Annotated in this window: 52 protein-coding genes, 2 pseudogenes and 1 other annotated feature (2 of these 55 running past the window's edge); of the genes and pseudogenes, 4 read left to right on the forward strand and 50 right to left on the reverse strand. The window is 37.6% G+C overall.

Features of this window, described 5'->3' with window-relative positions; all coding sequences use genetic code 11:
- The 5 genes from trmD to ylxM form a co-directional block, all read right to left on the reverse strand.
- A protein-coding gene (trmD, locus tag J3U73_RS03310) for a tRNA (guanosine(37)-N1)-methyltransferase TrmD (RefSeq protein WP_267409544.1) crosses the window boundary here: on the reverse strand, nucleotides 1–15 show its beginning. It extends 711 nt beyond the left edge of the window; only the first 15 of its 726 coding nucleotides appear in the window; its start codon is at nucleotides 13–15; the stop codon falls past the left edge of the window.
- Entirely contained in the window at nucleotides 5–520 is a 516-nt protein-coding gene (gene rimM, locus J3U73_RS03315; protein ID WP_267393197.1) for a ribosome maturation factor RimM, read from the reverse strand. The genes trmD and rimM overlap by 11 nt, the downstream gene beginning before the upstream one ends.
- Nucleotides 521–592: 72 nt before the next feature.
- Entirely contained in the window at nucleotides 593–865 is a 273-nt protein-coding gene (gene rpsP / locus J3U73_RS03320) for a 30S ribosomal protein S16 (RefSeq protein WP_103751780.1), read from the reverse strand.
- Between the two features lie 85 nt (nucleotides 866–950).
- Nucleotides 951–2,378: a signal recognition particle protein gene (gene ffh, locus J3U73_RS03325; protein ID WP_220219807.1), complete on the reverse strand. Its 1,428-nt coding sequence runs from the start codon at nucleotides 2,376–2,378 to the stop codon at nucleotides 951–953.
- 3 nt (nucleotides 2,379–2,381) lie between these two features.
- A complete protein-coding gene (gene ylxM, locus J3U73_RS03330) occupies nucleotides 2,382–2,723 on the reverse strand; it encodes a YlxM family DNA-binding protein (RefSeq protein WP_220234639.1) in 342 nt (113 codons plus the stop codon).
- A gap of 345 nt (nucleotides 2,724–3,068) precedes the next feature.
- Between ylxM and J3U73_RS03335 the strand changes: the two genes are divergently transcribed.
- Nucleotides 3,069–4,496, forward strand: coding sequence for an APC family permease (locus tag J3U73_RS03335; protein WP_267393199.1), 1,428 nt, complete (start codon nucleotides 3,069–3,071; stop codon nucleotides 4,494–4,496).
- Between the two features lie 92 nt (nucleotides 4,497–4,588).
- On the opposite strand, the pseudogene J3U73_RS03340 reads toward J3U73_RS03335, so the two are convergent.
- The 7 genes and pseudogenes from J3U73_RS03340 to J3U73_RS03370 all read right to left on the reverse strand — a co-directional run.
- Nucleotides 4,589–5,004 (reverse strand): annotated as a pseudogene (locus J3U73_RS03340) (family 1 glycosylhydrolase); the annotation flags it as partial.
- Between the two features lie 50 nt (nucleotides 5,005–5,054).
- A complete protein-coding gene (locus J3U73_RS03345; protein WP_267409545.1) occupies nucleotides 5,055–6,479 on the reverse strand; it encodes a C69 family dipeptidase in 1,425 nt (474 codons plus the stop codon).
- A 29-nt stretch (nucleotides 6,480–6,508) separates the two neighbouring features.
- Complete coding sequence (gene ftsY, locus J3U73_RS03350; RefSeq protein WP_267409546.1) at nucleotides 6,509–7,810, reverse strand: signal recognition particle-docking protein FtsY; 1,302 nt, start codon at nucleotides 7,808–7,810, stop codon at nucleotides 6,509–6,511.
- 2 nt (nucleotides 7,811–7,812) lie between these two features.
- Nucleotides 7,813–11,376: a chromosome segregation protein SMC gene (gene smc / locus J3U73_RS03355; RefSeq protein ID WP_267409548.1), complete on the reverse strand. Its 3,564-nt coding sequence runs from the start codon at nucleotides 11,374–11,376 to the stop codon at nucleotides 7,813–7,815.
- 12 nt (nucleotides 11,377–11,388) lie between these two features.
- Nucleotides 11,389–12,075 (reverse strand): ribonuclease III, encoded by a 687-nt coding sequence (rnc, locus tag J3U73_RS03360; RefSeq protein WP_267409549.1) that lies wholly within the window; start codon nucleotides 12,073–12,075, stop codon nucleotides 11,389–11,391.
- Between the two features lie 140 nt (nucleotides 12,076–12,215).
- Nucleotides 12,216–13,513: pseudogene (locus J3U73_RS03365) on the reverse strand (ABC transporter substrate-binding protein).
- Nucleotides 13,514–13,725: 212 nt separating this feature from the next.
- Nucleotides 13,726–15,495, reverse strand: coding sequence for an oligopeptide ABC transporter substrate-binding protein (locus J3U73_RS03370; protein WP_267409550.1), 1,770 nt, complete (start codon nucleotides 15,493–15,495; stop codon nucleotides 13,726–13,728).
- Nucleotides 15,496–15,790: 295 nt separating this feature from the next.
- Between J3U73_RS03370 and J3U73_RS03375 the strand changes: the two genes are divergently transcribed.
- Complete coding sequence (locus tag J3U73_RS03375) at nucleotides 15,791–17,440, forward strand: IS1182 family transposase (protein ID WP_267409551.1); 1,650 nt, start codon at nucleotides 15,791–15,793, stop codon at nucleotides 17,438–17,440.
- 33 nt (nucleotides 17,441–17,473) lie between these two features.
- On the opposite strand, the gene J3U73_RS03380 is transcribed toward J3U73_RS03375, so the two are convergent.
- From J3U73_RS03380 to J3U73_RS03435, 12 genes are all read right to left on the reverse strand, one after another.
- Entirely contained in the window at nucleotides 17,474–19,240 is a 1,767-nt protein-coding gene (locus tag J3U73_RS03380; RefSeq protein ID WP_267409552.1) for an oligopeptide ABC transporter substrate-binding protein, read from the reverse strand.
- A 166-nt stretch (nucleotides 19,241–19,406) separates the two neighbouring features.
- Entirely contained in the window at nucleotides 19,407–21,176 is a 1,770-nt protein-coding gene (locus J3U73_RS03385; RefSeq protein ID WP_267409553.1) for an oligopeptide ABC transporter substrate-binding protein, read from the reverse strand.
- A 158-nt stretch (nucleotides 21,177–21,334) separates the two neighbouring features.
- Nucleotides 21,335–23,107 (reverse strand): oligopeptide ABC transporter substrate-binding protein, encoded by a 1,773-nt coding sequence (locus J3U73_RS03390; protein WP_267409554.1) that lies wholly within the window; start codon nucleotides 23,105–23,107, stop codon nucleotides 21,335–21,337.
- 200 nt (nucleotides 23,108–23,307) lie between these two features.
- Complete coding sequence (locus J3U73_RS03395; RefSeq protein WP_220268122.1) at nucleotides 23,308–24,228, reverse strand: ABC transporter permease; 921 nt, start codon at nucleotides 24,226–24,228, stop codon at nucleotides 23,308–23,310.
- A 12-nt stretch (nucleotides 24,229–24,240) separates the two neighbouring features.
- Complete coding sequence (opp4B, locus tag J3U73_RS03400) at nucleotides 24,241–25,200, reverse strand: oligopeptide ABC transporter permease (RefSeq protein WP_220268123.1); 960 nt, start codon at nucleotides 25,198–25,200, stop codon at nucleotides 24,241–24,243.
- A gap of 2 nt (nucleotides 25,201–25,202) precedes the next feature.
- Nucleotides 25,203–26,180: an ATP-binding cassette domain-containing protein gene (locus tag J3U73_RS03405; protein ID WP_220268124.1), complete on the reverse strand. Its 978-nt coding sequence runs from the start codon at nucleotides 26,178–26,180 to the stop codon at nucleotides 25,203–25,205.
- Nucleotides 26,181–26,182: 2 nt separating this feature from the next.
- The gene (locus J3U73_RS03410; protein WP_220268125.1) at nucleotides 26,183–27,196 is read right to left on the reverse strand and encodes an ABC transporter ATP-binding protein; all 1,014 of its coding nucleotides are present in this window, start codon (nucleotides 27,194–27,196) and stop codon (nucleotides 26,183–26,185) included.
- A gap of 119 nt (nucleotides 27,197–27,315) precedes the next feature.
- Nucleotides 27,316–27,558, reverse strand: coding sequence for an acyl carrier protein (gene acpP, locus J3U73_RS03415; protein WP_103751796.1), 243 nt, complete (start codon nucleotides 27,556–27,558; stop codon nucleotides 27,316–27,318).
- A gap of 34 nt (nucleotides 27,559–27,592) precedes the next feature.
- The gene (gene plsX, locus J3U73_RS03420; protein ID WP_267409555.1) at nucleotides 27,593–28,591 is read right to left on the reverse strand and encodes a phosphate acyltransferase PlsX; all 999 of its coding nucleotides are present in this window, start codon (nucleotides 28,589–28,591) and stop codon (nucleotides 27,593–27,595) included.
- 18 nt (nucleotides 28,592–28,609) lie between these two features.
- The gene (gene recG / locus J3U73_RS03425) at nucleotides 28,610–30,646 is read right to left on the reverse strand and encodes an ATP-dependent DNA helicase RecG (RefSeq protein WP_267409556.1); all 2,037 of its coding nucleotides are present in this window, start codon (nucleotides 30,644–30,646) and stop codon (nucleotides 28,610–28,612) included.
- A 2-nt stretch (nucleotides 30,647–30,648) separates the two neighbouring features.
- On the reverse strand, nucleotides 30,649–32,307 hold the full coding sequence (locus J3U73_RS03430) for a DAK2 domain-containing protein (protein WP_267409557.1): 1,659 nt from the start codon (nucleotides 32,305–32,307) through the stop codon (nucleotides 30,649–30,651).
- Nucleotides 32,308–32,328: 21 nt separating this feature from the next.
- Nucleotides 32,329–32,691 (reverse strand): Asp23/Gls24 family envelope stress response protein, encoded by a 363-nt coding sequence (locus J3U73_RS03435; RefSeq protein WP_103751800.1) that lies wholly within the window; start codon nucleotides 32,689–32,691, stop codon nucleotides 32,329–32,331.
- A 166-nt stretch (nucleotides 32,692–32,857) separates the two neighbouring features.
- Between J3U73_RS03435 and rpmB the strand changes: the two genes are divergently transcribed.
- Nucleotides 32,858–33,043 (forward strand): 50S ribosomal protein L28, encoded by a 186-nt coding sequence (gene rpmB / locus J3U73_RS03440; protein ID WP_046307139.1) that lies wholly within the window; start codon nucleotides 32,858–32,860, stop codon nucleotides 33,041–33,043.
- Between the two features lie 122 nt (nucleotides 33,044–33,165).
- On the opposite strand, the gene J3U73_RS03445 is transcribed toward rpmB, so the two are convergent.
- The 10 genes from J3U73_RS03445 to gmk form a co-directional block, all read right to left on the reverse strand.
- Nucleotides 33,166–33,855, reverse strand: a complete 690-nt coding sequence (locus tag J3U73_RS03445) for a thiamine diphosphokinase (RefSeq protein ID WP_323848363.1) — start codon at nucleotides 33,853–33,855, stop codon at nucleotides 33,166–33,168.
- Entirely contained in the window at nucleotides 33,852–34,505 is a 654-nt protein-coding gene (gene rpe / locus J3U73_RS03450) for a ribulose-phosphate 3-epimerase (protein ID WP_267409703.1), read from the reverse strand. Before rpe ends, J3U73_RS03445 begins: the two co-directional genes overlap by 4 nt.
- Nucleotides 34,506–34,513: 8 nt before the next feature.
- Nucleotides 34,514–35,407, reverse strand: a complete 894-nt coding sequence (gene rsgA / locus J3U73_RS03455) for a ribosome small subunit-dependent GTPase A (RefSeq protein WP_267409558.1) — start codon at nucleotides 35,405–35,407, stop codon at nucleotides 34,514–34,516.
- The gene (pknB, locus tag J3U73_RS03460) at nucleotides 35,404–37,386 is read right to left on the reverse strand and encodes a Stk1 family PASTA domain-containing Ser/Thr kinase (protein ID WP_267385439.1); all 1,983 of its coding nucleotides are present in this window, start codon (nucleotides 37,384–37,386) and stop codon (nucleotides 35,404–35,406) included. Before pknB ends, rsgA begins: the two co-directional genes overlap by 4 nt.
- Complete coding sequence (locus J3U73_RS03465) at nucleotides 37,386–38,132, reverse strand: Stp1/IreP family PP2C-type Ser/Thr phosphatase (RefSeq protein ID WP_220219827.1); 747 nt, start codon at nucleotides 38,130–38,132, stop codon at nucleotides 37,386–37,388. Before J3U73_RS03465 ends, pknB begins: the two co-directional genes overlap by 1 nt.
- A 4-nt stretch (nucleotides 38,133–38,136) precedes the next feature.
- A complete protein-coding gene (gene rsmB, locus J3U73_RS03470) occupies nucleotides 38,137–39,459 on the reverse strand; it encodes a 16S rRNA (cytosine(967)-C(5))-methyltransferase RsmB (RefSeq protein ID WP_267409559.1) in 1,323 nt (440 codons plus the stop codon).
- On the reverse strand, nucleotides 39,449–40,390 hold the full coding sequence (gene fmt / locus J3U73_RS03475) for a methionyl-tRNA formyltransferase (RefSeq protein ID WP_267409561.1): 942 nt from the start codon (nucleotides 40,388–40,390) through the stop codon (nucleotides 39,449–39,451). The genes rsmB and fmt overlap by 11 nt, the downstream gene beginning before the upstream one ends.
- Nucleotides 40,391–40,405: 15 nt before the next feature.
- Nucleotides 40,406–42,805, reverse strand: coding sequence for a primosomal protein N' (gene priA, locus J3U73_RS03480; protein ID WP_267409563.1), 2,400 nt, complete (start codon nucleotides 42,803–42,805; stop codon nucleotides 40,406–40,408).
- Between the two features lie 63 nt (nucleotides 42,806–42,868).
- Nucleotides 42,869–43,087, reverse strand: coding sequence for a DNA-directed RNA polymerase subunit omega (gene rpoZ / locus J3U73_RS03485; RefSeq protein WP_103751808.1), 219 nt, complete (start codon nucleotides 43,085–43,087; stop codon nucleotides 42,869–42,871).
- 1 nt (nucleotide 43,088) lies between these two features.
- A complete protein-coding gene (gene gmk / locus J3U73_RS03490; RefSeq protein ID WP_220268135.1) occupies nucleotides 43,089–43,703 on the reverse strand; it encodes a guanylate kinase in 615 nt (204 codons plus the stop codon).
- Between the two features lie 209 nt (nucleotides 43,704–43,912).
- Here gmk and J3U73_RS03495 point away from each other — a divergent pair, with 209 nt between their 5' ends.
- Nucleotides 43,913–44,188, forward strand: coding sequence for a hypothetical protein (locus J3U73_RS03495; protein ID WP_220268136.1), 276 nt, complete (start codon nucleotides 43,913–43,915; stop codon nucleotides 44,186–44,188).
- Between the two features lie 86 nt (nucleotides 44,189–44,274).
- Here J3U73_RS03495 and J3U73_RS03500 read toward each other — a convergent pair whose 3' ends face one another.
- The 16 genes from J3U73_RS03500 to J3U73_RS03575 form a co-directional block, all read right to left on the reverse strand.
- Nucleotides 44,275–45,138, reverse strand: a complete 864-nt coding sequence (locus tag J3U73_RS03500; protein WP_267409564.1) for a GNAT family N-acetyltransferase — start codon at nucleotides 45,136–45,138, stop codon at nucleotides 44,275–44,277.
- Complete coding sequence (gene recN / locus J3U73_RS03505; RefSeq protein ID WP_267409565.1) at nucleotides 45,135–46,820, reverse strand: DNA repair protein RecN; 1,686 nt, start codon at nucleotides 46,818–46,820, stop codon at nucleotides 45,135–45,137. The genes J3U73_RS03500 and recN overlap by 4 nt, the downstream gene beginning before the upstream one ends.
- A 9-nt stretch (nucleotides 46,821–46,829) precedes the next feature.
- Nucleotides 46,830–47,642: a TlyA family RNA methyltransferase gene (locus J3U73_RS03510; protein ID WP_267409566.1), complete on the reverse strand. Its 813-nt coding sequence runs from the start codon at nucleotides 47,640–47,642 to the stop codon at nucleotides 46,830–46,832.
- Nucleotides 47,643–48,509 (reverse strand): polyprenyl synthetase family protein, encoded by an 867-nt coding sequence (locus J3U73_RS03515; protein WP_267409567.1) that lies wholly within the window; start codon nucleotides 48,507–48,509, stop codon nucleotides 47,643–47,645.
- Between the two features lie 5 nt (nucleotides 48,510–48,514).
- Nucleotides 48,515–48,757 (reverse strand): exodeoxyribonuclease VII small subunit, encoded by a 243-nt coding sequence (locus tag J3U73_RS03520; RefSeq protein ID WP_103751815.1) that lies wholly within the window; start codon nucleotides 48,755–48,757, stop codon nucleotides 48,515–48,517.
- Nucleotides 48,738–50,105 carry an exodeoxyribonuclease VII large subunit gene (gene xseA, locus J3U73_RS03525; protein WP_267409569.1) on the reverse strand — a complete coding sequence of 456 codons (1,368 nt, stop codon included), beginning with the start codon at nucleotides 50,103–50,105 and terminating at the stop codon, nucleotides 48,738–48,740. The genes J3U73_RS03520 and xseA overlap by 20 nt, the downstream gene beginning before the upstream one ends.
- Complete coding sequence (locus J3U73_RS03530; RefSeq protein ID WP_220268142.1) at nucleotides 50,095–50,943, reverse strand: tetrahydrofolate dehydrogenase/cyclohydrolase catalytic domain-containing protein; 849 nt, start codon at nucleotides 50,941–50,943, stop codon at nucleotides 50,095–50,097. The genes xseA and J3U73_RS03530 overlap by 11 nt, the downstream gene beginning before the upstream one ends.
- A gap of 48 nt (nucleotides 50,944–50,991) precedes the next feature.
- Entirely contained in the window at nucleotides 50,992–51,390 is a 399-nt protein-coding gene (gene nusB / locus J3U73_RS03535) for a transcription antitermination factor NusB (protein ID WP_103751818.1), read from the reverse strand.
- Nucleotides 51,368–51,823 carry an Asp23/Gls24 family envelope stress response protein gene (locus J3U73_RS03540; RefSeq protein WP_267409570.1) on the reverse strand — a complete coding sequence of 152 codons (456 nt, stop codon included), beginning with the start codon at nucleotides 51,821–51,823 and terminating at the stop codon, nucleotides 51,368–51,370. The genes nusB and J3U73_RS03540 overlap by 23 nt, the downstream gene beginning before the upstream one ends.
- 24 nt (nucleotides 51,824–51,847) lie before the next feature.
- A complete protein-coding gene (gene efp, locus J3U73_RS03545) occupies nucleotides 51,848–52,417 on the reverse strand; it encodes an elongation factor P (protein WP_220268143.1) in 570 nt (189 codons plus the stop codon).
- A 71-nt stretch (nucleotides 52,418–52,488) separates the two neighbouring features.
- Nucleotides 52,489–53,598, reverse strand: a complete 1,110-nt coding sequence (locus J3U73_RS03550) for a M24 family metallopeptidase (protein WP_267409571.1) — start codon at nucleotides 53,596–53,598, stop codon at nucleotides 52,489–52,491.
- Between the two features lie 145 nt (nucleotides 53,599–53,743).
- Nucleotides 53,744–54,037 (reverse strand): 50S ribosomal protein L27, encoded by a 294-nt coding sequence (rpmA, locus tag J3U73_RS03555; protein ID WP_046307181.1) that lies wholly within the window; start codon nucleotides 54,035–54,037, stop codon nucleotides 53,744–53,746.
- A 14-nt stretch (nucleotides 54,038–54,051) separates the two neighbouring features.
- Nucleotides 54,052–54,366 (reverse strand): 50S ribosomal protein L21, encoded by a 315-nt coding sequence (gene rplU, locus J3U73_RS03560; protein ID WP_103751822.1) that lies wholly within the window; start codon nucleotides 54,364–54,366, stop codon nucleotides 54,052–54,054.
- A 14-nt stretch (nucleotides 54,367–54,380) separates the two neighbouring features.
- Nucleotides 54,381–54,461, reverse strand: a sequence feature (ribosomal protein L21 leader region).
- Between the two features lie 84 nt (nucleotides 54,462–54,545).
- Entirely contained in the window at nucleotides 54,546–55,385 is an 840-nt protein-coding gene (locus J3U73_RS03565; RefSeq protein ID WP_103751823.1) for a YitT family protein, read from the reverse strand.
- Nucleotides 55,386–55,543: 158 nt separating this feature from the next.
- The gene (locus J3U73_RS03570; RefSeq protein ID WP_267409705.1) at nucleotides 55,544–56,869 is read right to left on the reverse strand and encodes a DUF2325 domain-containing protein; all 1,326 of its coding nucleotides are present in this window, start codon (nucleotides 56,867–56,869) and stop codon (nucleotides 55,544–55,546) included.
- A gap of 203 nt (nucleotides 56,870–57,072) precedes the next feature.
- Nucleotides 57,073–57,671: the 3' end of a DUF2207 domain-containing protein gene (locus J3U73_RS03575; protein ID WP_267409572.1), read on the reverse strand. Its footprint extends 1,180 nt past the window's final position; only the last 599 of its 1,779 coding nucleotides appear in the window; its start codon lies off the right edge, out of view; the stop codon is at nucleotides 57,073–57,075.

A 57,671-nucleotide genomic window follows, 5' to 3' on the forward strand; every position in this document is an offset into this window, starting at 1 on the left:
AACATTAATCTTCATCGCGTAAGCCCTCCAATAACTCAACATAAACTTTTTTATTGGCAATATCGACTTGCTTAACGACCTCATCAATATATGGAATTAAATATTCATTGCCCGAGTCTTCGGTTATTTCCCAGACATCGTTTGCACCGGGGGTTTCAATACCCGTAATTTTGCCTAGGTCTTGTTTGGTTTCGTTATCCAAGACTTGGCAACCCAAAATATCGCGGTAATAGTAGGCGCCAGCAGGTAATTCGTGTTGGTTTTCCTGACTAATTACGATTGTTTCTCCCTTTAATTTTTCAGCATCATCAATCGTACTGATTTCTTCAAACTGCAATAGCCAGAATTGTTTAAATGGTCGACTGCTTTTAACGGTTAGGACAAAATTGGGATTGTCTTTTAAAGAAAGCTCACTACCCGGTGAAAAACGTTCTTCAGGAAAATCAGTAATTACTGTTACCTTGACTTCTCCATTTAGACCATGTGTGCTCAGTATGCATGCGACATCGTAATATTGCATTTCTTCTCCTAAATTCAACAAAGAAAAAAGTTTGAAGCAAACTGCTTCAAACTTTTAAAGTAAACAAATCAATTATTTGTTAAATTTTGATTCATGCAGCTTCTTCATTAAGCCGGCACCAGAAAGAAGTGACCGAACAGTGTCTGAAGGTTGTGCACCCTTCTTTAACCATTCAAAGATTTTATCTTCATCAAGCTTCAATTCTTTTGGTTCTGAAACTGGGTTGTAGTAACCAACTTCTTCGATAAAACGACCATCACGAGGCATTCTTGAGTCTGCTACGACTATTCTGTAGAAAGGCTTTCTCTTGGCACCCATGCGGCGCATACGAATTTTAACTGACATATTAAATTCCTCCTAAAAACTTACGAATAATAATATAGCACTTTTCAAAATAGGTGTAAAGTGTTTTTCCTTAACAGATATTTTTTTAAGAATGATAACGCTTGACTTTCATTCTCTTCTTCTTGTTCTTCTTAAACTTTTTACCCATGCGGCGCATTGCAATCTTGCCCATTGGTGAATCCATTCCAGGAAGATTGCCCATGCCCTTTAGATTACCCTTTGTAATCTTGCTCATCATATCACGGGCTTGTTTGAATTGCTTAATCATTCGGTTAACTTCAACGATTGGTCGTCCAGAACCTGCAGCAATTCGCCGGCGCCGACTTGGGTTAAGCAATTCGGGATTTTCCCGTTCTGCTTCTGTCATTGAAGAAATGATTGCTTTGACGTAAACAATCTGTTTCTTATCAAAATTCATGTTCTTCAATTGTGGGTTATTGGCCATGCCTGGAATCATTTTAATTAACTGATCAAGCGGCCCCATCTTTTCAACTTGTTCAAGCTGGTCTACGAAGTCATTAAAATCGAAGGTATTCTCCTTCATTTTCTCTGCAACTTCTTCAGCCTTTTTGGCATCGTAATCTTGCTGCGCCTTTTCAATTAAGGTCAGCATGTCTCCCATGCCTAAAATTCTTGAAGCCATCCGGTCAGGGTGGAATTGTTCCAGATCACTTAACTTTTCACCTTGACCAGTATAAATAATTGGCTTACCAGTGACAGCTCGAATTGATAAAGCTGCACCACCACGGGTATCACCATCAAGTTTAGTTAAAATTACCCCAGTAATATCTAGTCGACTATCAAAACCTTTAGCCACATCCGTAGCGGCTTGACCTGTCATGGCATCGACGACAAGCAAAATGTTGTCTGGTTGAGCAACCTTTTTAACTTGCTCAAGCTCTTCCATTAATGGTTCATCGATTTCTAGTCGACCAGCAGTATCGATAATTACATAATCATTTTTATTGTCATCAGCCTGCTTTAAGCCATTTTCAACTATTTTGGCAACATTTTTTTCATCGTGTTCACTATAAACAGGAACATTTAACTGCTCACCAATTTGTTCAAGTTGATCAATTGCGGCGGGACGATAAATATCACCGGCAATTAACAATGGACGAGCTTTATCCTTGTCAATTAACCGCTTAGCTAATTTACCCACCGTAGTCGTCTTACCAGTACCCTGAAGACCAACCATCATAATGATCGTCGGAATATGCTTGGACTTGTTAAGAGTGGCTGCACTCTCACCCATCATCTTGGTCAGTTCATCGTTGACGATCTTAATTACTTGCTGACCAGGATTCAGGCTTTCCTGAACTTCTTTGCCCAGAGCCTCTTTTTTAATCTTTTTAATGAAGTCTTTGACAACTTTAAAATTAACATCGGCCTCTAACAATGCCAATCTAATTTCTCGGCTAGCAGTATTGATATCTTCTTCGGAAATTTTACCTTTGCCAGTTAGGTTGCGTAACGCTTTTTGAATTCGTTCACTTAAATTTTCAAAAGCCATGAATCATTCTCCCCTCATTTTACTTAATAATTGTTCTATTTGACTAAGCGCACATGCTTGTTGATTTTCTTTAATCGTTACAGAAATTTTAGTTAGTTTTTGTTCAATGTCATTATAATCTCTTTGCATATGCAATTTTTCTTCATAATTCGTCAAAAGCTTGCGGCAGCGCCGAAGGTTATCATAAACTGCCTGTCTTGATACCTGATGATTAAGAGCGATTTCTCCCAAGGATAGATCATTATAATAGTAATCTTCGAAATAGTCTTGCTGATTTTTGGTTAGCAATTTTCCGTAATAGGCATATAAATCACCTAATATTTCATTTTTTACGAGTTCATCCATTACTTTCACCTTGAACCAGTATAGCAAAAATACGGGTAATTGACGATCGAGAAAGCTAATATTGTCTGAAAATCTCCTACTGCGAAACTTGCTTTTTGATATTAATGCCTGTATTATTACGAATGTTTATTTCACATAGAAATATAGTAGAATAATTACAAAATTATTTGATAGGACTTAACTTTTTTAAAAACAACTATCATAATAGATAAGTAATATTAAAATCAATTTTAAAGCGATCCAAAGTAGTTTGATTATCAACTAGCAGTTTTGCTTGAACAATTAGCTGAACTTGGATCATTTTAAGTCCTCAGATTTCGGAAAAAATAATAAGGAGATTTTAACGTGAATTTATGGAAAAAAATGAATCGAAAAGAAAATCCTAGTATTTATCAAGAAAAAGACGGACATTTAGTTCGAACATTAAAAGTACGGGATTTTTTAGCACTTGGTGTTGGGACCATTGTCTCTACGTCGATTTTCACTTTACCTGGTGAAGTGGCAGCTTTACATACGGGCCCAGCTGTAGCAATTTCCTGTGTGATTGCATCAATCGTCGCTGGACTTGTTGCTTTTGCCTACGCTGAAATGGCAGCAGCGATGCCATTTGCAGGTTCAGTTTATTCCTGGATCAATGTTATTTTTGGCGAATTTTGGGGTTGGTTCTCAGGTTGGGCTTTATTAGCGGAATACCTAATCGGTATGGCTTTTGTTGCTTCTGGATTATCAGCTAACTTTCGTGCCTTAATTTCTCCCCTAGGTTGGCGCCTGCCAAATGCTTTAGTTAATCCTCTTGGAGTTAACGGCGGAGTTTTAGATTTAGTTGCCCTAATCGCTATTTTTTTGTGTGCTATTTTAGTTAGCTTCGGTGTTTCAAAAGCCTCCAAAGTAGAAAACTTTTTAGTGATAATTAAAGTCTTGGCAATTATTTTGTTTGTTGTGGTTGGTTTAACTGCAATTAAAAAAGCTAATTTTCTACCTTTTGTGCCGCATTACCGGACAACCAGCCACGGTCCTTTCGGAGGTTGGCAAGGTATCTACGCTGGTGTATCAATGATTTATATTTCTTTTTTAGGCTTTGACACAATTGCTTCAAATTCAGCTGAAGCCGTTAATCCGCAAAAAACAATGCCACGAGGTATTATTGGTTCATTATTAATTGCTGTCGTTTTATTTGTTGCAGTTAGCCTCGTATTGGTTGGAATGGTACCATATCACCAATACCTTAATTCAGCCGAGCCCGTTGGCTACGCTCTGCGTCATACTGGACATGGCGTAATTGCTGTAATCGTTCAATCTGTCGCCGTTTTAGGGATGTTTACGGCATTAATTGGTTTATGCATGGCCAGCTCACGCTTAGTGTATTCTTTTGGCCGAGATGGGATGTTACCTAAAAAATTAGGAAAATTAAATAGTGATCATCGTCCTGCCAATTCACTCTGGACAGTTGCAATCGTAGCTATTATCATTTCTGCCTTTATTCCTTTTTCATTTTTAACACAACTGGTTTCCGCAGGTACTCTGATTGCCTTCATGTTTGTTTCAATTGGAATTTATCGTCTGCGGCCTAGAGAAGGTCATGATATTGTGGATCCTGCATTTAAGATGCCTCTTTATCCCATCCTACCGTTCCTAGCCTTTTTAGGTTCTTTCGCAGTTTTCTGGGGATTAGATCTACAAGCCAAAAAGTATATGCTCTTCTGGTCAATCATCGGGATACTAATTTATTGCTTTTACGGTATCAGACATTCCAACATTAATAATAGAAAATAAAAAAGCCTCTCGCTAACTAAATGATCGGTACCGTGTCAAGTAAACGGTCGAAATATTAGCGGGAGGTTTTTTACTTACCACACATTTTTCACCTATTCTTCCAGCAAGAAGCTTTTAGGAATCTTTTGACCAAAATGCAGCAATTTCTGATACCAATAAAAAGAATCTTTAAAAAAGCGGCGATTGGTTTCTTTACCTTCATCGTTTAGATCAACATAGATTAAACCATATCGTTTAGACATTTGCGTTGTAGACGCTGATACCATATCTGTTGTCCCCAAAATTAAGTAGCCAATTAGCTCAATTCTATCATTTGCCCAAGATATTAACATTTCTCTGATATGTTCTTTTAAATAGGCAATGCGGTAATCATCATGAACACGACCGTCAGGAGTCAAGCGATCACGATCAGTAGCACCAAGACCATTTTTGACAATAAAAAGAGGTTTTGATACCGATCATACAAATATATTAATGTTAGCCGTAACCCAATCGGATCGATTTGCCAAGTAAAAACTTGTATTTCACAATCTGTGTCATACAAGTTTCTTCTAAAGATTATAAATTAGCATCCATGTTAAAAGTTAATTTTGACATGTTAATGGAATCAATCATCATTTGCGCCCATAATTTTTCTGAACGCTTACGAGTATAAGCAACTGTTTCTTGGTTCGCCTTTGTTAAGTATTCAGTTAAGGCAGCACCGGACTTATCGCCAGCACCATCAATTATTTCGTGCACACGACGTCTGAAATATTGATTCAACTCATTTAAATAATCAGTATCCAACTGAACAAATTGTGGATAATGGCTTTCAACTAGTGCAGCAAGAGACTTGTAATACCACCATGCATCATTCATGTTGTAGTCCATTGATGTATTGTTATATGAAGGATCAGTATCACTCATATTTGCAAAGAATGGTACAAATGGCGTAAAAGTAGGTCCACCAATACATAGCCACATGATAGCTGCCTTATCAGCAGCAACATCATTTCTAATTTGTAAAATATGCGCATTTTGAGTCCGATTTAAACCAATTGGACGGAAACGGTACTTTTCTTCTTCTGTTCCCTTGCCAAAAGGATCAAACGGAGTATTTTGATAATGGCTTCCTAAGACAAATTCGATATCTTCACGGGTAATTTTCTTAGCAGCCCGGCGAATAAATGGCAAATCACCATCAGTTGGTTCTTGTTCAATTTCAGGATTAAAATACTTTTGCCCATACCATACACGATTAGTGTTGTAATAACGATCTTGTTGACTGTAAGTACCAAAAATATGACGGAAATTCCAACCTTCATGGTCAACATTTAGGTGGTGATCAGCAACAAATTCTCGTATACCGTCACTCCACATGAAGTTATCTGAATCAGTGAAGTCAACCTGCTCAATTGAAACCCGATTAGCCGCAACAGCGTATGCATCATCTGGGATACGCTGTGCAACCCAATGATGACCAGTTACAATTTCCATGTACCAAATTTCATCTTTGTCACCGAATAAAACAGAGTTGCCCGCAGGTGATCCGTATTTGGCAATTAATTTGCCTAAAAATTGGACACCATCTTTGGCCGAATGAATGTATGGTAAAACAACCGACTGCATACAATCTTCATCTAAACCATCCTTCACCAAGGGATCATAGGCCAAAGCACGTTCATTACCATAGGTTGATTCTGTACAAGACATTGCAACATTATCTTGGTTAATCCCACTTTCATCGTAATAACCCCGGTGCTTGTAATCAACATTAGGTACTGCAGGCACACGTTGTGCATCTTCTGGAAGATCCATTTCAAACTTATTAAGCCATGATTTTATCTTCCGCCCCTTTTCGCCTTTTGCCTCTGGGTGAATAATAAATTTTTGCGGGGTAATTGGTCGAAAAGTATCGTCATTTCGAGCAATCATCGTTGAACCGTCAACGGATGCTTTTTTCCCAACCAAAATAGTTGTACATGCGCTATATTCTTTCATTAATAAACTCCTTTTGTTTTTTCTTTATCTTAAACCAAATCATGGAAAAGACCAACTGCATAATCAGCCGCGTCAAAATCGGCTAAGTCGCTAGCTTTTTCGCCTAAGCCAACCAATTTTACAGGTAATTTCATTTCATTTCTAATTGCTAAAACAACACCACCCTTTGAAGAGCCGTCCAACTTGGTTAACACCAAGCCAGTCAATTTTGTCGTTTTATCAAAGTCCTTGGCCTGCAATAATGCATTTTGTCCAGTTGATCCATCTAAAACTAATAAAGTTTCGGTTGGTTCATCCGGCGCCTGCTTTTTGATTGTTCGCTCAATTTTTTCGAGTTCACTCATCAGATTCTTTTTATTTTGAAGACGGCCGGCTGTATCAACCAACAAGTAATCAGCATGTTCCGCAATTGCTTTTGTTGTAGCATCAAATACAACAGAGGCTGGATCGGCCTGCTCTTTTCCAGTGACTACTGGGACATCAACTCGTTTGCCCCATTCGACTAATTGTTCAACTGCTCCAGCCCTAAAGGTATCAGCTGCCGCTAACAAAACAGATTTTCCTTCATCTTTGAATCGTTTAGCCAATTTGCCGATCGTTGTTGTTTTACCAGCACCATTTACACCGACAAATAAATAAATATTTGTTTTACCGTCATCGTGAGAGCGCAATTTTTCATTAGCTGCATCCCCATTTTGATCGTAAAGTTCAACTAATTTTTCAACGATCACTTTTTTCAAATCATCACGTGACTTCGCTTTTTGCAATTTGGCTTCGTCTCTTAGTGCAGTCGTTAATTGTTCAGCCGTCTCGTAACCAACATCTGACTCTATTAACAGTTCTTCCAAATCGTCAAAGAAATCTTCATCAACTGTTCTAAATTGAGCAAAAAATTTATTTAAACGTGCTCCAAAGCCTTGGTTGGTCTTTTCTAGCCCTTTTTCATAAAGCTCAGTTTGGCTATCAGATTGATCAGCTTCTTCTTCAGCTTCATCTGCTTCAGACTTTGCCGTTACGTCACTTGAAGCGGTATCGCTTCTCTGAGACTGGTTTTCAGTTTCAACCGCAACCAGCTTTTGTCCATCTTCCTCTTCTGCCTTATTTGCAGCTGAACTTTTTGCTGAATTGTCGGACTGACTGTCAGCAGCACTTTCATTTAGCTGACTATTTTCCTCTTCTTGCTCAGATTCAGAAAGCTTTTCAGAATCGCTATTTGCCTGATCGTCATCTTGAGCCTCTTTGTCTTGGGATTTCTCTTCAGATTTTTTATTCTTTTCCTCTTCTTCATTGTCGCCAAACAATGATTTTTTAATTTTATCAAATAAACCCAATGTTAATTTACCTCATTTTTTAGTTCTTTTAATGAAACGGAAAGTACCTGCGATACACCAGACTCCTGCATCACAACGCCATATAATTGGTCAGCACGCTCCATCGTGCCCCGCCTGTGCGTGATTACAATGAATTGCGTATGCATATCATAATCTTCTAAAAACTTAGCAAAACGCGTTACATTAGCATCATCAAGTGCTGCCTCGACTTCATCTAATACGCAAAATGGTACTGGTTTGTATTTCAGCATAGCAAACAATAATGTAATAGCAGTCAGTGCCCTTTCCCCTCCCGAAAGTAGGCTTAGTCGCTGCAATTTCTTGCCAGGCGGTTGCGCAATAATTTCGACACCCGTCGTTAACATATCATCTGGATTGGTTAAAACAAGTTTCGCATTCCCTCCGCCGAAGACTACAGGAAATAGTTGCGTGAAACTCTCAGATACAGCGCTAAACGTGGCGTTAAACCTAGCAGAAACTTCTTGATCAAGTTCTGCCATTGATTCCCGCAAATTATCGCGCCCCTTGATTAAATCATTTTGCTGGTTGTTCAGAAAATCATATCTCTTCTTAACGTCTTCATATTCTTCAATTGACTTAATATTTACCGGACCAATATCTTCAATTGACATTTTATGCAATTTGACACTTTTTTGCAGTCGCTGACGGGTTTCTTCATCATTTTCACAGTCGGCTTGGGCTAAAGCTGCCTCAAATGTCAACGAATAATCTTTACTTAGTTGATCTAAGCGCTGATCGATTTGACTAGTTAACTGTGCAATTTTGACGGAAAAGCTTTCTTGTTCTGCCGCAGCATCTTTACGTAAATCATAGTTTCTGCTAGCAACTTGGTCTAGCTGCGTAATTTTAGCATCAGCCTTACCTAATTGGGAACTTAATTGACTTAACTGCGTTTGCAACTGCTCTTTTTTTACCGCTCCATTTTTTTGCTCTTCGTCCATTTGCTGCTTTTTTTGCTGGTCAAGTTGGCCACTCTCATTGAGCGTCGCCAACTTTTTAGTTAAAGCAGTAATTTGTTTTTCATGCTGATTTAAATCACGTTTTTTATCTGACTGTTGCTTGGTCAGATTTTCTAGTTTATTGGTATAAACTGCAATCTGTGGATCAAGTTCAGCTAATTTTTCCTGAACCTTTTGATTTAGAGCGGTAAAGTTTTCGATTCGATCCTGGATATTTTTAATTGCCGCTTTTTGTTGTTCAATTTGTTTAACAAAGCTAGCCTTTTGCTGCTCGGCTTTGGCAATCTTTTCCTTAAGCTCGACAACTTGTTCATCGCGTTCTTTTTTACGAACCTCAAATAACTGATTAGCCGCCTTTAAGCGGTTGACTTCTTTTTCTTGGTTTTGATAGGAAAGAACTGCCTCACCAAGTTCACGGCTATAATCCTGCTGTTTCTTTTGATTTTCGGTAATTTTTTGGTTTAAAGCATCACTTTCAGCAGCTAAGGCGGTAAAAACAGTTTGATCTTCTGTTAACTGCTTTTTTAATTGAACCCGGCTTTTTTGTAATTGATTAAGTTCAGTTACGGTTTGCAGTGGCGAATTATTTTTCTGGTTTCGCGTTCCCCCAGTCATTGAGCCTCCAGGCGAAATGACGTCACCATCTAACGTAACAATTCGGTAGCGAGCAATTCTCTGACGGATTTTCATGGCATTGTCAATTGTATCAACAATAATCGTACTGCCTAATAAATAATTGATAGCAGGTGTAATATCATAATCTGTGGCATTTTCTACTAACTGATTAGCAATTCCCTGAACGCCATCATAAGATTCGATAATTTTAACTGTTGAAGGCGGGATGGAATTTTCTCGTAAACTATCAAGCGGTAAGAACGTTGCACGACCAGAATGGCTACTTTTCAGTTGATTGATGGCATCACGGGCACTTGTCTTCGTGGTGGTAACTAAATCTTGCACACCGCCTCCAAGTGCAGTGGCCATTGCAGCTTCAAATTTAGCTGAAAAGGAGATTAACTCACCAATCGCACCGATTACGCCAGGATAGTTCGGTAAATTATTAAGAACATTTTTAACCCCATAATAATATCCTTCGTGCCGCTTACGAATGTTTTCTAAAGCTTCATAACGAGCATTTATCTGACTATAGCGCTGACTATTGGTATTGACAACTTGCCGCAAATCAGCTAATTTTTCCTGTTTTTCCGCTTGCTGACTTGTTAATGCATTAACCAGGTCTTTTTCTGCTTGATGCTTTTCCTTCAGTTGTTTGCCAGTTTCACGCAATCTGTCTAATTCTAAAGTTGCTTTTTGCAATTGAGCAGCAACATCATCATTTTGATATTCGTCATTTTCAGCCGTCCGTTTTAGTTCAGATTTCAAATAAACAATTTCATTATTATTAGAAGTCTGATCTTGCAAAAGTTGGATATAATCGCTTCTTAAATCATCTAATTTTTGTGATAACTTAGTCGGATTTTCATCTAATTGGTTAGTTAATTCTGTCCGTTGGTCTTGCAAAAGCTTTTGTTCAGCAGCTAAACTTTGCTTATTTTCGCTTAATTCAGAACATTCATTTTGTAAGGTTACCACTTGCTTTTTTAAATCAACTAATTCAGATTCATATTCTTTTTTAGTAGCTTCACTATACTGTTTACTTTGCTCAGCTACTTGTAAACTGGTATTTATTTCGGAAAGTTTCTTTGTCAAAGCCAGCAATTCCTCTTGAATTTGCTCACGCTGCCCGCTAATTTCTTTGTATTCATCCCTTTTAGCAGCCACTGCAGCTTGCGATTCTTTGACTTCGCGATCAAGCTTTGACAAAAGAACTTGATTTTGCTCAGCTTTAGTTTGAACGGACTTTTTTTGAATATCCAAATTCTCAATTTCAAAGGCTAAAAGTGTTTTCAGCTCTTGATCCAAGCCATCTTTTTGAAATTGGTATTCCTTTGCAAGAGAACTTTGCTCATGTAAAGGTTCAATTCGCTGTTCAAGTTCTTTTACTAAATCATTAATCCGAACCAAGTTATCAGTTGTTTGCTCAAGTTGAACTCTCGCTTCTTCTTTTTGCTTTTTAAAATGTAAAATTCCCGCGGCCTCTTCAAATAACCCCCGGCGGTCTTCAGGGTGCGAATTCAAGATTTGATCAACCCGACCTTGAGAAATGATGGCTAAGCTATCTTGCGAAATCCCTGAATCTAAGAAAAGCGCTCGAATATCTTTTTGTCTAACATTACGTTTATTAATCAGATATTCATTATCGCCTGAACGTAAGATACGCCTAGAGATGATAACTGGATCTTCATCAAAATTAAGTTCACGTTTATGATTATCAAAGATCATCGACACTTCGGCATGGCTAGCAGGCTTACGAAATTCACTTCCAGCAAAAATCACATCTTTCATATTCGAACCCCGGAGTGATTTTGCACTGGATTCACCCATTACCCAGCGAATAGCTTCCGTAATATTACTTTTACCACTACCATTTGGTCCAACAATGCCGGTAATTCCTGTATCAAATTTAATTCTGGTTTTTTCTGCAAAAGATTTAAAACCATCAATAATAAGTTCTGTTAACGGCAAGTACTCACCCCCCTAATTGAGATTACGCAAAGCTGCACGTGCTGCTTCTTGTTCCGCAGCTTTTTTATTATGTCCTTTGCCTTGTGATAATACTTTACCATTAACTACCAGTTGAACGGTAAATCGTGATGGCATTTGTTCTTCTTTTAACACTTCGTACTCAATTTTTACTGGACCATCTTGTTGTAAAAATTCTTGCAAATCAGTTTTATAATCGCGAGAGGCATCAAATTTACCCGCATCAATCAACGGAAAAACTGTCAAACTCAAAAAGTGTTCAACTGCATCTATGCCCTGATCAAGAAAAAGGGCACCGTTGAAAGCCTCAAATACATCTTCCAAAAGTGTCTTGCGTGAACGAGCACCTGCTTTTTCTTCACCATGACCTAGATTTATTTCTGCTGGAAAGCCAAATTTTTGAGCGAATTCAGCGAAGCCTTCGGTATCAACAATGTTAGACCTCATGCGAGTCAATTCGCCTTCATTTAGCTGAGGAAAGTTGCGGTATAAATAATCTGAAATAGCCAATTCAAGTACTGCATCGCCTAAGAATTCAAGCTTTTCGTAATCACGCACGCCATCTCCCGGGTGTTCGTTGGCGTATGAAGAGTGAGTGAAAGCTTCTTCTAATAAATTTGGGTTATTAAATCTAATTTTATATTTTGTTTTTAATTGATTAATAAATTTCGTACTGACCATCTTTTCAACCCCTTTTTCTTTATAAATTATACCAGTTTTTGTAAGTGAAAATGAAAAAGAAAACTATTACACAGACTTTATGCAATAGTTTTCTTAATTTTTAAATATTTTAATTGTTGCTTATTCAGAAAAATTGCTTTCTACTTAGCAAAACCAACGCGATACCATAATTGATGACTGTTATTTATCTTTGAAGGTTTGAACGAATAACCAGTCAGCTTGCTATTAAGTGCATCAATTTGATATAGGTTATAAGTTGGTATAACATATGTCTCATCATTCATATACTTTTGCCATTCATGGAATTTTTCGACACGGTACTTGTGATCAAAGGCTTTTTGCGAATCCATTTCTTTCAACAGTTTGGTATTTTCAGGAGTAACAAACCGAGAGTAGTTTTGCATAGTTCTTCGCTATAAAGTTGTTCTTGTGATGGTTCACTTGATAACGTCCATCCACCTAAAAAGACATCAACTTTAGGATCATCATGCTGAACCTTATCATAGAAGGAATTAAATTCACTCAAGCAACCACCGACTAATTTAACGTTTAGGCCTGCTTTGCCCCATTGCCTGCCGAAGAGATTTATCGTTCATCTTGGCCTTTGGATTCATGACATTCTTTGATTGTTCAGCATCCCATTTATCTACTTTAAATGCCATGTAGTAATATGCCAAAGGAATTTGAGCAACAAAGTTTACGTCTTTAGTGTCCTTAACTTCCTTCCACTGACTATTAACTACCCGAGCAATATCAAATTTATGATTCTTGATTGACTGCGAAGCAGTTTTTGGTGAAACGACTTGATAAATAATTTTGGTTTGCTCCGCCAGTAATATTTGTTGGGAACCCAAGTAAGCGATTGTCCACGAACCACTTTTAGAACTTGATAAGGGCCAAAATATAATGGTTTCTTTCTAACTTGGTCAGAAGCTTCAAGTTTTGAAAATGGAATATCTTTTAAGTAATGATATGATGCTGCGTTTTCCCTAATATAGCCATTACCACTGTTATACAAACCGGACTTCAATTCTTTGCAGTGTAATATTACTACACGACCATTTTCGCCATCTGGCATTTCAATTCCAGAAATGGTTTTGGCTTTACGGTCTAATTTTAATGTAGCTGCTCTTTTATCATTAATTTTATAATGATCGTCAGTATCAAAAAGGGATTCTTTACAGGACTAGATACATCTGCACTAGGCTGATTCATTTGTAATTCTTTATTAAAAATGCCAGTAAATGGTGTATCAAACTATAGCGTTATTTTAATTGTATCGCCCTGTTTTGCAGTTTTATTTTCTGTCTCTATCGGAAACTTGCTGGCAGTTTGTGCACCTTCATTGCTTCTATTATTTGCTTTTACCACAAGCTATTAAAGCTACAGCTACTGCGGATACAAATCCCAGTGAACCTAGAAATTTACCTTTTTTCATAAAACGTGTTTCTTCTTATTAATTACTATTTTTTAATTGAGTATTAAAAACAAGTTATTGATTAAATAATATCATCAAAAATGAAAAATATAATGGCTTTATTCATATAATTATAATTATTCTGTATTATTGGTTTTATTAAAATCGCAAACAAAAAGAGCAGAGATCTTTTCTCTGCTCTTCAAAATTGATTACAAAAAATTATTTTAATCTTACTTAGCAAAAGCAACTTGGTACCATAATTGATGACCATTGTTTAATTTCGATGGTTTCAATGAGTAGCCAGTAATCTTACTATTAACAGCATCGATTTGGTATCTGTTCATTGTAGGTACAACATAAGCCTCATCAAACATGTACTTCTGCCATTCATGGAACTTATCGACACGGTACTTATGGTCAAAGGCTTTTTGAGAGTCCATTTCCTTAAGCAGTTTCGTATTTTCAGGTGTTACAAAACGTGAGTAATTGGACATTGTCCCTTCACTATACATTTGTTCTTGTGAAGGCTCAGTTGACAAGCCCCAAGCAGCAAGAAACATGTCTACGCTAGGGTCATCATTTTGTACCTTGTCGTAGAAAGAATTAAATTCTGTTAAACGACCATTAACTAAACTAACATTCAATCCAATTTTCTTCCATTGTTGAATAAAGTTTTGAATAAGAGGTTGTTGAATTGCCGTTCCTGACATTGCCAAAAGATTGATCTTTAATGGTTTTCCATTTGGCTGGACACGCCATTCACCCTTCTTCTTATAGCCGGCTTTATCCAAGAGTTGATTGGCTTTCTTTAAATTGTAAGTATATCCTTTAATATCTTTATCAAAATAATCACCAAATTGCTCTGGAATTAAAGTTGGTATTTGAAAGCTAAGTCCATCAGTATAATGTTTATATACAGCATCAGTATTCATAGCATAAGAAATAGCTTGACGTAATGATTTGTTATTCATCTTAGATTTAGGATTCATAACATTTTTCGACTTTTTAGCGTCCCATTTACCCACTTTAAAGCCTAAATAACCATAATAAAGTGGTATTTGTGCAACAAAGTTAACATCTTTAGTATCCTTAACGTTTTTCCATTGATCATTGGAGACACGTGTAATGTCAAATTTATGACTCTTAATTGCTTGGGAAGATGAGTTAGGCGAAATCACTTGATATGTAATTTTATCTAATTTTGGTTTCCCCCGCCAATAATACTTATTTGGAACCCAGGTTACAGATTGACCACGAACAATTTTTTGTACTTTATATGGTCCAAAAAATATAGGTCTCTTTCTTAATTGATCAGAAGACTCAAGTTTAGAAAATGGAATATCTTTTAAATAATGATATGGTGCAGCGTTTTCCCAGATATAACCGTTACCACTGTAATACATTCCTGGTTTTAATTCCTTGCAGTGTAATACTGCAACGCGACCGTTTTCACCATCAGGCATTTCAATCCCAGAAATGGTCTTGGCTTTATCTTCGTGGTATTCTTTCATACCATTAATTATATTAAATTGGGAGGCATAACGTTGTGATTTAGTTGCCTTATTGGCAATAATTTCGTATGCATATTCAATATCTTTGGCAGTTACTTGCTTGCCATCAGACCATTTTACGCCCTTTTTAATTGTAATCGTAGCGGTTTTAGCTTTACGATCAAGCTTTAAGGTAGCGGGGCCTTTATCATTAATCTTGTAATGATCATCCGTATCAAATAATGATTCTTGGCCAGGACTTGAAACGTCTGCACTAGGTTGGTCCATTTGTAATTCTTCATTAAAAACGCCAACAAAAGGTGTATTAACTACTTCAGCAACTTTAATCGAACCTCCTTGTTTCGCAGTCTTAGTTTTCGTTTCGATTGGAAACTTGCTGGCAGTTTTTGCACCTTCATTACTAGTACTGCTGCTCTTACCACAGGCAACTAATGTTAAAGCAGCAGCTGAAACAACTCCCAACGAACCTAAAAATTTACCCTTTTTCATAAAACGAGTTTCTCCTTCTTTATTATTAAATTTAATAGTGTTCGAAACAAGTTAATAATTAAATAATATCATTATAAATGAAAATTGCAACATAATAATTAATTTAAGCTTAATTTTACATGCTTTTTGTCTTTTATATTTTTAATCAAACAAAAAGAGTCTAGGAAGAAACTATTTTCTTAGACCATTAAAAAAAAGTTGAACTTACTAGTTCAACGTTTTTTCTGTATACATTCTTTCTTGGTCTTGTTATTATTTAATTATCCAACTTCAAATAGAACGGAGACCAAAAACAATGTACCAAAATTATACCACAGGCCAGACTGCTTTAGTACTTAATTTAGACTTTACTATTCCGCAAAATCATCTCGTTCATGCCATTAGTCAGTTTGTTGACTCTATTCCCCTAGCTGTGCTTGAGGGTGAGTCTTCTGCTACTGGCCGTCCAGCCTACCATCCGGCCCGGATGCTTAAAATCTTGCTTTTTGCCTATAGCCGCAAGGTCTTTTCCGGGCGCAAGATTGCCCAGATGCTAACTGAAAATCTGCCTATGATGTATTTGGCTGACCAGCAGACCATGTCCTATCACACGATTAATAACTTTCGTGCCAGCAAGCACGCCAACCAGCTGATTAAAAAGTGCTTCCTTTACTTTAACCACCTACTTCAAGAAGAGGGCCTGGTTTATGAGCATGCCCTTTTTATTGACGGTACCAAGGTTGAAGCTGATGCCAACAAGTATTCCTTTGTTTGGCGCAAGGTCGTTGACCGCTTCCAAGCTAAATTGCAGGATGAAGCATTGGCACTCTACCAAGAATTAGTGGAGGAAGAAGTGGTTAAGGCCATGGCAGCCGAAGAAGTGCAGAGCAGTCAGGGGCTAAACCAGCTGGCCAATGAAGTTGCAGTAGAGGTCGAGCGACTTGACCAAGTGATTGCCAATGAGCTGAAAGCAATCCCCGGCGGATCTAAGCAGAAGCAAAAACGGCGGCGCTTAAAAAAGCTGTTTCACCGAATCCGATGCGACTATCAGCCGCGTGCCCAAAAGTATGAAGAATACCAAGCACTTTTTAAGGGTCGCAATAGTTTCTCTAAGACTGACCACGACGCCACCTTTATGCGGATGAAGGAAGACCCGATGCTTAACGTGCAGCTAAAGCCGGGCTACAATCTGCAGGTTGCGACCAGCAATCAGTATGTTATTGATTATGCACTGTATCCTAACCCAACTGACACCAGAACTTTGGTACCTTTTCTTAAACAGCTGGCCGTTTTAGGCGACTTTGATACAATTGTCGCTGATGCGGGCTACGGCAGCGAGTATAACTACGCTGAGCTAACCGACCACTTTGGCAAGCAACTTTTAATTCCTTACACTACTTATGAAAAAGAACAGAAGCGCAAGTATCGTCATGACCCGACTAAGTTAGACAACTGGTATTATGATGAAACCGAGGATTATTACTTAGACCATCAGGGCGTGCGCTTCAACTTTAAGCACTACTCGACTAGACACGATCGTTACGGCTTTACCCGTCAGTTTAAAGTCTATGAAGCAGATGAGTTTCAGCTAAATGCGGCCAAAACTGCTCTAGCTAAAACGCCCAGCGGGCGCCAGCGCCAGCTCAATTACAATCCCACCTGGCAGTATTTCAAAGCCCAGGCCCAAGCAGCTCTTCAAAGCAAAACCAGCAAACGGATTTATGGTCAACGCAAGATAGATGTAGAACCGGTCTTTGGCCATTTGAAGCACGTTTTTGGCATGCGCCGGGTTCACCTAAGAGGGCAAGCAAAAGTTGAAAATGATCTAGGATTAATGCTAATGACCATGAATTTGAAAAAATATTGGCAAAGGAGTGGTCCTAATAGTCAACTTTGGCGGGTAGAAAGAAGCAAAAAGCAGCTAAAACACTTTTTTCAGTGTTTTGGCTGCTTCTTTTTTGCTTAGAGAGCTAGTTTCTTCCCAGACTCTTTTAAAATCTTATTTTACATATGCAACTTTAAACCATTTATCGTTAAGATCTGATGGTTTAACCGAGTATCCGGTAATCTTGCCGTTAACTGCAGTAATTTGATATGAATTAGTCATCGGAATGCAGTAGGCTTCTTCATTCATATATTCTTGCCACTTGTGGAATTGTTCAACACGGTATTTATGATCAAATGCCTTTTCTGAATCAATTGCATTAAGTAGTTTAGTATTTTCTGGTGTGACAAATCTAGTCATATCAAATGGCGCGCCCTCACCATATAAGTCATTTGGTGACGGTTCACTTGACAAGGACCAAGCTCCCGTAAACATATCGATTTCGGGATCGTCATTTTGAACTTTATCAACATAAGAATTAAATTCAATCAACCGATTGTTAATCAAACTGACATTTAAGCCGATTTTATGCCATTGTTGAATATAATTTTGCGTAATAGGTTCCTTACTTGGATCCGACCCCTCGCTAACCAAGATTTTGATTTTTAATGGTTTACCGTTCGGCTGAACCCGCCATTTACCCTTCTTCTTATAACCAGCTTTGTCTAGCAGTTCATTTGCTTTCTTAAGGTTATAATCGTAGCCCTTGGCATCCTTATCAAAGTAGTCACCAAATTGAGCCGGAATCAAAGTTGGTATTTGGAAAGTCAGGCCACCAGTATAGCGTTTGGTTGCCTGTGAAATATTCATAGCATACGCAATAGCTTTACGCAAAGATTTATTATTCATCTTGGCGTTCGGGTTCATGACGTTCTTACCCTTTTTAGCATCCCATTTACCAACTTTAAAGCCAAGGTATGAATATTCCAAAGGAATTTTAGCAACAAAGTTTACGTCTTTAGTATCTTTTACCTGTTTCCATTGTGAGTTAATTACACGTGCAACGTCAAATTTTTGACTCTTAATTGCTTGAGAGGCGGATTTAGTAGAAACTACCTGGCAAATAACCTTGTTTAGCTTTGGTTTACCACGCCAGTAATATTTGTTAGGTGACCAAGTAACTGATTGACCGCGAACAACTTTATCTACCTTGTATGGGCCAAAGAACATCGGCTTTTTTCGAATTTGATCTGATGATTCCAGCTTACTGAATGGTACCTTTTTCAAGTAGTGATAAGGTTGGGCATTTTCACTAAAGTAACCATTACCACTATTATACATACCTGGCTTTAATTTATCGTAGTGAATAATTAATTTACGACCATTTTCACCATCTGGCATTTCTAAGCCAGAAATAGTTTTGGCTTTACCGTCATGATACTCTTTCATCCCCTTAATTGAGGCAATCGAACTAGTATATCTTTGCGATTTGGTTGCTTTATTGGCCATGATTTCATAAGAAAATTCCAAATCTTTAGCAACAACTTGCTTGCCATCAGACCACTTAACACCCTTTTTAACCACAATTGTAACTGTATTGTTTTTACGATCAAGTTTCATGGTAGCTGGGCCTTTGTCATTAATTCGATAATCGTCATCAACATCAAATAAGCCCTCAAGACCAGGCTCCATAACATCCATATCGGTCTGGGTTGTGGTTAATTCACTAGCAAAAATACCGGTAAATGGTGTATCAGTTTCGATAGCTTGCTTAACTGTTCCGCCTTCCTTGGTAGCCTTCTTTGGTACTACAGGGGAAAATTTGCTAGCTTGCTTAGTATCATCGGTATTAGCCGAATTACCGCCTTTGCCACAGGCTACTAACGTTAGCGCAGCTGCACTAACTACACCAAGTGACCCCCAAAATTTCGTACTTTTCATAATTTTAACTCCTTCTAATTTCACGCTGGTAATATTTGAAACAAGTTAATGATTAAATCTTAACACATAAAATTAGTATATCAATAAAAATCTTAGTTTTTATTTAATTTATTTTTTAATCTATATTAAGATAGTATTTGATTTTGCTATTTTAGTGCTACTATTATTATTTAACATAGCCAACTTGGTACCATAATGGATGATCATTATTAGATTCAGCTGGTTTAAGAGAATATCCAGTAAGACGATCATTAACAGCATAAATTTTATATGCATTGTACATTGGAATAACGTAAGCGTCTTTAAACATGTACTCTTGCCACTCATGAAATTTTTGCACACGATATTTGTGGTTAAATGCTTTTTCTGAGTCTATCTCATCAATTAGTTTATTGTTTTCGGCAGTAACAAATCTAGTATAGTTTGCCGGACCACCTTCACTATATAGACCATTAGGCGACGGCTCATTTGAAAGTCCCCATGCAGCCATAAACATATCAACCGATTGATCATCATTTTGAACTTTGTCGTAGAACGAGTTTATTTCAGTGAGTCTACCATTGAGCAAACCAACATTTAAACCAATTTTATGCCACTGCTGAATATAATTTTGTACAATCGGTTCCTGGGTTGCAGCTCCTGACATGGCCAAAAGGTTAATTTTTAATGGTTTGCCATTAGGTTGAACACGCCATTTGCCTTTTTTCTTATATCCGGCCTTATCCAAAAGTTCATTTGCTTTCTTTAAATTGTACGTAAAGCCTTTGACATTAGGATCGTAGAAGTCACCAAATTGTTTGGGAATTAAAGTTGGAATCTGAAAACTTAAGCCATTAGTGTAGCGCTTATTAACCGCAGCAATATTCATTGCATAGCCAATTGCCTGCCGCAATGACCTATTATTCATCTTGCTATTAGGATTCATGACGTTTTTGCCTTTTTTAGCATCCCATTTCCCCACTTTGAAGCCTAAATAGCTGTAATACAACGGGATTTGCGCGATAAATTTTACTTTTTCGGTATTTTTTACCTCTTTCCATTGCGAATTAACTACCTGAACAATATCAAACTTATGCGATTTAATCGCTTGCGAAGCAGAATTAGGTGAAACTACTTGATAAACAATTTTGGCTAACTTCGGCTTTCCGCGCCAATAATATTTGTTGGGGATCCATGTCACTGATTGACCGCGAACCAATTTGGCTAATTTATAAGGGCCAAAATAAAGTGGCTTTTTTCTAATCTTATCTGAAGACTCGAGCTTATTAAATGGAACGTCCTTTAAATAATGGTAAGGCGCAGCAGACTCAACGTAGTAATCATTGCCGCTAAATGACATCCCGGGTTTTAACGATGAAAAATGTAAAATCATCCGTAAGCCATTATCACCATCTGGCAATTCAATTCCTGAAATAGTTTTTGCTTTACCCTCATGATATTCTTTCAGTCCTTTAAGGACCTCCAGCTTAGTCGAATACCTCTGTGCCTTTGTTTTTTTATTGCCTAAAATTTCATAAGGATACTCAAGATCTTTAGCTGTTACACGCTTGCCATCTGACCATTTAACACCTTTTTTTAACGTAATCGTAATTGTCTTATTTTTTTGATTAATCTTAATGGTTGCTGGTCCCTTATCATTTATTTTATGGTAATCATCCGTATCAAATAGTGATTCTGCACCTGGTGAAGCTATCTGTGCATCAAAAGAAGTTGTAGCTAATTGATCAGAAAAAATACCAGTAAAAGGTGTATCAGTTTCTAAAGCTACCTTAACTGTTCCTCCTTGTTTAGCGGCTTTCTTAGGCATAGAACTAGGAAATTTACTTGCTGTCTTTGCATCATTGCTATTACTTTGATTATTTTTACCACAGGCAACTAAGGTTAGAGCAGCCATGCTGACAATACCAACCGAACCGATAGTTTTTAATTTGGTCATTATACTACACTCCTTTTTAATTATAATTAACTATTTATTAAATATTACCATATTTAAAGCTATAAATATAATTTTACTTTAATTTATGCAAAAAAATACTTCTAAAACTAGTTTTTTCTAGTTCTAGAAGTATCTTGTACTTAATCTTATTTGCTTAATTACTTAATAAAGCCAACTTTATACCATAATTGATGACCATTCGAATTATCTGACGGCTTAGTTGAATACCCAGTTAGTTTATTATTAACTGCAATCACTTTATAAGAGTTATCCAATGGTAAAACATAAGCTTGATCATTCATGTATTCTTGCCATTGATGGAATTTTTCTACCCGATAACTATGATTAAAGGACTTTTGTGAATCAATCTCTTTTAAAAGCTTATTATTTTTAGACGTTGCAAAGCGAGAATAATTCATTGGCGAAGTTTCACCATACAATGAAGCTGGTGATGGTTCGCTAGCTAAACTCCAACCTGCCATGTAAACATCTACTTGTGGATCATCATTCTGAATCTTGTCATAAAATGAATTAAACTCAGTTAACCGGCCTCCAAGCAATTTTACATTTAGACCAATCTTTTGCCATTGTTGGATATAATTTTGAACCGTTGGCTCCTGAGCTGAACTTCCAGTCATAGCCATGAAGTTGATAGTCAATGGCTTGCCATTAGGTTGAACACGCCACTTGCCCTTCTTCTTATAGCCAGCTTTATCCAAAAGTTGATTAGCCTTCTTTAAATTATAATTGTATCCTTTGGCATCCTTGTCAAAATAATCGCCAAATTGAGCGGGAATTAAGGTTGGGATTCTAAAGCTTAAACCGGAGGTATAATGCTGGTCGACAGAATCAACATTAACTGCATAGCCCATTGCCTGCCGCAAAGCCTTATTATTCATTTTTGCTTTAGGATTCATCACATTTTTATCTTGCTTAGCATCCCATTTACCAACTTTAAAACCAATGTAATGATATGCAAGAGGAATTTGCGCAACAAAGTTTACGCCTTTTGTGTCTTTAACCTCATTCCATTGGTCATTAACAACTTCAGCGACATCAAACTTGCGACTCTTGATACCTTGCGAAATAGAATTTTGTGAAATTACTTGCGAAACAATTTTATCTAGTTTTGGTTTACCACGCCAATAATATTTATTAGAAACCCAAGTTACAGATTGTCCACGAACAATTTTTTCTACCTTATACGGTCCAAAGTATAATGGCTTTTTTCTGATTTGGTCAGAAGATTGTAATTTTTCAAATGGAATATCTTTTAAATAATGATACGGGGCTGCGTTTTCCCAGAAATAACCGTTACCACTGTATAACATTCCCGGCTTCATTTCTTTAAAATGTAAAATAACCGTACGACCATTATCACCATCAGGCATTTCGATTCCTGATATTGTCTTTGACTTGCCTTGGTGGTATTCTTTTACACCTTCAATCTCTTCCAGCTGATTACTATATCTCTGTGCCTTTGTTTTTTTATTAGCAAGAATTTCATATGGATATTCAAGGTCTTTAGCGGTTACTTGCTTACCATCGGACCATTTAACACCCTTTTTAACAGTAATTGTGATAGTCTTAGCTTTACGGTCAAGCTTCATTGTAGCCGGACCTTTATTTGTAATCTTATAACTATCATCAGTATCAAATAATGATTCTTCTCCTGGCTCAGCTACTGAGCTATCTATTGCCGTTGTAGAAAGTTCGTCAGAAAAAATACCTGTAAACGGTGTATCTGTCTTAATAGCATACTTCAAAGTACCACCCTGCTTAGCCTCTTTAACAGGTACTGCTTGAGGAAATTTACTTGCCGTTTTAGCATTTTGGTTATTAGCAGTATTGCTATTTTTGCCACAGGCTACCAAAGTCAACGCGACAGCTGAAGCAATGCTTGCTGCGCGAAGAATTTTTGTCTTATTCATATTATTAAAACTCCTATCTAATTAATGAATAATCCCGTGTGTTCTTGGAATAAGCTAATAAGTATATTTTAGCATAAGTTAGTTTAAGTTCCAATACTTATAAATTTATAAGCATTAATGTATAGATAAATTAAAATTAACTTTCTAATTAAATCCAAAAAATAACTTCGTTTAACAACGAAGTTATTTTTACTATTAAGTTAGTTTTCCCTCTGTCTTGCATCACCGGCCCGCTGTAATGCACGTCCAACATAGTTAATACTTAATGAAATTGCTAACAACATAACTGTAGCAGGTAGCCAAAGCCAAGGCCGACTTACAACGTTAACTGGATCGTTAGCAAAACCAATCAAGGTACCAAGTGAAGGAACTGTTGATGGTAAACCATAGCCAATAAAGGAAAGTGTTGTTTCAACACCAATATTACTTGCAATTGTCAAAACAACATCAATGATTATCATTGAAGTAATATTCGGTAAAACCTCACGGAACATAATTTTTAAATCAGATGAACCCGAAGTCTTTGAGGCAAGAACATAATCTCTGCCACGTTGTGACAAAACAAATGCTCTAAAGTATCTTGCAGTGGTTGTCCAACCGAACATCGAGATAATCCATACTAAACTCAAAGGACTATAGTGCGGAATAACACTTACTAAAACAATTTCAATTGGCATAGCAGGTAGGACTTGAACGAAGTCAACTATTCTCATGATAATTGCATCAACATAACCACCATAATATCCAGAAACTAATCCAACTACCAAACCAACAATTTCACAAACGGCGGTAACTCCTAAACCAATCAAGATAGAATTGCGTCCACCCATGATTAGAAGGTTAACGATATCACGACCACCATCATCAGTGCCAAACAGATGACCGTTCATGCCCCATCCCATGTAAGCATCAATAATATTTGTTTCGGTAACCTTTTCAGAATTTAAGAATAATGATCCTCCAAAAGTAAACAAGAGAATTAAAACAATGATAATAAATGCAGTAAGTGCAATTTTATCCTTGACAATTTCTCTAACTACTACCTTAAAACTTGAAGCAGGAGAAGAAACTTTTTTCTTTTTTACTTCTTGAGTTGAAGTGTTTTCTTTCTTTTCAGACATTTCTTTTCCTCCTTACTTAATTCTGATTCTTGGATCAACGATACTCATAATAATATCTGACAAAAGATTTCCGAGTAAAGTAAGGATACCAAAGATTAAAATCAATGCCGTCAAAGTGGTGTAATCACGTTGTCCAATTGAATCCAGGAATAACTTACCCATTCCTGGGTAACTGAACACTGATTCTACAACCATTGAACCACTTAAAAGACCAGTAATAACTGTACCTATGGATGAAGCAATTGGTAATAGCGAGTTACGTAAAATATGTTTGTTGAAAACAACATTTTCGGGAACACCCTTACTGTGAGCAGTCCGAACGTAATCTTCGACTTTATTATCAACGATTCCTGTTCTCAGATACTGAACAATTGATGTCGTTGTTATCAATGCAACAAGACAAGCAGGCAAGATAATATGATAAATCTGACTGCCTAAAGTACCCCAAAAACCGGAAGCGTTAGGTGAAACAGATCCAGAAATTGGGAACCATCCTAGCGTAAAACCAAATAACCAAATTCCTAAAATGTAAAAGACAAATGGTGGCACGGCAAAAGTAACGTAGTTAAAAATTTGAACTGCTTGATCCTGCCATTGATCTTGGTGACGTCCTGCAGTAACACCCAAAGGAATGGAAATGCAGTAGGTGAGAATCGTTGTTAACAATGCAAGCCAAAAAGTATTTACAGCACGATCAGCAATTAGAGAAGTAACTGGTACGTGTTGAATATAACTGGTTCCAAGGTCGCCTTTAAATAAATTGCTAACCCAACGTCCATACTGAACTGGAGCCGGATCATACAGACCTGCTGCTCTCTTCAATGCTTCAATTTGTTTTGGATCAGTATTCGGATTAATTAGACCCGTAAATGGGTCACCCGGCATCATTTTAGCCAAGAAGAAGACTAAGATACTCAAGATAATCAACTGAGGAATCATAATTAATATACGTCTTAAGACTGTTTTCCACATTATTAGTCTCTCCCCTTTTTATTTAATTCTTCTTGCTGAAGTTCATCTTTAGGTAATGCAACCCAGTGTTTTCCGGACACTTGTTGAAGTGGGAAGACACGACCGTCTTTATCATACCATTTACTTTGATCATTCTGAAATTCTTGTTCAACTTCTTCACGATGCCTCTTGTGTTCTTCACGGTGCTCAACATCTACAACCGGAATCGCAGAAAGTAAACGTTTGGTATATATGTGAATTGGATGATTATAAATATCTTCACGGGTACCGATTTCAACTAGTCGTCCACGGTGCATAATTGCCAAATTTTCTGACATGTGCTTTACAACACCCAAGTCATGAGAAATAAATAAATATGCTATATCATATTGCTGTTGAATGTGCTTCATAAAATTTAAAACTTGTGCCTGAACTGATAGATCTAAGGCACTTGTTGGCTCGTCTGCCACAATCAATCTTGGTCTTGTTGCTACTGCACGCGCAACACCAATTCTCTGTCTTTGACCACCTGAAAATTCATGTGGGTACTTGTAAATAGCGTCACTTGGCATACCAACAATATCCAATAATTCTTGTACTCGATCACGTTCTTGATCTGTAGTCAAATTTTCAAAGTTACGAATTGGTTCAGCAATGATGTCTTCAATTCGTTTTCTAGGATTCAAACTTGACATTGAGTCTTGAAAAATCATTTGAACATCTTTGTTGTAAACTAGCTTACGTCGATTCCGCGATTTCGTAATATCGACGCCTTTATAGATAATTTGGCCACTAGTTACAGGTTCTACACCAACTATCGCTTTACCTGTCGTTGATTTACCAGATCCTGATTCACCAATTAAGCCATAAGTTTCACCTTCGTTAATGGTAATACTTACGTCATCAACGGCACGAACATAATCTGTTATTCTGTTCCAAAAGCCTGATCTAATTGGGTAATGCACCTTTAAATTTTTAACTTGAATAATTTCTTTAGCCATAATTACTCCCCACTTGCTTCAGCATCTTGAAAGTGGAACGTCTTCCAACACGAACATCTTACCCAGTGTCCTGGTTCAACTTCGTGCATGACTGGATTTTTTTCGTGCGCACTTGCTGGAATCCATGGGATTCTAGTCGCAAAACGATCACCTTCACGCGGCATATTTTGCAGCGAAGGAACAGTTCCCTGAATAACGTGTAAATCCTCATCCTCATCTTCAGACTGGGGCATTGAATTCAAAAGTGAGCGAGTATAAGGGTGAAGTGGATGCTCAAAGATAGTCTTAACATCGGCTTTTTCCACTACTTGACCAGCATACATAACAGCAACTTGGTCAGCAGTTTCAGCAACAACACCCAAATCATGAGTAATTAAAATAATACCAGAATGTGACTGACGTTGAATATCTTCTAGCAAGTCCAAAATTTGGGCCTGAATAGTAACATCCAAAGCAGTAGTTGGTTCATCAGCAATAATAATTTCTGGCTTACATGCAATTGCCATCGCAATAACGATCCGTTGACGCAAACCACCTGAAAGCTCAAATGGATACATAGAATATGTTTCTTCAGGCTTAGGCATACCAACTTGATTAAAAAGTTCAATTACCCGAGCATGACGCTCTTTTTCATTCATATCCGTATGATAATAAAGCGTTTCGGCAACTTGATCACCAACCCGCATTAATGGGTTTAAACTTGCAAGAGGATCTTGGAAGATCATTCCGATCTTATTACCACGAATCTTATCAAACAAGGTTTCATTTAAACCTACGAGATTCAATTCATTATATAAAATATCACCAGTTACTTTTGTATTTTTATGGTCATACAGACCAATTATACTTGCAGCTATTGTACTCTTACCACAGCCAGATTCACCTACGACTGATAAAATTTCATCACGCTTCAGAGTTATATTAATATCATCGGCAGCATCATAAAATTTTCCTTGTAATCGGTAAGCAGTATGCAAATGCTGGATATCTAGCAAGAGATCACTTTGTTTTTCCAAAGGCCATTCCCCTCTCAAATTTTCAACAGATTTATTAAAGATACTTAATAAATTTATTTAATTTCTAATTATATACATCAAATCGGCTACATGCAAATGCCAAATCAATATTTTAGAAATTATTTTTGGTGAGCTGCAATATAATTAACCGCGTCTCCCACTGTTTTTATTTTCTCAGCATCTTCATCTGAAATTTCTGAGCCAAATTCATCTTCAAGCTGCAAGATGAATTCAACAAGATCAATTGAATCTGCATCCAAATCATTGGTAAAATTGGTTTCCTTTGTAATTTTATCTTTATCAACTTCAAAATTGTCTGCCAAAATATCTCTAATCTTGGTAAAAATTTCTTCTTCGGTCATCATTTCTTCTCCCTGATACTATTAGTTAATTCCGTTAGTTTTTAACCGCAAATTCGCTTCTAAATTCTCCGATAATATTTTCTTTTAGTATTTTATCAATTTGCTTAATCGTAAAGTAAACTGCTCGTTGATCTGAACGGCCATGCGTCTTAACTACTGGAGCATCAACTCCAAGTAAAACTGCCCCGCCGTATTTATCAACGTCAAACTTAGAAACCAATCCCTTCAATGCCTTTTTAATTAATAAAGCTCCAATTTTAACCATAAAACCACTATTTAGCAACTTATCTTTTAATAAATGGATTAAAACAGAAGATGTGCCTTCAATATTTTTTAAAACTGCATTTCCAGTAAAGCCATCAGTTGCAACTACATCGGCTTTGCCTTCCAAAAGTTCATTGCCTTCAATGTTACCAACAAAGTTAAGGTCACTATTGAGTAGCAATTGATAAGCAGATTGATGCAAATCGTCTCCCTTATCGCTTTCTGAACCATTATTAAGAAGGGCAACGCGCGGATTTTTGACGCCCCGTACTTTTTCAGCGTAATACGATGCCATTTTAGCCCAGGTTAAAAGGTATTCAGGTTTGCTTTTAGCATTAGCACCAACATCAATCATATTAAAGCCATCATCCGAATTTTTAACCGGTAACGTAGGCATAAACCCTGGTCGTGCTATACCTTTAATTCGTCCAATAATGAAAATACCACAAGCAAGAATTGAACCCGTATTTCCTAAAGACAACAAAGCATCTGCTTTGCCTTGCTTCACAAATTGTGCAGCAACGACTAAAGACGAATCTTTTTTAGTCCTTATTGCTTTTACTGGTTCATCCTCATCATTAATGATTTCGGATGTTGCTACAATTTCAATCCGATCTTGATCAGAGCCAACCAGTTTTCTGATTTTTTTCTGATCACCAAATAAAATAAATTTAGTGTCGGTTAATTCAGCCTTTGCTTGCAAAACGGCTTGGACAATAGCTTTGGGGGCATTCTCGCCACCCATTGCATCAACTGCAATTGTTCTCATTTGTCACCACAATCTTTTCTAAGTACGTTCTTGCTGTAATTGTTTATATTCTAGCACTTGTTGTAAATTTTTATGCGTAGAATTTGTTAAATTTGGATCTTTTTTGATTAATTCCTGTGCTTCTCTTTGCGCAACCACCAAAGTTTCATAATTATTCACTACGTTGCCGACCTGGAATTCCGGCAGACCAGACTGTGCTTTTCCAAACAAATCTCCTTCACCACGCATCTTCAAATCCTCCTCGGCAAGCTTAAAACCGTCCGTTGTCGAAGCGATGATTTTCATGCGTGACTTTCCTGCCTCCGTTTTAGGATCAGCCAGAAAAATACAATAACTTTGTGTGCTGCCTCGACCGATTCGACCTCGAAGTTGGTGCAATTGACTAATGCCAAAGCGATCAGCATTATAGATCACCATCATATTGGCATTTACCACGTCAACCCCTACTTCAATTACGCTGGTTGTCACTAAGATATCTATTTGACCTGCCCCAAAGGCAGCCATAATGTCCTCTTTTTTGTTGCCAGGCATTTGACCATGAAGAAGTACTACTTTTTGGTCAGGAAAATCGTGACTTAATTTTTCAAAAAGCTCTTCTGCATTTTTTAAATCCAATGCCTCAGATTCGGTAATTAACGGTGTAACTGCGTAAATCTGGAAGCCCTGCGCCAATTGCTTGCGCATCAATTGATAGACTTCCTTCATTTGGCCACTAGTTTTCCAAGAAGACTTTATTTGCTTACGACCAGCAGGCAAATGACGTATTTCAGAAACAGTGGTATCGCCGTAGACAGTTAGGGCTAATGTCCGCGGAATCGGTGTCGCGGTCATTGCCAAAACATCAGGCACATTACCTTTATTTATTAAAGTTTGCCTTTGACTGACACCAAAACGGTGCTGCTCATCAATAATGACAACCCCCAAGTTTTTAAAAATCACTTTTGCTTGAATTAAAGCGTGAGTTCCAACTACAACATTAATTGTACCATCTGTTAATTCGCGATAAATTTCCCGTCGTTCTAAAGTTTTGGTAGTCCCAGTTAATAGTGCACACCTAACTCCAAATGGTCGGAGTAGCTCATCAATTTTTTTAAAATGCTGAGTGGCTAAAATTTCCGTTGGCACCATCAGGGCCGCTTGAAAGCCTGCAGTAATTGCAGCATAGATGACATAAATAGCAACAATTGTCTTTCCCGAACCAACATCCCCCTGTAAAAGACGGTTCATCTGTCTAGTTGAATGAATATCAGCAAATATTTCATTGATTACCTGTTTCTGGTCAGCAGATAATTCAAATGGCAGTTCTTTAGTCAGCCGGGCTATTTCAGTTAAATCATATTTTTTGGCAATGCCACGATTGTGCTTATTTTGACTAGTTAATTGGGCCAATTCTGTTTGGAAAATAAAGAATTCACGAAAAATTGCACTTCTTTTTGCTAGCTGCGCTTCTCGTGCATTCTTAGGATGGTGCATCTGAACGATAATCTGTCGTTCAGAAAGCAATCTGTATTTATTTCTCAATGATTCCGGAACGATATCCTCAACTTCAGGTAAAAAATCTTCAATAGCTAAATTTATTAACTCAACAAGCTTTTTTTGCCGGATATTGCGGTTAATCGAATAAATTGGCGCCATTCCACTATCATTTTCTTTACTAGCGACAAATTTAAAGCCAGATAAGCTTTGTCTAGAAGCATTATACTTGCCATAAACAGCCACTTCTTTGCCAATTGTAATTTTGTCCTTTAACCAAGGTTGATTAAAAAAATTGACCATGACAACATCATGGTCAATTCTTATTTTAAAACTAAGTCTGCTTTTTTTATAACCAAAACGACTGACAAAAGCCTCAGTTGCTACTATTCCCTTCAGCATTACCTTTTGACCATCCATGATCTGATCAAGAGGTATCGTCTGCAGTTCATCGTAGCGAAAAGGAAAATAAAACAACAAATCATATATGCTGTAAATGCCTAAACTTCCAAGTGCAGCCGCAGTTTTTGTCCCGACACCTTTTAAGTCAGTGACAGGAGCAAACAACTTCTTTGTATTCATTTTTATTCAACAGAAATCAAGAAATTGTAGACAGGTTGACCACCATTATGAATTTCAAATTCAAGATCGTCATGCTTGTTCTTAAGTGCCTCTGCAACTTGGTTAGCTTCTTCTTTGTTAGAATCCCGACCAAACATAATTGTTATGATTTCGGAATCTTCATCCAGCATTTTTTCAACCATATCAATCGTTGAATTAATCAAATCCGTTTCTGCAACCTGAATGTCACCGTCAATGATGCCGAGATAGTCATTTTCATGAATCTCTACACCATTAATTGTCGTATCACGGTTCGCCTTAGTCACTTCACCAGAAACAACATCTTCTAAAGCATCTGTCATGCTCTCAACGTTATCGTCAAGAGAATCATCAGCATCAAAGGAAAGCATTGCAGTCAGACCTTGTGAAATAGTTTTAGTTGGAACAATGCCAACAGGTATATCACTTACTTCAGCAGCCTGCTTAGCGGCCATCACGATATTGCCATTATTTGGTAAAACAATCGCCTTCTTAGCACCAGACTTTTTAATTGCGTCAATAATGTCTTGGGTAGATGGGTTCATCGTCTGACCACCAGAAATAATTCTATTGACTCCTTCGCTTTCAAACAGCTTACGAATGCCGTTACCTGAAGCAACAGCAATTACAGCAAAATCAACACTTTCTTGCTCTTCTTCACTGTTATTAACGATTGTCTCGTGCTGAATCCGCATATTGTCAATCTTAATTTTACCTAGTTGGCCAAATTGCTTGCCATATTCAAAGACAGCACCTGGATGCTCAGTATGAATATGGACTTTAGCAACTTCATCATCGGAAACGGCCAATAAAGAATCGCCTATTTGTGACAAGTGTGCTCTAAATTCTTCAAGGTCAAAAGGTTTTTTATTAGGAACATCAGCAGTCAAGTCAACCATGATTTCCGTACAATAACCATTAGCTATATCTTGAGTAGATAGTTGGGATTGAACTGATTGGTGGTGCATGGCATTAATCATTTCATCCATTTCACCTTCATCAGGCTGATAACGATCAGCAAAGTTTTCTCCTAATAAACCTTCTAAGAAACCTTCATAAATGAAGAGCAAGCCTTGACCACCTGAATCAACCACCCCAACTTGTTTTAAGACTGGTAATAAATCAGGGGTCGTCTTAAGAGCAGCTTTTGCCCCCTCTACAATTGCCTTCATTACTTCTTCAACATCGTCGTTTTCATTGGCCTTATTAGCACCTTCTTGGGCAGCAACCCGGGCAACAGTTAGAATAGTCCCTTCAACAGGTTTCATAACAGCCTTGTATGCAGTTGCAACACCATTTGAAAAAGCATTTGCAAGCTCTTGAGCATTTAAAGTTTTCATGCCTTGGGTAGCTTTATAAAAACCCCTAAAGAGTTGTGAAGAAATGACCCCACTGTTGCCGCGAGCACCCATTAACATTCCCTTGGCAAGACTTTCAGTTAAGTCGCCAACACTTGTACTAGTATTTTCACTAACAGCTTTCGCGCCGCTTTCAATAGTCAAATTCATATTAGTACCAGTGTCTCCATCCGGAACTGGGAAAACGTTCAAGGAGTTAATAAACTCTGCGTTACGTCCAAGTCGATGCGTGGCCACACGAACCATATCTCTAAACTTTTTACTATCTATTTCCTTTAAAACCAATATTCTTACCCTCCGCTTGAGTTATTCATCAAGCACTTTAACACTTTGAACGATGACATTAACAGCTTTCGTATCAATTCCAAGTTGATTCTTCAAATTGAACTTGACGCTGGTTTGTACGTTACGGCTAACTTCTGAAATTTTTAGTCCGTAACCAACAATTATATAAACATCAACCGTAATTTTATTATCTTCTGACTTAACAACAACACCACGTTTATAATTTGCTCGATTTAGAATTCCATCAAAACCGTCTCGAATAGCATTCTTTGATGCCATCCCGACAACGCCATAATTGGATGTAGCTGCACTACCAACGACAATTGCAATTACTCCATTAGAAATGTCAATCAAGCCATCTTTTGTTTTGATTTTAACAGCCATGTTTATCCTCCGTATCATTGTTCTCAATATTATGAATCTATTTTATCATAGTAATCAAGTATTAATGCAAAATTCCATTTATAAAAAATACTTTTACGGTTGCAAAGATCCTAAGGATATGCTATCTTAGTTTAGTATGAAAACACAAATAAAGGAGGTTTAGCAAATGGCAAAAGATTATATAACTGGTAAAAAGACCACTTTCGGCAACACGCGTTCACATTCTTTGAATTCATCACGTCGTACCTGGAAGCCAAACCTTCAAAAAGTTCGTATTCTTGTTGATGGTAAACCAAAGCGTGTATGGGTTTCAACTAAGACTTTGAAGTCTGGTAAAGTAACTCGTGCGTAATAACGATAAAAACTGGCAGATTTATCTGTCAGTTTTTTATTTTATAAATTAAACATAAAAAACCATTTTTCTTTTTATTGAGCTGATAACAAATGCTCATTAAATTGAAAAATGGTTTTTTGCTAAATATTTTGGTAGCGATCAAGGTCTTTTGACTGAATAACAGCTAAAACACCTTGATCACAAGCCAGATCAAATGTCTCACTTGCCGGTAAAAACTCGTTTGAGCCAAAAGAAACGGGTATGAGACTGTGATAACCAGTTAAATGATACTTTGCCCCACCGATATTTAAATTTTGAACAGGCGATAAGTTAATAACACCAAAATACTTATAGCCGGGTAATTTTTTTACAGTATAGGTTCCGGGTCGATAAAATTGAATTTCATTTTGCTGATCGACGATTGCTATTTTTTCCGTATAAGTACTAAATTCTGGCTTTAATACCATCAGTAAGTTATTCATAAAATGATCAAGACGGCCACCAGTCGATCCAAAGAGGGTTAAAAACTCTACCCCGTAATCTTCAAAGGCATATCTAATCATTAATTCAGTATCAGTCAGATCCTTTTCAGGTACAGAATAGCGGATATCTGACACTGTTTGTTCTATTCGCGAAAGTTCCTGCGGCTTTAAAGAATCAAAATCTCCAACTGCTAAATCTGGCATTAAGCCCAATTCTCGCAACAAGATGCTGCCCCGATCAACGCCAATCAAAAACTCACCATTTTGCTTAGCTTGTTTTAATTGTGCCGTCAAATCAGTTGGCCATTGATCCTTCGGCGCACCCAATAACGCTATTGCTTTCATCATCCATCAATACTCTGTCTTAATTTAGTAATTTGTTGGGGTATGCTGTCTTGACAGAAAAGATATGAACCGGCAACAAAAATCTCCGCACCAGCCTCTTTAGTTAGCTGTGCCGTTTCATCATTAATTCCACCGTCTACTTCGATTGGAACATTATCGCCAATAATTTTCTTAGCTTCTTCAATCTTAGGACATGATTCGGAAATAAACTTTTGTCCGCCAAAGCCCGGATATACGGTCATAATCAGAACTTGATCAATTAAAGCACTATATTTAGCCAAGACAGAAACCGGAGTATCAGGATTTAAGACCAGCCCCACTTTAACTTTACTTGCATGCAAAAATGCAATCCATTTGCTTAAATCTTCTTCATTAATTGCTTCATAGTGAAGCAGAATAAGATCAGCTCCTGCCTTAATAAATGCTGGAACAAGATCATCTGGATTATCACTCATCAGATGGACTTCTGCTTCCAGATCAGGGAAAGCTTTCTTAAAGTCGCTAACTACCTGAGGTCCAAATGACAAATTAGGAACAAAATGGCCATCCATGATATCAATGTGAAAGCGAGTTATTCCTGCATCTGCAGCAACTTGGATGTCTTTAATCAAATCTAAATTATTAATGTTTAAAATCGAAGGTGCAATCAAAATTATTCTCCTTACTTCAAATACTCAGGAATGCGACCATTTTCAATTTCTGACCGCATTAATAGGTAATCATTATAACGACTTTGCAAAAATTGTTTTTCTTCTACTAATTTTTTCACTTCACATTTAGGCTCTTTTAAATGCTGACAGCCCCTAAACTTGCATTTAGCACTTGCATTTTTAAATTCAACAAAATAGTTGCATAATTCATTAATTTTAATCGGCGTAAAATCAAGCGCGGAAAATCCCGGAGTATCAGCCAAAAAGCCCTCACCCAATTTAAACAGCTGGACAGTTCTAGTCGTATGCTTGCCCCGATTCAAGCTAGTAGAAATTGCTCCTGTTTTCTGTTTAAGGTCTTTTTTCAGGTGATTAATTAGGGTGGATTTCCCGGCACCTGATTGTCCAGCCAGTGTCCAGATTTGCGCAGAAGTAATGGCTAAGGGTAACTTAGCAGCCAAATCTTCCCATTTGTAGTAAACAGGGTAACCGATTTTGACATAGTAAGCTAAACTTTTACTAATCTCAGTAAACCTGTTTGCATCGATCAGGTCACTTTTTGAAAGATAAATACTAACTGCCACTTTTTGCCAAGAGAAAAAGGTTAAATAGCGATCAAGCAGCTGCAAGGAAAAATCAGGCTCAACTGCCGACATTACCAATAAAACGTGATCAACATTGGCAAGAGCCGGACGACCGATCAGATTCGTTCGTGGTAAAACTTCGACTAAGTAACTTATTCCCTCCTCATCTATTTGAATTTTAACGCGATCACCCACGACAGGCTTCATTTTGGTTTTCCGAAAAAGTCCGCGTGCTCGTGTCCGCACAACTTGATCCTTAGTTTGAACATCATAAAAACCGGCAATTAAGCCAATAATTATTCCTTCAGTCTGCTTTGTCATTTAGTCACCTTTTCATTCAGGATGGTTTGTCCATCGCGAACAACTCGTAATTCACCAGAATGGTTCTTCAGCAAAAATGGAATTGAGAAATTAACATCCCGCTTAATGTATAAATCACGATAAATATTATCAATCGAATGATTATCATCCGCAATATAAATCTGAACGTGATTGCCGCGCTTGTTTGATGAGTCATCGTCATCATCGTCTTCATAGGTAATCGTAAACGTCTTAATAACCGTAGAGTCTCTTTCAGCCTTAGGCCCTTCCGAAACACTCACAACAATCGTACTTCCTCTAGGAACCTCTGTGCCAGCAGATGGACTCATCGAAATGATATTCCCCTTTTTCACCCGTTTAGAATACGTTGGTGTTACTTGCAAAATCAATTCATGTTTATGAGCGAATTCTTGGACGGCCTTAAGAGAATAATTTTTAAAGTTAGGTAATTTTACACTCTTGCGCCGATCATTGTCATCTCTACCTTTAGAGACAACTAACGTAATTGTTGTCCTTGCCGGTTTTACTTCAACATCTGCCGCAATACTTTGCGAAATTACGTGGTTGACGGGAACATTATCAGAGAATTGATTTTCGCGAATAACGTCAAAGCCCATTTTTTCTAACTTATAGACGGCTCTTTCATATGCCTCTCCGGTTACATCAGGTACACGGACCATTCCCGCCCCGTCTGACACATAAATATCAACGAAGCGACCTTTCTTCAAACTTTTTCCTGCGCTTGGAGAAGTTCGAATAACTTTCCCGCGTTTGATACTGTTAGAATTTCGGTGCTTAATTTGTCCCACTTTGAGACCGACATTTTCAATTTGTTGCCGGGCACGGTCTTCCGATAAATTAGTCACATCTGGAATTCTAATATCATTGCGACTATTATTAGTAACAACAAAAAACATTAAGACGACTACTAAAATTGCTGCCAAGCCAACAAATAGCCACCACCATTTGTGATTGCGCAATGCTTGAAAGAAGTTTGTCTTTTTAGGTAATTCTTTTTCTTCATTTTGCTCAATCTCATCTTCAACCTTTTGCTCAGTTGACTTTGGCTTAGACTTAGCATTGAAATTAGGCAAAATAATAGTTTCATCGTCATTGACACCATGAGTCGGTTCAAAAACGGGTTCATCTGCGCGGGCTGGATCTAAACTAGTATCAAGGTCTGATTGCATTTCCCTAGCAGAAGCATACCGGTCACGCGGGTCTTTGGCTGTTGCTTTTAGCACAACGTTTTCAAGTGCCTGAGGCACATTTGCATCTTTTTCCTTAATAGAAGGAATTGGCTCCTGGGCATGCTTAAGTGCAATCGCGACTGCCGAATCCCCGTTGAATGGAACCGAACCGGTTATTAATTCGTAAAGAATAATACCTAAAGAATAAATATCAGACTGCTTAGTAATTAAGCCGCCACGAGTCTGCTCGGGCGACATATAATGAACAGAACCAAGAGCAGAATTAGTTTGGGTAATTGAATTTTGATTCAGGGCTACAGCAATCCCAAAATCCGCTATTTTAATATTTCCCCTTTTATCCATGAGGATATTTTGCGGCTTTAAGTCACGGTGAATCACATTATGCTTATGAGCCAATGCCATCGCACTTAAAATTTGATCCATAATTCGGATAACATCATGCAAATCTAGGGGCGAATTTTGTAATATATAGTCCTTTAAGTCCGGGCCATCAACGTATTCCATTACCATATAAGGTAATCCCTGATCAGTACCGACATCGAGAACCATGACAATATTTGGATGACTTAGTTCACTAGTCGCAAGGGCTTCACGCTGAAAACGAGCCAATGTCTGCGGTTCTTTTTGCAAATCCAACCTTAAGATTTTAACTGCTACTTTGCGCTGCAAAATGATGTCTTCTGCTAAATAAACATTAGCCATTCCACCTTCACCCAGCGTATCAAGGATGCGATAACGGTCACCTAATAAATATCCTTTATTGATCACTAGTCATCACCGCCTTCATTTAGCACTAGGCAAACTGTGATATTGTCTCCACCACCTAAACGATTAGCCTCATTAATTAATTTATGACAACGGTCTTTAAGCGATAAGCCCTTAGTAGCCAAAATTTGTTGAATTTGCGGATCGCTTAAGGAATTGGTCAAACCATCAGTACACAATAATATCAGGTCATTATCCTTTAAATCGATTTGACAAAACTCAGGGTCAACCGTACTGGAAACACCTAGTGATTGCGTAATGATATTTTTTTGTGGGTGATTTTTTGCTTGTTGCTTGGTAATCTGACCCATTTTCACTAATTCATTAACTAGTGAGTGATCTTCTACTAATTGTGTAAATTGACCATCAGAATAGCCATAAGCCCTTGAGTCACCTAAATGAGCAATCAGGGCTTGGTGATCGAATACAATTGCTAAAACAATTGTTGTCCCCATTCCATTTAGATCAGGAAAGCGATCAGCGGTGCGCAAGATTGTTTCATTTTCAGAGCTCAATTGCACATCCAGCCATTTATGCGCACTAACACAATCGTTAAAATCAGTCATGCTAAAACTATGTCCGAGATGACTGACAGCCATCGTTGAGGCAACATCCCCACCTTGGTGGCCACCCATGCCATCACAGACAATCGCCATTGTTACATTACTTTTATTTTCAAAAACTTGAACAAAATCTTGATTACTTTTCCGTATCCGACCAATACTGGAAGCAAATGCTGTTTTTATCAAAACTTTAACCTCGCATCACAAACTTGGCAATGAAAAAGCCGTCACTATTATAACTATCAGGTAAAATTTTAAGCATCCCATTTGGAGCTTCAAGATTACCTGCTTTAAAAGACTGTAACCGATATTTAGAATGCTGCTCTAAAAATTTCTCGACTACTTCTTCATCTTCTTCAGTAGCAATCGTACAAGTTGAATAAACCAATTCACCACTTTCATTTAATAGCTTAGACACGTGGTCAAGAATATTCAACTGAATTTGCTGTAATTGTTTTAAATCAGCTGGATGTTTATTATACCTAATTTCCGGTTTTCGTCTTAACAAGCCTAAGCCGGAACATGGCGCATCAACTAAAATTTTATCAAATTGTTGTTGGTCAAAAGATTCATCTGCTTTACGAGCATCCATAGCCATCGTTTTTACGCGATCAATTACATTCATTCGTGTCGCGTTTTGACGAACTAAGCGAAGCTTATTTTCATGAATATCCAAGGCGATTACTTGACCAGTAGGTATTTTTTCAGCTATTTGAACGGTTTTACCACCCGGTGCACTACATGCATCAAGAACATTCTCATCACCAATAAAGTCAAATGCACTTACAGCCAAACTAGCAGCTTCATCTTGAACTGTCAATTCGCCTTTCTTGAACAAAGTAGAATTTACGATACCACCTCGACTAAGAACAAAGACATCATCAGACAATTGTGATCTTTGTGGTGCAAAATCAAGTTCTGTTAATTTAGAAAATACCTCATCAGGATTAGCTAAACTAGAAATGCGCACTGTATTCTTCGCGGTTTCATTAATACTGGCTAAAATACTGCCAGCGCGCTTTTCACCCCAGTGACTAATCAGATATTCTACTAACCATTTAGGCGTGCTCTCTTTTACACTTAAATAATGGACTAAATTATTTTTTTCAGGTAAAACAGTCCCTCTGCGAATTAACGAACGCAAGATACCGTTAATGATTTTGTATCCAGTCGAATTTTTTTTGCCAAATTTCTTTGCTAGCAAATTCGCCTCGTTTAAAACGGCACGATCAGGAACTTTATCCATAAAAATGAGCTGATAACCCGACATTAAAAGTAACGGCTTCAGATACTCTTCCTTAAGTTTAGTTTTAATTAAATCCTGTAATTGATAATCCAAAAAGATTTTATATTGAACCGTACCATAAACTAGTCTTGTGGCAAAATTACGATCAGCTTGTGATAGATTCGCTGATCGCAAACTATTATTTAAACTGATATTGGAGTACGAACCATCACACAAAATACGAATTAAAGTTTCTAATGCAACTGCGCGCGCACTTTTATTTAGCAATTTGATCTCCTACTTTAAATTTACCACCTTGCCCGTTTAAAAAGCTTTTGACATCCATTCTCTTCTTGCCTGCTGGCTGAATCTCTTTAAGTTCCAAAACTGTTTTCTTAGCCATACTAATCGCAAAACAATTATTGTTTGCAACCAAGGAGCCCACCGGTAAATCAGTTGTGGTAGAACTAACAGCAGCCTGCCAGACTTTTAGTCGTTTACCATCAACAAGTATGTAAGCACCTGGATCAGGATTAAGACCACGAATCAGGTTATTAGCCTGCGTTGCGGTCATAGTGAGTTTGATTTCTTCCTGGGCTTTACTAATATTAGGTGAAAAAACCACTTTACTTGCATCTTGTGGCGTTTTTTTAGACGGATCAGCAATTATCTGCGGCAAAGTTTGCAGTAATAAATCACGACCAACAATCGACAACTTAGCAAAAATACTGCCAGTTGTGTCATTATCCGCAATTTTGATGGCTTCTTGGGCATAAATGTCACCAGCATCCATCTCTTTTACCATTTCCATGATAGTTATTCCGGTTTCGGTATCACCGTTTATTAATGAGTACTGAATTGGTGCTCCACCACGGTATTTTGGTAAAAGCGACCCGTGAACATTAACAGCCGCAATTTTAACCGAATTTAAAAACTTGGTAGGTAAAAATTGACCGTAAGCAGCAGTAACAATCAAATCAGCGTGCATTTGAATTAGTTCTTCCACTTCAGGTGAGCGGGAAAGCTTTACTGGTTGGAAAATTGGTAGTCCCAAACTTTCAGCGGCAACTTTTACTGGCGTCTTGGTCAGTGTTTGCTTGCGACCAACCTTTTTATCAGGTTGAGTAACAACGCCCTTAATTTCATAGTCATTTGCAACTAATCCCTTTAAGATTGGAACTGAAAATTCAGGTGTCCCCATAAAAATTACTGATGTCATTTATAAATTTCCCCTTTACATTATGCGTTCAGGTTCATTATCGATATAGATATTTAAACCATATTTTTTAACTTTTTGTGCAGAATCTTGAATTTGGTGCAACAAATTGTTCAAATTGTCCTCTTTTTTATATTTTACCAGTATTTGATAGTAATATTGGTTTTTTAGACGAGAAATTGCACTTGGCGTTGGACCTAAAATGATTGTTTCCGAATGCAGATGACTCTGAAGTTGCTTTTTTATCCTAAAGGCTTCGCGCGCAGCATTTTGTTCATTTTTAGATGCGACTGAAATCAAAACCGTGTAAAAATACGGGGGATAGTTTCCAGCATGCCTAACCCGCATTTCATACGCATAAAAATGCTCATAATCCTGTTTTTTAGCTAGTTTAATAGCATAGTGATCTGGATTAAAAGTTTGAATAATGACTTCGCCCGTTTTTTCAGCACGTCCAGCACGTCCAGCAACTTGTGTGAGCAATTCAAAAGTGCGCTCAGAAGCGTTATAATCTGGGACCCATAATCCTGTGTCCGCATTTACCACGCCTACTAAGGTAACATTTGGAAAATCAAGCCCTTTTGCGATCATTTGCGTTCCCAGCAATATATCTGCTTCATGATTACCAAACGCATCCAAAATTTTTTTATAAGCACCCTTACGTCTTGTGGTATCCACATCCATTCGCAATACTTTGGCTTTGGGCAGAAGTTCATTCAATTCTTCCAGCACCTTTTGTGTACCTGTCCCAAGAAACCGAATTCTGCTACTTTTACAATTAGGACACTCACGCGGAATTGAAGTCGAGTAGCCACAATAATGACACTGCATTTGGTGCGTATCCTTGTGCATCGTTAACGAGAGGTCACAGTTGGGACACTTCATAACATAACCACATTCGCGGCAGAGCATAAAATTAGCAAAACCGCGGCGATTAAGCATTAAAATTATTTGCTCATGCCTAGCTAATCTATCCTCAATTGCTTTCACTAATTGGACAGACAAATCTAGCTGATTTCCTGCAAAATCAGCTTGCTTAAGATCTACTAAATGAACTTCAGGCAGTTTTTTATTATTTGCCCGCTGCGGTAATAATAATAACTGATAAACATCCTTTTGTGCTCGCGCACGACTCGAAAGAGAAGGCGTTGCACTTCCTAACACTAACGGACAGGAATTATACTTGCTACGCCAAATTGCAACATCACGGGCATGATAGCGCGGATTATCCTCCTGCTTATAAGAAGATTCATGTTCTTCATCAATTACAATTAACCCGATATTCGTTAATGGTGCAAAAACGGCACTGCGTGCGCCAACAACTACGCGAACTTCTCCGCGGCGAATTCGGCGCCACTCATCGTACAATTCACCTTCTGATAACCCACTATGCAAGACGGCAATTTGATCTCCAAAACGATCTTTAACTTGTTCAACCATTTGGGGAGTTAATGAAATTTCCGGTACCAGCATCAAGGCATTTTTACCGAGAGCAAGGGTTTTACTAATCGCATTAAGATAGACTTCGGTTTTCCCACTGCCAGTAATTCCTTCCAACAAAAAGGTTTGTGCTTTTTTGTTTTCAATGGCAGGGGTAATTTGAGCTAAAGCAGCTGTTTGTTTATCATTTAATACAACTTGATGATGGTTTTTAGTAGGTGTTGCAAAACCAGCTAGGGGATCACGGTATATTTCTGCCTGATCTTTACGTAACCATCCTTTGTTCACAGCACTAGTAAGAGTCGCCGTGTTAATTTCAGCCTGTTTTTCTATCAAAGTTTGTTTCAACGGAAACTCATCATAATGCTGAATCACAAACGTAAGCAGCTGTTTTTGTTTAACCGCGTTACTTCTGAGTTCTTCATAAAAAGCAAGATAATCTTTTTGCGCTAACGGTAGCGAATAAACGTTTTCCGTTTTTACTTTTGCACGATTTTCAACGATGTATTCAACCTTGGCCTCATCATTGCGAAGAAGTTTACGGATATACGCAATTTCACGATTATCAGTAACTTTAGTTAAATCAATCGGATCACCTTGAAAAAAGGGTAACGCCTTTGCTTGATCAGAAACCGGTGTTAATACTTTACGGTAATTTGCCCGCATCACTCGCGGAAGCATGGTTTTTAAAATTGAAATGCGATAAGAAAATACTCGCTTTGCTAGTGCCTTAGATAAGTCCACTAGTTCATTTGTTAACGGCGGCATTTCATCCACTACTAAAAGTAAATCTTTCAGCTGACCTTGATATTGACTTTTTTCACTTAACCCTACAACAAAGCCCTGCAACTTGCGTGAACCGAACGGAACAAAAACGCGAGAACCAATTTCAACTTCATCTAGTTCATCTGGAACATGATATTCAAAAATGCGGTCTGTTTGCTTTGCCGCAATATCTACAATTATTTGCGCAATCATTAAATCACCTTTAGTAAAAATGACCTCCATCTCATTGGGATGGAGGTCATATAATTTAACCGATTACTGATTAACCTCACGATGACTTGAATCGACGGTAACTTTGCCGGCTTCAATCTCTTCAAGGGCTTTACCAACTGGCTTTTGTGATTTGTATTCTTTTAATGCCTCTGGCTCGCCAGCCTCTAACTCATGTGCTCGCTTGGCAGCAAGTACAGATAAAGAATAGCGTGAATCAACTTGTGCCAATAATTTATCAATTGATGGGTATGTAACTCTCATTTTAATCCTCCCTGACCATCTTACGATAGGTATCAATTACTCTTTTAACGCTAACGTGTTCTGCATCAACAATTGCCTTGATATGATCAACGGCGTTAGCAACAGTATCATTTACAACTGCATAATCATAATCTTGCATAACTAAGATTTCATTACGTGCCTGCTTAATTCGACCCATAATGACATCTTCAGATTCTGTTCCACGATTTTCTAAACGCAAGTGTAAAGTGTGCAAATCAGGTGGTGTCAAGAAGATAAAAACACCATCCGGCATTTTTTCTCGCACCTTTTGAGCACCATTAACGTCAATTTCCAGTAAGACATCCTTACCTTCATTCAACATCTTTTGAACAGGATCAAGCGGTGTACCGTAAAAATGATTTACGTAATTATTATATTCTAAAAGTTTCCCTTGGTTAATAGCTTCCTGAAATTGCTCTTCACTAACAAAATAATAATCTCGACCATCAACTTCACCTGGTCGCGGCTTCCTCGTAGTCATCGAAACCGAATATTCGAAAGGAAAAACCTTATTTTTTACAATTGCACTTTTAACGGTACCTTTTCCAACTCCTGAAGGACCCGAAAGGACAAGTAACAAACCTTTTTCTGCCATGCCATACTCCCCTATAAAAAGCTAATATGTTTAGTTTGCACTAAATGCGCAAGTTTTTCAAGTTCGATCATTATTGATGTATTATACTTTGAGCACAAGTTTACACTCTTAAACAAAAAACTTTAAATAAAAAGCTTGTTTTTCAAAACAAATGTTCTTATAATATAAATAGTCAAACAGATGTTCGAAACTTACTGAGGGTTAATTTGATGAAAAACTCACTTAAGAAAATCTATCATTACTTATTTGATTATGACGACGACAGACTGAGTATCTATAATCAGTTTCACAGTGAAATATTATCTTCTTTACAATATGCCTTATTGCATCGCGCCTATGCTTTAATCAGCTATCAAGATGGCAGTAGCGAAATTGGCCAGATTACTAAACAGGTTTCGGCCGGCAGGTTCGTTTTAAGATCGGCTGACTGTAAATTGCTCAAAGTAATCGACCTGGACAATATTTTCAGAGTTGATTTAGACTAAAGTCTGTTAATTTAACTATAAATATTAAACACTAAAAAAGCTCAAGAATTTACATAAGCTCTTGGGCTTTTCGTTGTTTTATCTTCTTAATTTAAATAGAAAGTTTCACTTTTAATTTGAAAACCTGCATTTTGATAAGCATGAATTGCAGCTTGATTGTCCGGTTCCACATCAAGAACAAATCTTCTTGAACCTTTTTTCTGCCTAATTGCCATCATTTTCTTAATAAAAAATGTGGCATAACCGTGACCGCAAAAGTCCTTAGCAACAAACAGACCAAAGAAATAATCAAATGAGCCAGGATCAATAGCGCAGTAGCCAACAACCTTGGTATGATCAGTTAACACAAAATTGATTTTTTCTTTATCTTTAAAGCCTTCAGTAACATATTTCGTTGACGATTCATTGCTTTTGTCAAATGCTTGGCAATATAAGTCAACAACCGTTTTGATATCACTTTTGGTCATTTCACGAACTGCCAAAACTTGATTGAGCATATCTTCTTTATCAATTGGCTTTGGATTGGTAGTTTCCATGTGGTAATCATGATCATCAATTTTTAAGTTCATATTCTTTAAAAAATCCGAATTTTTATCAATAAATGGTTTTTCAGAAACAAAACAATAGTCAAAATAACCATATTTATTCATGATTTTTTCTGCCCGCTTTATCATTTCCATTGCAATACCTTGCCGGCGATATCTAGGACAGACTTCCACGTGCACTTCAACTTCTTCAGTGGGCTTTTCATCAGCATATAACATTGTCAATCCAACCATCTTGCCATTATCAAGCGCATAGACAAATGTTGGCATGTCGGAAAAATAATTATATTGGTTACTTAAATAAATTTCATTATATGTGCTGTCTTCTGCACGTACACTGGCGGTTAGCTTTTGGGCAAGTAAAATTTCGGCTTCATTAAGAGTTACCTTTTCAAAGTATTTCATTTTTTCTTTCTAAAACTCCTCATTAGGTCTTTCGCATTTTGCTTCGCCGCTTGGGTAACATCGCTTCCAGCCATCATTTCCGCAATTGCAGTTACAGTTTCTTCTTGTGTCAGTGGCCCAATTTGCGTATAAGTTGCGCCATCCTTAACTTGTTTAGCTACCAGATATTTTTGGTCACTGGCGGCCGCTACTTGCGGGGAGTGCGTAATCGCAATCACTTGCTTGTGTTCACCAATTGAATGCAATTTTTCACCAATAGCAGCCGAAACCCGACCAGAAACACCCGTATCAATTTCGTCAAATATCATTGTGCCTACAGGTTCTACACGGCTAAAAATAGCTTTAAGTGCTAAGATCAAACGTGATTGTTCACCACCAGAAACTATTTTTACTAACGGTAACAAATCTTCTCCGGGATTAGGTGCAATTAAAAAGACAACTTCATCCGTTCCCTTTTTAGTAAAAGTCTTGGTTGGCGAAATAGCAATTGCAAACCGCGCTTTAGCCATATACAGGTCTGCTAATTCCTGCTTTATCTTTTCTTCAAGTGAACGGGCCACCTTTTCACGAGCTTGGTGCAATTTATCAGCTCTTTCGGTCAATTTTTGCTCTATTGCAGTAACACTTTTTTGCAGCTTTTCTTCGTCTAAACCGCCCGTTTGATATTGACCTAATTCTTTTTTGACTTTTTCATAAAAAGCAAAAACATCTTGTAAACTCGGTCCGTATTTTTTCTTCAATGAATTAAGCAAGTCCAACCGATTGGTTACGTACTGGAATCTTTCTTCATCAAAGTCCATTTCATCCAAGACATTTGAAAGCTCACTGCGGGCATCACTCAATGCATAAACACCATCGTCAATCGTCTTAGCAATGTCTTTAAATTTACTACCATACGTAGTCAAATCATTAGCTGCTTGCTGTGCGTTGCCAACTAAGGTTTCAATCCCATGTTCTTCATCATCATAAAGCTGCATCAAATAATTAGCAGTATCGACAATTTTTTGATAATTGTTAAGCTCGTTATATTCTTCTTCCAGCTGTTCGTCTTCGTTAGGATCAGTCAAATTTGCTGAAGATAACTCCTCATTTTGAAAGGTTAAGATATCCTGCTTTTGGGCTAGTTCTTGTGCATCACTTTTTAAGTGGTTTAACCGGTCCGTTAATTTTTGCCAAGTTACAAACTCATCTTGATACTGCTTTAGCTGGTCTTTAAATTCATCCGAAGCATAATTATCGACTAAATCAATTTGACGATCTTGGTCCATTAAAATTTGTTGATCATTTTGACCATGAATATCAACAAGGTAGTTACCAAGCTCACGTAACACGTTAATGGTCGTTAACTGTCCGTTAATTCGAACAACATTTCTGCCCTTAACTGCTAACTCACGACTAATAACCAGTTGACCATCTGAATCGGGTAAACCGTATTTTTTACATAAATTGGTTATTTTTTGAGAGTCTTCCCCAATTTCAAAAAGACCCGTTACTACAGCCTTTTTTTCACCACTTCGAACCATTTCTTTTTGCCCACGGCCACCCATTAGCAATGAAACAGCGTCAATAATAATTGATTTACCTGCACCAGTTTCACCAATTAAAACCGTCATGTGTTCTTGAAAACGAACTTTTAACGCTTTAATAATAGCAAAATTCTTAATATCCAGCTCAACTAACATTGTCTTCTCCTACAATTCAGAAATTGCCCGTCTAACAACGTCTTCAGGTGTTTGCGTCCACAAGCACTTGCCACCATTTGCCTCGTTTTTTTGCAAATGAATCAGAAATTCGATATTTCCCTTACCACCTTTGATGGGGGAATAATCAACATCTAAAACATTAAAACCAATCTCACGTGCTTTTGCCACTGTGTGTTCAATAACAGCGCGGTGCACAGCATGATCATGGACAATGCCATGCTTACCAACGTTTTCGGGACCCGCTTCAAATTGCGGCTTAATCAAGCAAACAGCATCGCAGCCATTTTTTAGAATCTGATACATTGGGGGCATGATTAAATCCAGCGAGATAAAGGATACATCAGTCATCGCAAAGTCAGGCAACCCAAGAGTAAAATCTTCTGGTTTACTATAACGGAAATTTTGCTTTTCCATTACAACCACACGTTGATCATCCCGTAATTGCCAGGCAAGCTGATTATAACCAACATCAAGTGCATACACTAGTTTGGCATGATTTTTTAACGCCACATCGGTAAAGCCACCAGTTGAAGCGCCAATATCCAAACATATTTTATCAGTTAGATCAATCTTGAAAGATTTTAGTGCTTTTTCGAGCTTAAAACCACCACGGGATACGTATTTTTTGCCAGAGTCTTTAAGGTAAAATTTTTCATCGATAGGAAAACTAGTCCCGCTTTTATCAATTCGTTGATGATTATGATCTGAAACTAGGCCAGCCATGATTGCGCGCTGTGCTTGATTTCGTGAATGAAAAAGTCCCTGCTTGGTCAGTAAAATATCTGCTCTCTCTTTTGTCATTTAAAGCACCTTTTGGTATAAATCAAGAAAGCCAGCTAAAATTAGGCCATTTAATCCAACCAATGTTGACTTGGCATGAATGGTTAAACGTAATAATTCTTGGCGACTTTTTTCAACTCCTAAAACTGTCAAAGTGTTATTTTTGCCACTTTCTTGATCTTTATGAGTCTTTTTACCTGCTTCTTGACTTGTTTCAGTAATATCTACCAGGTCATCATAAATTTGATATGAGCGACCAAAATCTTTTGCAAAGGTCAGTAATTTGGCTTTGCTTTGCTCATCAGCTTCAGCGTAGACAGCCCCCATTTCAACACAAGCTTCGATTAAGCATCCGGTCTTAAGCCATTCCATCCGATCAATCAGTTTTTCATTATCAGCAACAGCTTGGTTATTAGTTGAATCGATATCCAAATATTGGCCACCAACCATGCCATTAGCACCAATTGCAGCGGCAATAATTTTAACTAATGCAATTGAATTACTTTCTTCAGCAATCCATTGAATGCCCAAAGGTAGCAGTGCATCCCCAGCTAAGATAGCTTCAGCTTCACCCCATTTGCGGTGACTAGTAAGCATACCACGACGATAATCGTCATTATCCATGGCTGGAAGATCATCATGAATCAATGAGTATGTATGTATTAATTCGATTCCGCAACTGATCTGTATCTCCTTTGGCCCAATTTCTTTACCTAAGGAATTAATTGTTGCCAGAAAAAGCAGTGGCCGTAATCTCTTTCCACCAGCCATTACCGAATAAGACATAATTTGACTAATTTGCTTGTCATCAATATCTTCTTTTAAATGGGTAGCTAAATACTCATCGATGACACTTGTCCATTTGTTTTTAAATTCTGTAAAGTTCATTTTTATTATTCTTCCGGTGCTGCAGCATTATTAGGATCAAGTTTATGCTCTGTGCCATCACTATCAATTAACTTAGCGACAGTTTCTTCAGCCTCAGTCAAGCGCTTATTTAAATCACGACTTAACTTAACGCCAGCTTGAAATTCATCAAGAGCGTCTTCCAAAGGAACATTACCATTTTCAAGGTTATTGACAATTTTTTGTAATTGCGTCAGTTCTTCTTCAAAATTATTTTTCTTGGTTGTCATTGTCATTTCTCCTAGTTGTTTTTACAATTGCTTTTGCTTGGCCATCTTTAAAATGAAGATTCACTTCATCTTTTACATTGACTTGTTCAATTGAACCCACAGTTTTTGCTGCAGTGTCAGTTACATACACATAACCACGCTCAAGTGTTTTAAGTGGGCTGTAATCATCAAGTTGTTGCACTAGTTGAGCAAGCTGATGCCGTTTTTCGCGTAACAAGTTGCGCATATTAGCATTTAATTTTTGATAGTAAAAATTCTCTTGCTGTAATATCTGCTCAATTCTTTTAGCCGGATTCTGCGCAAATAATTTTTGGGTACTTAATTGATAGCTTTGCCTATTTCTCTCAAGCAGATGTGTCATATTACGTTGAAGTCGATCACGTAAGAGATCCAAAGTTTGTGCTTGCTCATCGTACAATCTAGCCGGTTCGCGCATAATAACAGAATGATTGATCCGATTCAAAGCATCGCGCCGAACACGAATAACATTTTGCATACTAGAAAGCATACTACTTTGCAACTGATGAATATTGGCTAATTCATCGGTTAAATTAGGTGTTGCATATTCTGCAGCTGCAGTTGGAGTGGCAGCGCGTGCATCAGCTACAAGATCACAGAGAGTTGTATCAGTTTCGTGACCAACTGAAGAAATAACCGGCATTTTCATGTCGTAAACTTGCCTAACGACGGCTTCTTCGTTAAAAGGCCATAGGTCCTCTAAGGAACCACCACCCCGACCAATTATCATGACATCATATTTATCACCATAATTAGCGATTTGCTTCATTGCGCTTACTAAGGAATCTGCTGCTCGGTCACCCTGTACCTGTGCAGGAAACAGATCCACTTGTGCATGCGGAAAGCGGCGGTTAGCAGTTACTAAGATATCATGAATAACTGCACCAGAGGCACTAGTAACAACAGCAATATGATCAGGAAACCGTGGGAGTGGTCGTTTATGCTCTTGAGCAAACAAACCTTCCTGGGCTAATTTCTTTTGCAATTGCTGCAACTGCTCATACAAAGCCCCTAGTCCAGCTGGTTCCATTGCTTCAGCATAGAACTGATATGTCCCTTGAGGGCCATAAACATTGACATACCCAGTGATATAAACTTTCATTCCCTCTTCAGGCTTAAACTTCACCTTATCAAAATAAGAACGAAACATAACAACATTGATTTTTGATTTTTCATCTTTTAAAGAAAAATATTGGTGTGAATTCCGTCTGTAACGAAAGTTAGAAAGTTCACCTTGAAGAAAAACCTTATGCAAATACGGATCATTTTTAAACTTTTGCGTAATGTAATAATTTAAATCCGTAACGGTAAGATATTTGCTATCTTCCATTTTTCCTCCTTGTCAATGCGACTACCTGTTCCATTAATGATTCAACGGTCAATGGTCCGATTCCACCTGGGACCGGTGTAATGTATTTTGCTTTTGGCAAAACCCTTGCAAAATCAACATCACCAATTGTTTTTCCATTTTGCCGGTTGATGCCAACATCGATTACGACGGCATCATCTTTTACCATATCTGCTGTAATCAGACCTGCTTGACCAGCGGCAGAAACTAAAATATCAGCTTTTCTGGTGTATTCATCAAGATGTTTCGTTTTCGTATGTAAAATTGATACTGTGGCATCACGCTCAAGCATTAATGCAGCAAGTGGCTTACCAACAATACTACTGCGGCCAATAATTACAACATTTTGTCCACGCAGATCAATCTGATAGTAATCAAGTAAAGCCAAAATTCCGTGAGCAGTTGCCGGTTCAACAAAATGATCTCCCCGCCATAGACGGCCAACATTACTCGGTGTGAGACAATCAACATCTTTACTTGGACTGATGTGCTCTAATGCTTCATTAAGATTAATTTGATCTGGAACGGGTAACTGAATCATGATTCCGCAAACCTTTTCATCTTGATTTAAGCGATCAATTAAAGTTAACAGGTTATTCTGGGATTCATTTTGTGCAAGTTGATACACTTGTTGCTCAATTCCAACTTCAGCAGCTCTTTTTTTCTTGGTTTTCAAGTAAAGCTGACTACTGGGATCATCACCAATATTAATTACACAAAAAAGAGGATTTAGCCCGCGTTTTTTTAAATCCTTTACTTTTTCTTTAAGTTTACCAGCACGTTTTTGCGCCAGCAACTTTCCATCCAGCAATTGTCCCACTACAAATTCCTTTTTTAAAAAAATAGCCGGCCTCTAGCCGACTATTAGTTATTTTTTGATAAAGTTTGCCAAAATACCGTTAATAAATGGCTTTGTTTTAGGATCGGCAAATTCATCACATAAGTTTAAAGCTTCATTTACTGCCGCTTTAGGCTCTATTTCATCACTGTACTTAATCTCGTATAAACTAACTTCCAAAATTGCAAGTGAAATTTGGTTAATTCGGTCAATTCGCCAATTTTTCTTTAAGTAAGCAGCAAGTTGGCCCTTTAATTCATCCCGCTTTTCAATTACGCCTTCAATAATAGTTTTTGAATAAGCAGAAAGTTCTTTCAGATCAAGCATCGCAACAGTTTTAGCTTCAACTTCGGCAGGAGTATATTTAGGCTCTTGATTAGCTAAATATACTGCTTGCATTGCAACTCTACGACTCTTGTGTTGATTCATTTTTACCCTTTTCATCAATGTCAGAGAACAGTTGAGAAGTTCCACCATCATCCTGTTCTTCTTCTGGAAATACCAAGCCGATAACATGAACGTTAATTTCTTTAAGGGTTAAATCAGTCATTTGAAGAACCTGACTCTTTAACGACTTTTGAAGCTCCTTGGCAATTTTAGGTACGTTACAACCAGCTTCAAAGCTAACGTAAACATCAGCAATCAAATCGCCCTCATTATTGACTCTGATTTCGATCCCACGGCGACGATCTTCACGACCTAAAACCCAGTTAATCCCAGATCTAACGTTACCATGCATTTCGGCAACACCGTCAACTTTTTCGGCAGCAATGCCCATGATAACTTCGAGAACACTAGGATCAATTTCGATTTCTTCACCGTTATTTTTATCATTTAAGACAATTTTTGAACTATCTGCCATTTTGTTTTACCTCAAAAAAACTACTTATTTGTTTGCACGAGATACGTAACTACCATCGACTGTATTGATAACTAAAATGTCACCTTCATTAATAAAGAATGGGACATTTACAACAAGGCCAGTTTCCATTGTAGCAGGCTTACCACCACCAGAAGAGGTGTCGCCTTTAATGTTCGGCTCAGTCTTTGCAACCGTCAATTCAACGGTGTTTGGCAATTGGATTCCTAAAGTTTTGCCTTCATGCATAATGACACTGACATCCATATTTTCTTTTAAATATTTTGCTTCGTCAGTAATTTGATCATTCGGAATAGCCAACTGATCATAAGTTGTCGTATCCATGAAAACATAGCTTGAACCATCATTGTACAGGTATTGCATTCCCTTAGTTTCAATTTCTGCAGTTTCAACTTTTGCAGTTGACCGGAATGTATATTCCTGAACAGCACCGGTATTCAAACTCTTAAGCTTTGAACGAACGAAAGCACTACCTTTACCAGGTTTAACATGTTGAAATTCAACAATCCGCCATAAGTCGTTATTATACTTAATGGTTAGGCCATTCTTAAATTCGTTAACTGAAATCATTGTCATATTAAGTACCTCGTCTCCATAATAATATCTTACCAATTCATGAATGATTTTACTATCAATAATATTTAACTTTATAAAGAAATTAATTCATCTTTGGGCAAAGTTGATAATGTTTCTGGTCTTTGGTCATGAACAAGGATGTCATCCTCAATGCGAACGCCACCTTTATTAGGTAAATAAATTCCTGGTTCTACGGTGTGAACCATATTATTAACTAATTTTTGCTTTCCAAATGGTAGCGCAGGCTGACACAGTTCGTGTATTTCTAAGCCAATGCCATGACCGATTCCGTGACCAAAATATTGGCCATATCCTTGCTCATTAATATAATCTCTTGCTGCTTGATCAACATCTTTGCCGTAATTACCAGCTACCGCAGCTGCTATACCACGTCGTTGAGCTTCATGAACAATTTCATAAATTCGATACATTTCATGGTCAACCTTACCTACTGCAACTGTTCTAGTGATGTCAGCCGCATAGCCGTGGTAAAACGCACCAAAATCAATTACGACCATGTCACCGTCTTCGATCATTTTATCACTGGCAACACCATGGGCCCAAGCAGAGCGGACACCAGACGCAATAATCGTATCAAAGCTGGGACCATCGCCACCATTGATTTTAAACAGATAATCAAGCTTAGCTCCAATATTGCGTTCAACTGCACCAGGTTTGATTAAAGGCAAAATACCGTTAAAACTGTCCATCGATACGTCAATTGCATGACGTAAAGCGTCAAGTTCAAGGTCATCTTTAACATTGCGAACTCGTTCTACCAGTTCTTCGCAAGTCGCAAACTCAATTTGCGGATTCAATTCTTGAAGATGCGCAAATTCAATTGCTGAAACAAATTCGCCTTCAATTAAGACCTTATTTAAATTTAGAGCTTTTAGCTGGTTGCTAATTTCTTCATCCTGATTGGCTTTTTTCATAATGACTTTTAATTCGCCAGGAGCTTCGAACTTAATCTGATCAGCAAAGCGTGAATCAGATAATAAAATTCGGTCGCCTTGAGCGGTTAAAATCAATTGTGCTTCTTCACCCGTAAAATTCGTCAAATAACGGTAATTAGCCTGATTGAAAATCAAGATTGCATCAGCATTTTGCTCTTTTACTAATTTTGTTACTTCATCAATACGTCTATTTAACAGAGTTAATAATTCGTCTTGCTCAGTCATTGCTAGTACTCCTTACCTAAATACTTGAACTAATTTTACCCCGAAAGCCTAATAGATAACTAGCTAATTAAATTAAATATTATCAATTTAAAAACAGAAAAAAGACGAGAAGCACATGCTTTTCGTCTTCTTATTAAGAACTAAATTACTTAGCTTCTTCTTCAACTGGGATAACAGAAACTTGCTTTCTGTATTTATCCTTACGTTCAAATTTAACTACACCATTTACTAATGCAAATAATGTATCGTCTCCACCTTGACCAACGTTCTTGCCTGGGTGAATCTTAGTACCACGTTGACGATAAATAATCGTTCCAGCATGAATAGTTTGACCATCAGCAGCTTTAGCGCCTAAACGACGACCAGCTGAGTCACGACCGTTAGCAGTAGAACCTCCACCCTTGTGGTGGGCAAATAATTTAAGATTTAAAATATTCATTATCTCTTTCACCTCTAGCTTAATTCAATCTTTTCAACTGTAACCTTAGTATAAGGTTGACGGTGACCATATTTTGAATGTGAGTGCTTCTTAGGCTTGTACTTGAAAGTTACAACTTTCTTTTCCTTACCTTGTTTCTCAACTTTAGCAACTACTTTGGCACCCTTAACAAGTGGAGCACCAACTTTAACGTCGCTACCATCAGAAGTTAAAATTACTTGATCAAAAGTAACTTCCTTACCTTCTTCAACGTCAAGCTTTTCTACAAAAACACTATCGCCTTCAGCAACTTTATATTGCTTACCACCGGTTTTAATAATTGCGTACATTTACTGCCCTCCAAAAAAATACTTAGACTCGCCAATTGAGGTGCTTTCTTTTAGTAAAAGACTTCTTACCTCAAAATGTGCGGTTGCAGATGTGAAGGTCTCCACACATACAACTATTTCATATTACTACTCTAAGAGCAATTTAGCAATATAAATCAATCTTATTTCGCTAATTTAGATTAGATTTGCCACTTACCACCATGAACTTTAGCAATATTTTCAGTCACGATAAATGCTTCATTGTCGATTTCGCGTGCTTTAGCTACTAACTGCCCGTATTCATTAGTATCAACGACTATTACTAATTGCTGTTTATCCTTGTCAGTATAACCTCCGACAACATTAAAAACCGTTAAGCCATCATAATCTTCCTGCAACATGTCACGAATTTCATCTAATTTACTATTACTCATAATGCGAACCTGATATTTTTTATCAAAACCAGTTTCAGTATAGCGCATTGTAATCGTAGTAATAACTTGTGAAAAAGCTGCCAGCAAGAATGCTTCTGTACCATCAACAAAAAGATTCAAAACAATAATGGTCATATCAATTGCCATCAATGACATGGCCGGATCGATATAGAAATATTTCTTAATAATTAATGGTGGAATTGTCGTTCCTCCTGAAGAGGCATTAATGCGGTATAACATTGAAACGCCAATTCCCATTAAAACACCACCGTATATAACAGCTAGCATATTATTCGAAGTCAACTTAAAACTTGGAGTAATTGCCATTAGTATTGGCAAAAGCATGCTGCCCAGAGCTACTTTTTTTAAAGTTTCTTTACCAAGGAAAATGACTGCTAGAACCAGCATAAGCAAGTTTACAATAAAGACGGTTAAAGAGCGGTTAATTCCCCACACTGCATCTACTAAAATTGAAATACCGGTAGAACCTCCAGCTGCAACATTAATTGGCGCATAAAAGAAGTTGATTGCAATCGTAATTATTTCTAACCCAGCTAAAAAGAACAGCCAGTATTGCCACGTATGTTTATGTTTTATGTTTCCCATCTCATCTTCCTTTCATAAAATATAGTAATTAATTATACAAAAAAAGATCTATTTAGCCAAGAAATATGCTAAAAACGACGTTTTTTGGCACTTGATTTAAACAGATCTTTATTATTATAATTTTTAATTAAGTTTCCATAAAGTTTGCTAAATATGCTTTACTGTTCAAGCTTTTGGTATTCAATCGTTTGATTACCTTCATAAGCAGGTAAGCCCTTTTCCGCACGGTATAGTGCTCGTTCAAAGGACTGGAATCCTTTGCTTGAACTAACAGCAAATTTAACATGATATTTACTGGCAAATTCCCTAATGTTCCAGGTACTATCATGGGCTGCAAATGCCGTTACTAGGATAACAATATCTAAATCTTTAATTTGATTTTCAAGCAGTTTTTTCTTGCCCTGAAAGGCATCAATAGGAATTGGAATGCCATTGTACCGGCTGACAATGCCTTCAAACATGGCTTCATTTTGATTGTCACCAATGGCAATGCCAACACGTTGAAAATGCAGATCCATATCTAACTTGGTTAAGTAAGTAGTTTTTTCTGCGGACTTTACTTTTTTCTTCTTAGTTTTAACTGCATTTTCCGGTTGGTCAAGTTGGTAAATCCACCTGATTTTAATTGCTTCGGAAGGATTTTTCTTAATGCGCACGTCACCATCATACCAAGCTAAATCGACAATCGACCCATCCGAAAGATCAACCTTGTTTTCTGAAAATTGGCTAGAATCAACGGGTAATAGTATCGTCTTCCCCCGAATACGCAATTTTTCGCCATTAATGTTTCTGCTTATTGACAAATGACCAGAACGCCCCTGAACTACCGCATATTTAAAAGTGGAGATCTGATCAACCTGCATGCTAGGAAGCTGATGGAAACCTACAACACGCAATAAATCCGCTTCATAGTTCGGATTACTTTCATTTTCAACAGCTTCTACTATGTCACCAGTTTTCAGATTTAAAGAATGAATCTGTGACTCTTTCAAGGTAAATACGCACCGATTGCTGTCATTGATTAAATCACATCCAGAAAGAAGCCGTACTACCGTATAGCGCTTGCCTTTTCGATAGTCCCGCTTGGTTTTTTCGTTTTTCTCTAATGCTTTTTTAAAAACTTTTTTGTTGATGACATCGTTAGTAGTTTTCGAAGAACGGATGGCTACTTCTAAACTCTGTAAATTTTTCTTTAAATTTGAATCAACTTTTGGTGCCATCAGCAACTGATGAATTACAGACAATGCCGAATTTTTCGCCTTAGGTTCACCTGGAGTTTTTACCAGTTCAGCGAGGCTCGCAAGCAACACATTAAGCCGTTTTTCTTCCTTTGACTTTTGATCTTTCTCTGTAGGCACTTTTGCCTGCTCTTCGTCAGTCATTCCCAAAATCAACTTGATTGCAGCCAATCCGTTGCGCAGACTTTGTTCTTCGCCAGTAGTTTTGGCCAGTATTCGTTTTAAGTTATTACGGTAGTCAAACATTTTTCTCAGCTTCTTCAATTTAGTTACATTCATTTTAGTATACCAATTAAAAAAGCCCAATACAAAGAAGTAGCGATCTGTATCGGCTAAACTTCTAGTTTTAAAAATCTTACCCAATAAAAAGCAATAAGCTAGTATCCTAGCTTATTGTCTCAACCCTTGACATTTTTGAAAGATTACAGTAGGAAAAATTGCCTTAATCTTCAAAAAGCCCCACCGCCTGAGCCTCCGCCGAAGCCGCCTGATGAGCCGCCTGAAAAGCCACCAGACGAGCCGCTGCCATAAGAAACGCTACCGGCAAAACTGGAAGAAAAATTCTCCGAAAAGCCATTACTGCCACTGATAAAGAACGGTCCGTAATAACTATAGTCTGAGCGCTTTAGTTCATCATTACCGAATTCAATCTTGAGTTCTTTCAGAACTTTTTTAGCCAAACCGAAAGCGACTGCGTAAGGCATGATTTCCTGCCATAAAATCAAGTCACCGACATCACGCATTTCAAAGCGACCAACATCGTTAAGCATTTTTTCAAAACCACGAACTTTATTGGTTTCTTCTGCCCCCTTTTTGGTATATTTGTTAGTCAGAACATTGCTTATAATTAATCCGTAAACGCCTAACAACAGCAAAATTGCTTCTGCAAGAAAAATTAATAAACCGTATTTAGGAATTCTCATAAAAGAAACGACAGCTGCGCCGAAACTGATAACTAGTGAGAGAATTATTATTTCCAGCACATTATCTCGGTAATGAGTTAATTCCGCAGAAAGCAGATCATCCTCAAAAACTCCGAAATATTCAT

The organism is Lactobacillus sp. B4005 (genome assembly GCF_026536045.1).
GTDB classification, from domain to species: domain Bacteria; phylum Bacillota; class Bacilli; order Lactobacillales; family Lactobacillaceae; genus Lactobacillus; species Lactobacillus panisapium.

Excerpts from the sequence above, each read along its gene's own strand:
- rimM (WP_267393197.1), bottom strand. The coding sequence starts at position 520 with ATGCAATATTACGATGTCGCATGCATACTGAGCACACATGGTCTAAAT.
- rpsP (WP_103751780.1), bottom strand. The coding sequence starts at position 865 with ATGTCAGTTAAAATTCGTATGCGCCGCATGGGTGCCAAGAGAAAGCCT.
- ffh (WP_220219807.1), bottom strand. The coding sequence starts at position 2,378 with ATGGCTTTTGAAAATTTAAGTGAACGAATTCAAAAAGCGTTACGCAAC.
- ylxM (WP_220234639.1), bottom strand. The coding sequence starts at position 2,723 with ATGGATGAACTCGTAAAAAATGAAATATTAGGTGATTTATATGCCTAT.
- J3U73_RS03345 (WP_267409545.1), bottom strand. The coding sequence starts at position 6,479 with ATGAAAGAATATAGCGCATGTACAACTATTTTGGTTGGGAAAAAAGCA.
- rnc (WP_267409549.1), bottom strand. The coding sequence starts at position 12,075 with ATGGTCAGTACGAAATTTATTAATCAATTAAAAACAAAATATAAAATT.
- J3U73_RS03370 (WP_267409550.1), bottom strand. The coding sequence starts at position 15,495 with ATGAAAAAGGGTAAATTTTTAGGTTCGTTGGGAGTTGTTTCAGCTGCT.
- J3U73_RS03375 (WP_267409551.1), top strand. The coding sequence starts at position 15,791 with ATGTACCAAAATTATACCACAGGCCAGACTGCTTTAGTACTTAATTTA.
- J3U73_RS03380 (WP_267409552.1), bottom strand. The coding sequence starts at position 19,240 with ATGAAAAGTACGAAATTTTGGGGGTCACTTGGTGTAGTTAGTGCAGCT.
- J3U73_RS03385 (WP_267409553.1), bottom strand. The coding sequence starts at position 21,176 with ATGACCAAATTAAAAACTATCGGTTCGGTTGGTATTGTCAGCATGGCT.
- J3U73_RS03390 (WP_267409554.1), bottom strand. The coding sequence starts at position 23,107 with ATGAATAAGACAAAAATTCTTCGCGCAGCAAGCATTGCTTCAGCTGTC.
- J3U73_RS03395 (WP_220268122.1), bottom strand. The coding sequence starts at position 24,228 with ATGTCTGAAAAGAAAGAAAACACTTCAACTCAAGAAGTAAAAAAGAAA.
- opp4B (WP_220268123.1), bottom strand. The coding sequence starts at position 25,200 with ATGTGGAAAACAGTCTTAAGACGTATATTAATTATGATTCCTCAGTTG.
- J3U73_RS03405 (WP_220268124.1), bottom strand. The coding sequence starts at position 26,180 with ATGGCTAAAGAAATTATTCAAGTTAAAAATTTAAAGGTGCATTACCCA.
- acpP (WP_103751796.1), bottom strand. The coding sequence starts at position 27,558 with ATGACCGAAGAAGAAATTTTTACCAAGATTAGAGATATTTTGGCAGAC.
- plsX (WP_267409555.1), bottom strand. The coding sequence starts at position 28,591 with ATGAGAACAATTGCAGTTGATGCAATGGGTGGCGAGAATGCCCCCAAA.
- recG (WP_267409556.1), bottom strand. The coding sequence starts at position 30,646 with ATGAATACAAAGAAGTTGTTTGCTCCTGTCACTGACTTAAAAGGTGTC.
- J3U73_RS03435 (WP_103751800.1), bottom strand. The coding sequence starts at position 32,691 with ATGGCTGTTAAAATCAAAACAAAAGATGGCTTGATTGACATTTCTAAT.
- rpmB (WP_046307139.1), top strand. The coding sequence starts at position 32,858 with ATGGCAAAAGATTATATAACTGGTAAAAAGACCACTTTCGGCAACACG.
- J3U73_RS03445 (WP_323848363.1), bottom strand. The coding sequence starts at position 33,855 with ATGATGAAAGCAATAGCGTTATTGGGTGCGCCGAAGGATCAATGGCCA.
- rsgA (WP_267409558.1), bottom strand. The coding sequence starts at position 35,407 with ATGACAAAGCAGACTGAAGGAATAATTATTGGCTTAATTGCCGGTTTT.
- fmt (WP_267409561.1), bottom strand. The coding sequence starts at position 40,390 with ATGACATCAGTAATTTTTATGGGGACACCTGAATTTTCAGTTCCAATC.
- priA (WP_267409563.1), bottom strand. The coding sequence starts at position 42,805 with ATGATTGCGCAAATAATTGTAGATATTGCGGCAAAGCAAACAGACCGC.
- rpoZ (WP_103751808.1), bottom strand. The coding sequence starts at position 43,087 with ATGAGAGTTACATACCCATCAATTGATAAATTATTGGCACAAGTTGAT.
- gmk (WP_220268135.1), bottom strand. The coding sequence starts at position 43,703 with ATGGCAGAAAAAGGTTTGTTACTTGTCCTTTCGGGTCCTTCAGGAGTT.
- J3U73_RS03495 (WP_220268136.1), top strand. The coding sequence starts at position 43,913 with ATGAAAAACTCACTTAAGAAAATCTATCATTACTTATTTGATTATGAC.
- J3U73_RS03500 (WP_267409564.1), bottom strand. The coding sequence starts at position 45,138 with ATGAAATACTTTGAAAAGGTAACTCTTAATGAAGCCGAAATTTTACTT.
- recN (WP_267409565.1), bottom strand. The coding sequence starts at position 46,820 with ATGTTAGTTGAGCTGGATATTAAGAATTTTGCTATTATTAAAGCGTTA.
- J3U73_RS03510 (WP_267409566.1), bottom strand. The coding sequence starts at position 47,642 with ATGACAAAAGAGAGAGCAGATATTTTACTGACCAAGCAGGGACTTTTT.
- J3U73_RS03515 (WP_267409567.1), bottom strand. The coding sequence starts at position 48,509 with ATGAACTTTACAGAATTTAAAAACAAATGGACAAGTGTCATCGATGAG.
- J3U73_RS03520 (WP_103751815.1), bottom strand. The coding sequence starts at position 48,757 with ATGACAACCAAGAAAAATAATTTTGAAGAAGAACTGACGCAATTACAA.
- xseA (WP_267409569.1), bottom strand. The coding sequence starts at position 50,105 with ATGGAAGATAGCAAATATCTTACCGTTACGGATTTAAATTATTACATT.
- nusB (WP_103751818.1), bottom strand. The coding sequence starts at position 51,390 with ATGAATCAACACAAGAGTCGTAGAGTTGCAATGCAAGCAGTATATTTA.
- J3U73_RS03540 (WP_267409570.1), bottom strand. The coding sequence starts at position 51,823 with ATGGCAGATAGTTCAAAAATTGTCTTAAATGATAAAAATAACGGTGAA.
- efp (WP_220268143.1), bottom strand. The coding sequence starts at position 52,417 with ATGACAATGATTTCAGTTAACGAATTTAAGAATGGCCTAACCATTAAG.
- J3U73_RS03550 (WP_267409571.1), bottom strand. The coding sequence starts at position 53,598 with ATGACTGAGCAAGACGAATTATTAACTCTGTTAAATAGACGTATTGAT.
- rpmA (WP_046307181.1), bottom strand. The coding sequence starts at position 54,037 with ATGAATATTTTAAATCTTAAATTATTTGCCCACCACAAGGGTGGAGGT.
- rplU (WP_103751822.1), bottom strand. The coding sequence starts at position 54,366 with ATGTACGCAATTATTAAAACCGGTGGTAAGCAATATAAAGTTGCTGAA.
- J3U73_RS03565 (WP_103751823.1), bottom strand. The coding sequence starts at position 55,385 with ATGGGAAACATAAAACATAAACATACGTGGCAATACTGGCTGTTCTTT.
- J3U73_RS03570 (WP_267409705.1), bottom strand. The coding sequence starts at position 56,869 with ATGTTTGACTACCGTAATAACTTAAAACGAATACTGGCCAAAACTACT.